The following is a 56,346-nucleotide window of genomic DNA, read 5'->3' on the forward strand; positions in this document are numbered from 1 at the left end:
TCCGATCCGGTGCGTGCGGTCGATGGCCTGCTCCTCCGCCGCGGGATTCCACCAGGGGTCGAGCAGGAAGACGTAGTCGGCCTCCGTCAGGGTCAGACCGAATCCGCCGGCCTTGAGGCTGATGAGGAACACCGGCTGCTGACCAGCCTTGAATCCGTCGATCACCCGCTCGCGGTGCCTGGTCGATCCGTCGAGGTGTGCGTAGGGGATGCCGGCCTCCTCGAGTCTCGCGGCGGCGAGATCGAGGAAGGAGGTGAACTGGCTGAACACCAGCGCGCGATGCCCCTCGGCCTGCAGTTCGCGCACCCGTTCGAGCAGGGTGTCGAGCTTGCTCGATCCGATCTCGGCATGGGCCTCGTCGATCAGCGCGGGCGCGAGACTCAGCATCCGCAGCAGCGTGAGCGAGCGGAACACGATGAAGCGATGGCGATCGAGGTCGTCGAGCAGACCGAGCACCTTCTGGCGTTCCCTCTGCAGCACGACGTCGTAGAGGGCGCGGTGATCGGGACTCAATTCGACCTCGAGCAGCTGTTCCTGCTTGGCGGGGAGGTCGGGCGCCACCAGCTCCTTCGTGCGGCGCAGCATGAGCGGTCGCACACGTCGGCGCAGCTGGGCCAGGCGGCGGGCGCGATACTCGCCGCCCTCGGCGTTCTCAGGCACCTTACCCTTCTCGATCGGTTGGATGTAGCGGTCCTTGAACTTCCGCGCAGACGGGAACAGGCCGGGCGCGGCGAGCTTGAGCAGCGACCAGAGCTCCGAGAGGCTGTTCTCCATCGGCGTGCCGGTGACGGCGTAGGTCACCTCGGCCGAGAACGACGAGATCGCGCGGTGCAGCCTGGTCTTCGGATTCTTGACGAACTGGGCCTCGTCGAGGATGAGCGCGGCCCATCCGATCGAGCGGAACTCCTCCTCGTCGAGCCGCGCGACCGTGTACGAGCTCACCACGAGGTCGGCGGACGCCGCCGCGGCCCGAAGCACCCCCGCACGCTTGCCGCTGGTGCTGTCGACCACCACGACGCGCAACCCCGGGGTGAAGCGGGCGGCCTCCGAGCGCCAGGTCCCCAGCACCGAGGTCGGGGCGAGCACCAGGAACGGCCGTGTCTCACCCTGCTCCCGCGTGTGCTGGATGAAGGTCAGCAGCTGGAGGGTCTTGCCCAGCCCCATGTCGTCGGCGAGGATCCCGCCGAGCCGATGGCGCCAGAGGAAGGCGAGCCAGTCGAAGCCGGACTTCTGATACGGCCGCAGCTCGGCGATCAGACCGGCGGGCACGGCCGTCTCGGGCACGCCCGTGGCCTGGCGGAGCCCATCGGCCGTGGCGCGCCAGCTCACCGCCGGCTCGGCCTCGTCAGCGAGATCCTCGAACTCCTCCCAGAGATCGATCTGATAGCGACTGATCCGCGGACCCGTCTCCCACTCGTCGAGCTCGCCCGCCTCTTCAATCAGGTCGCGGAGGCGATCGAGCGCAGGATGGCTGAGCGAGAAGTACCCGCCGTCGGAGAGCAGCAGCTTCTTGCGCCCGCGGCTCAGCGCCGTGAACAGCGGGCCGAAGGGGATGCGTCTGCCGTCGATCGTCACGAGGATGCCGAGGTCGAACCAGTCGGAATCGGTCGTCTCGACGGTCGTGACCTTGACCTGCGGGTCTCCCGTCAGCTCGCGATACTCCTTGCGCGTGCCCTTCGAGGTGACCGAGACGCCGATCGCCTCGAGAGCGGGCACGCACTCCGCGACGAAGGCGGCCGCATCGATGTCGTGCAGCGATCCGGCGGGACGGAAGTTCGTGGTGCGGAACTCCTGCCAGACGCTCTCGATGCCCGCGCGGAGCGCGGACTCGGCCTCGGCATCGCGCACGCCCGCACCGTTCCAGGCGAAGGGCACGCGGCCGAAGCGGCCGTACGACCACTCGAACGAGTAGTCGACCACGTCGCCGCGTTCGTAGGTGAGCGTCAGCGCGGGCTCCGGCGCCGGCACCTCGGGAAGGGAGAGGTCGCCCGCCGCCCGCACCGCGCTGCGGCGCGCGAGAAGCGGATAGGCGTCGCTGAGGAACGCCTGCTCGTCGGCCGCCGGCACGACGATGGGCGCCGGTGTCGCGAGCAGCGCCCTGGTCTGCTCGCTGAGTGCGGTCTCGGCGAGCACGATCTCGATCCGAGCGCCGACCAACCGAGCCGTGTACAGCCCCGTGCGTCCGATCGGGTGCGACTCCCCCGCCGGGATCTCGACGTCGTCGACCTGCACCTCGGCGGCCACGGTCAGAGCGCCGTCGTCGCCACGGGTGATCCGCGCCGAGACGTCGGCGGATGTCGCCATCCGCACGGAGGTGCTCTTCTGACTCGCCACCAGCGGGATGCCGACCTCGGCACCCGAGCGCAGCTGGCCCCACAGCAGCGGGGACTCGACCTGGTCGAGCACCAGCCACTCCCCGGCATTCCCGGAGAGGAGCGAATCGCGGGAGATGCTGAGCAGGTCGCTGAACCAGCGGTTCTGCTCGCGCCCGAACTGCGCGGCGTCGCGACGAACGGCATCCCACCCTGCGCCGCCCTGGATCCACGACCCGGTCTGGGCGCTGCGCATGAGCGGTCGGATCGCCAGGAGCAGCTCACCCTCCTGGCGTGCGAGGTCCCGCGGCACGGCCGCGCGCACGGGCCTCGGGCCCCAGTGGTTCTCTGCCCGGGACTCGCGGTGGCGCAGCTCGACTCCCAGCGCCAGCTGCTGCGGCAGCCGTTCGACCGACGCGCCGAGCAGACTGCGCCACGAGGCGGGAGCCGCTGCACGCGGGGGTGTCACCGGTGTCGGGCTCGGCACCTGCAGCGCGGCGGACTGCTGGGAGTACTCGTGCACGTTCGACGCGAGCACGGTCGCGACGACGTGCTTGCACCCGGTGCGCACCGGGCACGTGCACCGTGTCGTGCGCATGCGTCGGGTGCCGTTCGACGAGCCGAACGCGATCCCGGTCACGTACTGCGCGTCACCGCTGCCCTGCACGTGCCCCTCGAGCTCGAGAAGTTCCTCGTGCCACACGACATCGAGCACGTTGCCGGCGCGGAAGTACGCGAGACCGCGCTGGTAACCGCCGACGTCCGTGATGTGCATGAGATCACGCAGATCGACGTGTGGCGCGGACATGGTCCCATCCTTCCCGCGACCCCCGACATCGGGGATGCCGCGGTGGCCGTCGGTGCTCAGGCGGCGCGGAAGACGCGTGCGAGCACGCCGTGCACGAATGCGCCGGAATCGTCGGTCGAGAACTCCTTGGCCAGTTCCACGGCCTCGTCGATCGCCACCGCTGTGGGCACCTGGTCGTTGAAGAGGATCTCCCAGACGCCGATGCGCAGCAGGGCGCGATCGACCGCGGGCATCCGCTCCAGCTTCCAGTCGCGGCTGTGCGTCGTGATCTGCTCGTCGATCTCGTCACCGTGATCGATGATGCCGTCGACGATCTCACGGGCGTAGAGCCAGGACGCCTCGCGAGCGGGTTCGCTCGCCGCGCGTCGGGCCTCGGCGGCCAGAGTGACCGAGAGCTCGTCGCCGCGGACATCGGCGGAGAAGAGGATGTCGAGCGCGCGCTTGCGCGCCTTCGTGCGTGCGCTCACGCCTTACTTCTCGCGACCGAGGTAGTCGCTGGTGCGCGTGTCGACCTTGACCTTGGTGCCGGCCTCGACGAACAGCGGGACCTGGATCTCGTATCCGGTCTCGAGCGTGGCGGGCTTGGTGCCGGCCGACGAGCGGTCGCCCTGCAGGCCCGGCTCCGTGTAGGTGATCTCGAGCACGACGGATGCCGGCAGGTCGATGTACAGCGGGTTGCCGTTGTTCAGTGCGATCGTGACCTGCTGGTTCTCGAGCAGGAAGTTCTTCGCGTCGCCGACCGTGGCGGCCGGAACGGTGATCTGGTCGAAGTCGCTCTGGTCCATGAAGACGTAGCCGTCGCCGTCGGTGTACAGGTACGTGAAGTCACGACGGTCGACGTTCTCGATCTCGATCTTCGCGCCGGCGTTGTAGGTGCGGTCGACGACCTTGCCCGAGACGACGTTCTTCAGCTTGGTGCGGACGAACGCACCGCCCTTGCCCGGCTTGACGTGCTGGAACTCGATGACGCTCCAGAGCTGCCCATCGATGCTGAGGACGACGCCGTTCTTGATGTCTGCGGTAGATGCCATGCGCTGGGCTTTCCGTTTCTCGAGTCTGGGGGGGGCCGCTCACATCCGGATGGACGGGTGGGCCGACAGTCGATTCTACGGGATGAGCGCAGCGAGCTGCCGCACCGCGCTCGCGTACCCTCCGACGCCCTCGCCGATCACCCGCACCGCGGCCACGTCGTGCAGGTACGAATGGTGTCGAAACTCCTCGCGGGCGTAGACGTCGGAGATGTGCACCTCGGCGAACGGCAGAGCGACGCCCGTGAGCGCATCGCGCAGCGACACCGAGGTGTGCGTGAGACCTCCGGGATTGATGACGATCGCCGCGCAGTCCGCGCGCGCCGCGTGGATGGCGTCGATCAGCACGCCCTCGTGGTTGCTCTGCACCGCGCGCAGCTCGAAGCCCTCGGCGGCGGCGGCATCGGCCGTCAGCTGCTCGACGTCGTCCAGCGTCGCGGTGCCGTAGACCTCGGGCTCACGACTGCCCAGCAGATTGAGATTCGGCCCGTTGACGAGCAGCATCCGCCTGGTCATTCGCCGATCTCCTGATACGCGGCGAACAGCAGCGATTCGTCGGGCGCCTGCAGCACCGTGGGCTTGGCGATGTCGTCGAGCAGGATGAACCGCAGCATCCCGCCACGGCTCTTCTTGTCGCGCTGCATGGTCGCCAGCAGCTGCGGCCAGGCGCCGGCGCGGTAGCCGGTGGGCAGCCCGAGGGAGTCCAGGATCGTGCGGTGCCGTTCGGCTGCGGAGTCCGAGAGGCGCCCGGCGAGACGCGACAGCTCCGCCGCGTAGAGCATGCCGATCGAGACCGCCGCACCATGGCGCCAGCGGTAGCGCTCGGCGTGCTCGATGGCGTGGCCGAGCGTGTGTCCGTAGTTGAGGATCTCTCGCTGACCGGCCTCGCGGAAGTCGTCGGAGACGACCTTCGCCTTCATGTCGATCGCGAGCTCCACGGCACGACGGAACTCCGGTGTGGTCGTGTCGACGGCGCGCGCCGGGTCCGCCTCGACGATGTCGAGGATCTCCGGCGCCCAGATGAACCCCGCCTTGACCACCTCGGCGAACCCCGCGGTCGCCTCGTTCGGGCTGAGGCTCGCCAGCTCGTCGAGGTCGCCGACCACCGCACGCGGCGACCAGAAGGCGCCGACGAGGTTCTTGCCCTCGGCGGTGTTGATGCCGGTCTTGCCCCCCACCGATGCGTCGACGAGTCCCAGCACCGTGGTGGGCACCTGCACGAGCTGCACGCCGCGCAGCCAGGTCGCCGCGACGAAGCCGGCGAGATCCGTGACCGCGCCGCCGCCGTACCCCACGACGGCGTCCGAGCGGGTGAAGTCCGCCTGCCCCATGACCTGCCAGCAGAAGGCGGCGACCTCGATGCGCTTGCCCTGCTCGGCATCGGGCACCTCGGCGAGCAGCACCTCGCGCGGGCCGTTCTCGGTGTCGGCGAGCAGACGGTCGCGCAGCTCCGCGGCCCTGGCGGCCAGGGTCGGCGGGTGCACGACGAGGACCTTGCGCACCCCCGGGTCCAGCGCTGCGGAGACCCGGTCGAGGATCCCCCGTCCGATCGCGATGTCGTACGGGCTCTCCCCCGTCACGCTGATGGTCGTCGTCGTCATCTCAGTTCTCTCCTCCATGCCGCGATGTCCGCGGCGATGCGATGCATGGGGCGGCGCGACGTGTCGAACGTCACGGACGCCACCTCGTCGTACCAGCTCCGTCGTTCTTCGAAGATCTGCGTCCAGCGACCGACGGGGTCGTCGCCCTCCAGCAGCGGTCGGCCTCCGCTGCGGATCCGGTCTGCCACCGCCTCCGGCGTCACCGTGAGGAACACGACGGGCCGCTCACGGAGCAGCGCTCGCGTGCCGGCATCGGTCACCGCGCCGCCGCCGAGCGAGATCACGCCGCCGGCGGGCGCGTCGAGAGCCGCCTCGACCTCGGCCCGCTCCAGAGCGCGGAAGTGGTCCTCGCCGTGATCGGCGAAGATCGCCGGGATGGGTCCGTGCGCCGACGCGACGCGCTTGTCGGTGTCGACGAAGGGCACCGACAGGGTGCGCGCGACGCGTCGACCGACACTGGTCTTGCCGGCGGCCATCGGGCCGACCAGCACCAGCGTCAGCGGGTCAGCCGCGCTCGTCATGGGCGATGAGCGCCGCCTCGGATGCGGGCGTGGTGCGCAGTTCCGCCGGGATCCCCTCGAGGTACCCCTCGAGGTTGCGGCGGGTCTCGCGGATGCTGTCGCCGCCGAACTTCTCGAGCACGGCGTTGGCGAGCTCCACCGCGACCATCGCCTCGGCGACGACGCCGGCCGCGGGCACCGCACACACGTCGGAGCGCTGGTGGTGTGCGGTGGCGTCCTCGCCCGACGCGACGTCGATCGTGCGCAGCGCGTGCGGCACCGTGGCGATCGGCTTCATGCCCGCGCGCACCCGCAGCACGGTGCCGGTGGACATGCCGCCCTCGGTGCCGCCGGCGCGATCGGAGCCGCGGGAGATGCCGTCGGCGGTCGCGAACAGCTCGTCGTGCGCGGCGGACCCGCGACGACGCGTGGTCTCGAAGCCGTCGCCGACCTCGACGCCCTTGATCGCCTGGATGCTCATCAGGGCCTGGGCGAGACGCGCATCGAGACGACGGTCCCAGTGCACGTGCGATCCGAGTCCCGGGGGCAGGCCGTAGGCGAGCACCTCGACAATGCCGCCGAGCGTGTCGCCGTCCTTCTTCGCATCATCGACCTCGGCGACCATCAGCGCGGAGGTCGCGGCGTCGAAGCAGCGCAGCGGATCCGCGTCCAGCGCTTCGACGTCGTCGGGGGTGGGCAGCGCAGATCCCTCGGGCACCCGGACCGGGCCGATCGAGAGGGTGTGGCTGACGAGCCTGATGCCGAGCTCACCGAGGAACGAGCGTGCGATCGCACCGAGCGCGACGCGAGCGGCGGTCTCGCGCGCACTCGCCCGCTCGAGGATCGGGCGCGCCTCGTCGAAGTCGTACTTCTGCATGCCGACGAGGTCGGCATGCCCGGGGCGGGGGCGCGTCAGCGGTGCGCCGCGACCACGGGACCTGTCGGTGAGCTCGACGGGCTCGGGGTTCATGACCTCGATCCACTTCGGCCACTCGGTGTTGCCGATGCGCAGGGCGATGGGGCTGCCGAGGCTCTTCCCGTGCCGCACGCCGCCGGAGAGCGTCAGCTCGTCCTGTTCGAACTTCATCCGCGAGCCGCGACCGTAGCCGAGCTTGCGACGCGCCAGGTCGGCCTGGATCGCCTCGGAGGAGACGGGGACGCCCGAGGGCAGTCCCTCCATGACGGCAATGAGTTCTGGACCGTGCGATTCGCCGGCCGTGAGCACGCGGAGCATTGCTCCAGTCTCCCACGCGTTTCGCCTCGGTTCGCGCCGCGTGTCGTCCTAGGTTCGCAGAGCAGCCCGCATGGCGTCGATGACCGCCGTCTCCGACGGCAGTGCGACGTGCTGATCACCGTGGTGGAAGAGACGGATCTGGCGCACGGCCTGGTGCAGCAGCATCCCCTCGCCGGAGATCGTCGGACCCCCGGTCCATGCGGACGCGAGCGCGGACGGCCACGGCGCGTACGCGACGTCGAAGAGCGCACCTCCGGTGTCGCCCAGCCTCGCGGTCGTGTCGGCGTCGAGCGCGGCGCCGCCGGGCAGGGTCGCCAGCGTGAGATCGACCGGAGTAGCGGCGTCGTCGAAGCCGGCGCCGGTCACTGTGACCTCCAGGCGCTCACCGAGCGCGACCAGGTCGACCGCACGCGAGGGCCGACGGGCCCGCACCTCGATGGTCCGCGCACCGGCCTCGACGAGCGCCACCAGCGCCGAGGCGGCCGTCGCGCCCGCCCCGAGGATGCGCACGCGATCGAGGCCGTGCAGTCGCTGCTCTCCGAGCGCATCGACGATCCCACCGACGTCGGTGTTGAATCCGCGGCGAGATCCGTCCAGCAGGAGGGTGTTGACGGCACCGGTCAGCTGGGCCGCCCGATCCAGCACCTGCGCCGCGCGATGGGCCTGCTCCTTGAGCGGCATCGTCAGCGACAGCCCGAGCCAGGACCCGTCGAGGGAATCCAGGGCACCCGGGAATCCGTGCTCGTCGACGCGACGCCTCGTGTACTCCCAGTCGAGACCGAGCACCGCATAGGCCGCCGCGTGCAGCTGGGGCGACCGCGAATGCGCGATCGGGTCTCCCCAGACCGCGAGGTGCCGCCGGGTCATCCGGCCGAGCACCCGCCGTCGGGGTTCTCCTGGCACCACTGCTCCCACTTCGCCACGCCCTGCAGGTGCTCCTCGTACGTCTCTGAGAACTGCGTCTCACCGGTGGCGAGGTTGATCGTGACGAAGTACAGCCACGGGCCGTCCTCCGGGTTCATGGCCGCCTTGATCGCGGCGTCGCTGGGACTCGCGATCGGAGTGACCGGCAGCCCCGTGTGCACGTAGGTGTTCCAGTCGTTGGGGTCCTCGAGGGCCTCCGCCGAACTCGAGACCACTCCCTCGTGCAGAGAGCCGTAGCCGTACTGCGCCGTGGAGTCCATCTGGAGCTTCATGTCGATGTCGAGACGGTTCTGGATCACCCTCGACACCTTCGCGAAGTCCGCCGTCCGGCCCTCGCGCTGGATGATCGACGCGATGGTCAGGATGCGCTCCGCATCCTCGGCGGGGACGCCCGCCGCGTTCAGCGATTCGTTCGTGCGATCGACCATGCGCTGGACGACCTGGGTCGCCGTGGCATCGGGGTCGAACGTGTACACCGCGGGGAACAGCCAGCCCTCGAGGCTCGGCGCGTTGACGCCGTAGGTCGCCGGGTCGGCATCGACAGCGGCCTGCAGCTCCTCGATCGGCATGCCGAGCGACTCGGCCATGGCGGGCAGCGAGGACTCGATCGTCGCCCCCTCGCCGATGCTCGCCGAATGCTCGAGCTTGTTGTCGGGATTCTGGATGGCCTCCAGCGCGGCCGCGGCCGTCATCTTCTCCTGCAGCCGGTAGATGCCCGGGTAGAAGGTGACGGCGACGTTCTCCTTGACGAGGTAGTCGTAGAAGACCTCGTCAGTGCGCGTGACGCCGGCCTCGTGGAGCGCGGTGGACACGGGAGCCCCGGTATCGCCCTCCTTGATGGTGACGAGCACCTCGCCGGTGGCCTGACCGGCCTCCCAGTCCGCGGGCTCGCCCCAGCCGAGGGCGTCGCTGATCTTGTCACCGAACGTGTTCATCGCCCAGACACCGCCGCCGACGATGCCGCCGAGAACTGCCAGAACGATGATCAGTGCGACAAGACATCCCTTGCGACGCTTCTTCTTCGGTGGGCGGCTGCCGCCCTCATCCTCCGGAGGCGCGTGGAACAGGTCTTCGAGGCGCGCGCCGGGCACGGCAGCCGCGGTGGCACCGGGCGTTCCCTCACTGCGAGACGGACCGGACGAGGGTGCGCCCTCGCCGTCGGCCTGCGCAGCACCGGCGGACGTGTCGCGCACGGAATCGCGCGCCGCCGGGGCACCGGCCGATGTGTCTTCCGTCCCCACGGAACCGCCCGCGACCGGGAACGCTCGCGTGGCGGTGTCTTCGCCGGAGGGCACGCTCGCCGACTCACGCGCCGAGTCGTCGGCCGGGAGGGTCGCGCCGTTCGTGGCCGCTTCGCGCGCTGCTCTGCGGGAGCCAGGGGGCGGCGGCGTGTTGTCGACCGTCGGGATCTGCGGTGTCGGGTCGGGAAGGTTCTCGAACAGGTCGCCCAGCCGGGCGTCCGGATCGTGCTGGGGGGAAGCACTCTCGCGTTCGGGCATGTTCAGGGGGACTCCTCATCGAGCGGAATCGTGACTCCGGGCGGGTTACCGGTGCTCTTCTCCGTGTCGATCGCCTGCTGCAGCAGGACCACAGCGGCGACCTGATCCACAATGCTACGAGAGTTCTTCTGTGTTCTGCCCGAAGATCTCAGCGCGGCGTGTGCGGTGACGGTGCTCAGACGTTCGTCGACCAGCCGCGCCGGCACTCCCGTCCGCGCCTGCAGGGCGGCGGCGAACTCGCGCGAATCCGTCGTCGATGCCGTGTCGTCGCCCCGGAGATTCACCGGAAGACCCACCACGAACTCGAGCGGGTCGTACTCCTGAGCGATGACGGCGATCCGCTCGATGGCCGCGTCGTCGCGACGCACGGTCTCGACGGGGACGGCGAGCATGCCGTCCGGATCGCACCGTGCGACCCCGACACGGGCGCGTCCCACATCGATTCCGAGCCGCGCGCCGCGGCGGAAGCCGCTCACGCTGTCTGCAGCTCCTGTGCGATGGCGTCCAGCGCCGCAGGCAGAACTGCGGCATCCGTTCCACCGCCCTGGGCGACGTCGTCACGACCGCCTCCTCCGCCACCGAGCACCGAGGCCGCACGCTTCGCGAGCGCACCGGCCTTCGCACCGGCCGCGCGCGCGGCGTCGTTGGTGGCGACGACCACCACAGGCCGGCCGTTCACCACGGCACCGAGGGCGACGACCGACGGCTCGGAGCCGAGCCGCTCGCGCACGCCGAGCACCAGTTCGCGCACATCGTCGGCCGAGTCGACCTCGCCGAGCGACTGCGCGGCCAGACGGAACGAACCCGCACGAGAGGCGGCATCGGCGATGGCAGGAACCCGGCCGGCACGCTCCTTCGACTCGAACTGCGCGATGCGCTTCTCCGCGGCCTTCAGGCTCGCCGAGAGATCGGCGATGCGGTCGGCGAGCTGGTCGCGCGGGGTCTTGAGCGAGCTGGTGAGCTGCGACACGAGCGCGCGCTCGGCTGCGAGCTCGCGGAACGCGTCCTGACCGACCAGTGCCTCGATACGGCGGTTGGAGGCGCCCACCGAGGATTCGCCGACGACGCTGACGAGACCGATCTCGGCGCTGGTGCCGACGTGCGTTCCCGCGCAGAGCTCTCGCGACCACGGACCGCCGATGTCGACCATGCGCACGACGTCGCCGTACTTCTCGCCGAACAGCGCCATGGCGCCGGCCTCCTTCGCCTCATCGAGCGTGAGGATCCGGGTCGTGACCTCGAGGGCGTCGTTGACGGCCCTGTTCGTGATCTCCTCGATCTCGGTGCGGGTCGCGGTCGACAGCGCCTGCGACCACGAGAAGTCGAAGCGCATGTATCCGGCGCGGTTGAGCGAACCCGACTGCGTGGCGGTCGGGCCGAGCGTGTCGCGCAGCGCCGCGTGCACCAGGTGCGTCGCGGAATGCGCCTGGCGCGCGGCGCGACGGTTCGCCGCGTCGACGATCGTCGTGGCGGCGTCGTCGATCGAGACGACGCCGCGGGTCACCTCGACCGTGTGGCTGATCAGCCCCGGCACCGGTCGCTGCACGTCGAGCACCTCGAGCTCGTACCCGGGACCGACGATGACGCCCTTGTCGGCGACCTGTCCACCGGATTCGGCGTAGAGAGTGGTCTCCGCGAGAACGACCTCGGCGATCTGACCCTCCGAGGCGGTGCGAGCGGTCTGGCCGTCGATGAGGATCCCGAGGATCCGCGAATCGACCTCGAGCTCGGAGTACCCGTCGAAGCCGGTCTCCCCCAGCGCGCGCAGCTCGCGGTAGACCGAGACGTCGGCGAGCTGACGCTTGCGATTGCGGGCGTCGGCCTTGGCGCGTGACCGCTGCTCCTGCATCAGGGTGTCGAATGCCGCTCGATCGACGTCGAGGCCGGCCTCCTCGGCCACCTCGAGGGTCAGATCGATCGGGAAGCCGTACGTGTCGTGCAGGAGGAACGCCTCGGGGCCGCTGAGGGTCGCCCCACCGCCCTTCTTCGTCTCGTCGAGCGCCAGGTCGAGGATGGTCGAACCGGCAGCGAGCGTGCGACGGAACGTCTCCTCCTCGGCGAAGGCGGAGGACGACAGGGTCGCCCACTCCTTCTCGAGCACAGGGTAGGTGGCCTTCATCGCATCACGGGACGCGGCGAAGAGCTCGGGGAAGACCGGCTCGTCGACGCCGAGCAGGCGCATCGACCGCACGGTGCGGCGCATGAGACGGCGCAGGATGTACCCGCGTCCCTCGTTCGAGGGGCGCACGCCGTCGGACAGCAGCATGAGCGACGAGCGCACGTGGTCTGCGACCACGCGGAAACGCACGTCGTCCTCGTGCACGGCGCCATAGCGGCGCCCCGAGAGCTCCACGGCGCGATCGAGGACCGGACGCACCTGATCGGTCTCGTACATGTTCTCGACGCCCTGCTTGAGGAACGCGACGCGCTCGAGCCCCATGCCGGTGTCGATGTTCTTCATCGGCAGTTCGCCGACGATGTCGAACTCGGTCTTGCCGCGGATGTTCTCGATGAAGTCCTGCATGAACACGAGGTTCCAGATCTCCAGGAACCTCGAGTCGTCGACCGCCGGACCGCCGTCCTTGCCGTATGCGGGACCGCGGTCGAAGAAGATCTCCGAGTCGGGACCGCCGGGGCCGGGCTGCCCGGTGTTCCAGTAGTTGTCGGCGCGTCCGAGGCGCTGGATGCGCTCGGGCTTCAGCCCGATGACGTCGCGCCAGATGGACTCCGCCTCGTCGTCGGTCTCGTAGACCGTGACCCAGAGGTCCTTCTCATCGAACGCGAAGCCCCCGTCGCTCTCCGAGCTCGTCAGCAGCTCCCACGCGTAGCGGATCGCACCCTCTTTGAAGTAGTCGCCGAACGACCAGTTGCCCAGCATCTGGAAGAACGTCCCGTGCCGAGCCGTCCGTCCCACCTCTTCGATGTCGTTCGTGCGGATGCACTTCTGCAGATCGGCGATGCGCGGGTGCGGAGCGGGGACCACCCCGGTGAGGTACGGGATCATCGGGACCATGCCGGCAACCGTGAAGAGCAGAGACGGGTCGTCGCTGACCAGCGAGGCCGAAGGGACGATGAGGTGGTCGTTCTTCTCGAAGAAATCGAGATAGCGCTGCGCGATCTCCGCAGTGTTCATAGCTGTGCCGGGTGTCCTTGCGTGCGGGGGTGGAGGAGCGGGTCCGGTGGAGCCGCGTCCGAGGGGCTGCGGAGGTCAGTCCGTCGCAGGATCCGTGAGGCGCGCCCGCTCTTCGCGGTAGGCCTCGCCGATGATCCCGGTGAACTCGTTGAATCGAGCGTCGACCTCGGCGAGGATGTCGCGACCTCGCGGGTCTTTGTTCGTGAAGTGCGCCGCGACGAAGCCGCCGATCACACCGATCAGGAACCACAGCACTTTCTTCATGTCGCCATCCTTGCCCTCGACCCGCGGAGGCGGGTGCAACCATCGTATGCGGAAACGACAGAAGGCGTCGGGTGAGACCCGACGCCTTCTGCGGAACTGAGAGAACTCAGCGAGCTGCGTAGTACTCGACGACGAGCTGCACTTCACAGGTCACGGGGACCTCGGCGCGCTTCGGACGACGGACCAGGCGAGCCTGGAGCTTGTCGAGCTCGACCTCGAGGTAGCCCGGAACGGGAGGCAGGACCTCGGCGTGACCGCCGGCGGCTGCGACCTGGAAGGGCTCGGTGCCCTCGCTCTTGGCCTTGACGTGGATGAGCTGACCCGGCTTCACGCGGAACGACGGGCGGTCGACGAGCTGGCCGTCGACCAGGATGTGACGGTGCACGACGAGCTGGCGAGCCTGCGCGGTGGTGCGGGCGAAGCCCGAACGCACGACGAGAGCGTCGAGACGCATCTCGAGCAGCTCGACCAGGTTCTCACCGGTCAGGCCGTCCTGACGACGAGCCTCGTTGAACGTGTTGCGCATCTGCTTCTCGCGGATGCCGTACTGCTCGCGAAGACGCTGCTTCTCACGCAGACGGACGGCGTAGTCGCTGTCGGCCTTGCGCTTGGTGCGACCGTGCTCGCCGGGAGCGTAGGGACGCTTCTCGAGGTAGCGGGCGGCCTTCGGGGTGAGCGGGATGCCGAGTGCGCGGCTGAGGCGCACCTTGCGGCGGTCCTGGGACTTCGTGGTCACGAAGCTATCCTTCCGATGACGCGGTCGCGTCTTTCGCGACTCGCGGACGTATCACCCGCGTTCTGCCTCGGAGCGCACGCCGGGGCGCCATCAAGGTGGGGTGTGAACGAGGAGATGCCCGAAAACTGTGTTTCGAGCCGATCCAGTCTAACAGATCGTCGTCATCGTCCGTCGAGGATGCGGCGGATGCGCTCGAGACGTGCCGAGATGTCGCGCTCGGCCCCCAGGTTCTTCGGTTCGTAATACCTCTTTCCCTGCAGCTCGTCCGGCAGGTACTGCTGCGGGAGGATGCCGAATTCGCTGTCGTGCGGATACACGTAGCCGCGCCCGTGACCGAGGCGCCGCGCGCCCGGGTAGTGCGCGTCGCGGAGATGCAGCGGCACCCGTCCGAAGCCGCCGGAGCGGATGTCGGCGATCGCCGCGTCGATGCCGACGTAGGCGGCGTTCGACTTCGCGGTGGTCGCCAGATACACCGTCGCCTCGGCGAGCGGGATCCGCCCCTCCGGCATGCCGATGAAGGCGACCGCATCCGCCGCCGCGACCGCGATCGTGAGCGCCTGCGGATCGGCCAGCCCCACGTCTTCCGACGCCGAGATCACCAGACGCCGAGCGATGAACCGCGGGTCCTCCCCCGCCTCGATCATCCGCGCGAGGTAGTGCAGGGCCGCGTCGGGGTCGGAGCCGCGGATCGACTTGATGAAGGCGCTGATGACGTCGTAGTGCTCGTCGCCCTGGCGGTCGTATCGCAGCAGCGCCTTGTCGACGGCCTGGGCGACGTCGTCGGCCGTGGCTGCGGGGACCACACCGTCTTCACCGTTCGAGAGGGCGACGGCGGCCGCGGCCTCGAGACCGGTGAGTGCGCGGCGTGCATCGCCGGATGCGAGGCGGATGAGCGCGGCACGCGCGTCGTCGGCCAGGGTCACCGCACCGTTCAGGCCACGCGCATCGGTCACCGCGCGGTCGACGAGGAGTCCGATGTCGTCGTCGGTGAGGGGCTGCAGCGTCAGCAGCAGCGATCGCGAGAGCAGCGGCGAGATCACCGAGAACGACGGGTTCTCGGTGGTGGCCGCGATCAGCAGCACCCAGCCGTTCTCGACGCCGGGCAGGAGCGCGTCCTGCTGGGCCTTGGTGAATCTGTGGATCTCGTCGAGGAACAGGATGGTGGTCTGCCCGTACAGGTCACGCTGCGTGATCGCCTCCTGCATCACCTCGCGGACGTCCTTGACCCCCGCGGTGATCGCCGACAGCTCGACGAAGCGACGCCCAGAGGAGCGGGCGATCGCCTGCGCCAGCGTGGTCTTGCCCGTGCCGGGAGGACCCCACAGGATGATGGAGACCGCACCGGGAGAGGTCGCCGCGGGATCGGCGAGAGCGACGATGGGTGAGCCCGCCCGCAGCAGGTGCTTCTGCCCCGCGACCTCGTCGAGCGAGACGGGACGCATGCGCACGGCGAGGGGCGTCTGCCCGGAGAGCAGTGCGGCGGAGGTCATCTTCCCAGGCTAACGCGGGGCGGGGACACCGCGGACATGATCGGGGCGACGATGCCGCGCCGGTAGGCTCTCAGGCGACGGTGCACATCACGTCCATGTGCACGGCACGTCCATCAAGGGAGTACGCAATGGCCGGACGCGGCAAGAGCACGCGGCAGTCGCGGACCGAATCGGAGCGCGCACGCCTCCACGCGGCCCGCAGGGCCTGGCACGACGGCCGCATCCGTCGTCGCACCAGGGACAACGCGGTCGCCGTGGTCGTCGGTGTGCTGGTCGTCGCAGGAGCGATCGCCAGCCAGGTCGTCCACGCGCAGGTGAATCCGCCGGCGCCCTCGCCCTCCCCCACGGTCTCCCCCGCCGAGACGCCGCTGCCCGGCGATCCCCTCGTCCCCGAGGACGCTCCGTCGGACGTTCCGTCGGACGCTCCCGTCGAGTAACCACGCGCGCCCGCTGGCTGTGGGCGCCGCGGCCGTCACGGCGTGGCGACGCGCACCACGACTCAGTCCTCGATGACCGCGAGCCGGTATCCGCGTTTGACAACGGTGTGGATGAGTTCGCCGCCGCCCAGAGCCACGCGGAGTCTCGCGACGGCGGCTTCGACCGCGTGTGCGCTGCGCTCGGCGCCCAGCACGGCGCTGAGCTGCGCGCGGGACAGCACCCGACCTCCCGCGGCGGCCAGGGCGTCGAGCAGCGCGGCGGACGAGCGTGACAGCGGGATGAACCGACCGTCGACGAGCACGCCTCCGCTGCGCACCTGCACCCGACCGGCGTCCGTGAGCAGCGACGGCGCCCGCCCGTCGTCGAAGTGCGCGAGCACGGCATTCGCGAGCGATCCGTCCGGACCGCCCAGATCGATCGAGGGCTCGAGATCGGCGTCGTTCAGCAGTGCCGTGGTCGCCTGACCCGCGGAGGCCAGCAGCAGCCGCCCCGTCTCGGACCGTCGCCGCACGCGGCCGAGGGTCTCCGACACCTCCGCGATCGCGAGCCAGGCCGCAGCGGCGGAGGCGGAGGTGAACACCACGGCATCCGCGTCGCCGTTCGCCGCCTGCAGCACCGTTCTGCGCATCGCCTCCGATCGCGGCGATGCCTCCCAGCGACGCGCGACCACGCCCCTCACCTCGGCGCCGGCCTCGCGCAGCATCGACTCGAGTCCGTCGTCACGGCCGCCGTGATGCTGGACGACGATGCGAGTGCCGCGCACACCTGCGACCCGCAGATGCACGCCGACTTCGGCGGTCGTTCCCGTCTCGGCGACCCAGTCCGCGACGAGTCCCGTCCGGAGGATCGCCGCCTGTGCTCTCGGCCCCGCCGCCACGAGCCGCGCCCGGCGCAGCGCGTCCTGGAGCGGAGCCGAGCGTCCCTGTTCTCGAGCGACGTCGACCCAGTCGCGGAATCCCGAGCCCGTCGTCACCACCACGGCGTCGGGAGGCTCGGCGATCACCAGCTCGATCACGCTGCGGAGCTCGGCGCGGTCTTGCCGGTCATCGAGCCGCGGAACGGGAGTCCGGTGGACCACGGCACCCCGGCGCTCCAGAGCATCCGCGACCTCGACGGAGCGCCGGTCCGCGACGACGATGATGGTGCAGCCGGCCAGCGCGGACTCCAGCGGCCGCGCCGCGCTCATCCGACCCCCTCCGCGATGCGGGTCCATGCGGGCCGCAGCATGCCGGACTCGGCGAGTTCTCCGATCACGATCACCGCGGTGTTCTCCTCCCCTGCCGCAGGGCCGCCGTGACCGGTCGTCCGGGTACTCGGGAACGACACGTCGAACGGACGGTCGAAACCGGAGAAGACGGCGTGGCCCCCCAGGATGCGCGTCGCCGCGACCTCGGCCATCGCGTACCCTGGCGCGACCCTCGCGACGCAGCGGCCCTCGAAGTGGGCGACCTCGCCGATCGCGAGGATGTGCGGATCGGAGGTGGTGCAGCGGTCGTCGATCACCACGCCTCCGCGCTCGGCGACCTGCAGGTTCGCATTGCGGGCGAGCTCGTCGCGTGGTCGCGGGTGCGCGGAGAGCACGACGAGGTCGACGGCCTCGGTCTCCCCGTCGTCGAATCGCAGAGCGGCGACCGCACCGGACTCCTCGGGGACGAGACGTGAGACGCGCGTCTCCGAGTGCTCCACCCGCGTCGAGGCGACACCCTGCAGCGCCGCGGCGATCTCCGCGCCCTGCGGCCCCGACCCGATCACCGCCGCACGCAGGCGGCGCCCCAGCGACCGCCGTCGGTGTGCGGCGAACCGCGCGAGAGCCTCGACGTCGTCCAGGGTCCGGTCGGAGAAGCATCCCGGCAGATCCGCGCCCTCGATCGCGAGCCTCGGCGCGTACGACCCGGTGGCGAGCACCAGGGTGTCGTAGGGCACGACGACGCGAGACCGGGTCATCACGGTGCGCGCGGCCCGATCGATCCGCAGAGCGCGGTCGTCGGCCAGGAACCGCACACGGAAGTCGTCGAACACGGAGCGATCCAGCTCGAGATCGCCCGCGGCGCCTCCGGCCGCGATCCCCGCGAGGGCGATGCGGTCGTACGGCCGACGCCCCTCGTCGCCGATCACCGTCACGTGCAGCGGCGTCTGCGCACGGCTGAGCAGACTCTCGACGAAGCGGTGCGCCACCATGCCCGCGCCGACCACCACGACCTCGGCAGGAGTGACGATGGTGTCGTACATACTGCTCCGTTCGATGGATCCCTGCTGGCGACGATAGGAGGCCGGTGTTTCTCGAATGTGACGGGCGATGTTTCCTGCGTCGAACGATCTCCTCACAGATCGGTAACGATCTCACTCTGCGCGGTTCTCACACCGCTGACGCCGCGAAGTGAGCTGTTCGCTCCACAGACGTAACGTCGCACGTCGTCGCTCGAAACGCCGCTCGTCCATGCTCGATCCAGCTGAGCATCCCGCTCACGTCCCGTGGAGGTCATGTGTCGTACATCAAGCCCGCCGAGCTCGCCACCCGAATGGTCGACGCCGGTGCATACAAACTGCAGCTGTCCACCCGCGATACGCTCATCCGCGCGTTCATGGGAGCGGCTCTGCTCACGATCGCCGCCGCGTTCGCGGTGACGGTGTCGACGCAGACCGGTCAGCCGCTCCTCGGCGCCGTCCTGTTCCCGGTGGGCTTCGTGATGCTCTACCTGCTCGGGTACGACCTGCTCACCGGGGTGTTCACCCTCGGTCCGCTCGCGGTACTCGACCGCCGTCCCGGCGCGACGTTCGGATCGTTGATGCGCAACTGGGGACTCGTCTTCCTCGGCAACTTCGGCGGTGCCTTCCTGGTGGCGATCCTCATGGCCGTCTACTTCACATACGGCTTCTCGACCGCGCCCAGCGCAGTCGGCGAGGCGATCAGTGAGATCGGACACGGTCGGACGGTCGGCTATGCCGATCACGGTGCGGCCGGCATGCTGACGTTGTTCATCCGTGGTGTCCTGTGCAACTGGATGGTGTCGACGGGCGTCGTGTTGGCGATGGTGTCGGACAGCACGATCGGGAAGATCGTCGCGATGTGGCTCCCGATCATGCTGTTCTTCTACATGGGGTTCGAGCATTCGATCGTGAACATGTTCCTGTTCCCGTCCGGACTTCTGATGGGCGCCGACTTCACCGTCTGGGACTACCTGGTCTGGAACGAGCTGCCGACGGTCGTCGGAAACCTCGTCGGCGGTCTCCTCTTCGTCGGGCTGCCCATCTACTTCACCCACGGGCGCCCGAAGGCTCGCGTCGCCCGCGACGCGCGTGCGATGCGACGACGAGCGCGTCTCGTCACCACCGCTGCGTCGACATCCGGCGCCTCGGTGGCCGATCGGGAGACGACCGCTGCCGAGCTCGAGCCGACACGGGTCTGAGTCGCAGCACGGGGGCGGATGCGTCGGCATCCGCCCCCGTTCCGTGCGTGGGCGAGAGCCGCCCCGGGAGGCATGGTCAGGCGGTGTGGAATCGGTCGACGACCACGTCGGCGATCCGCACGTCGACGCCGAGTGGCGCAGACACCAGGTCGGCTCCGGACTTCCGGACCAGCCCGGCGAAATACCCGGGAGCGAGCACGTGGCTTGCGGCGATCACTCGAGCGGCGCCGTCGCGACGAGCGGATGCCACTGCCTCCCCGATCCGGGGTTCGATGGCCGAGGCGTACCCGATGGTGATCGGAGCCGGAATGAGGCGGGCCAGGTGCTCGGCCGCCGCGGCGACATCGGCGACCGCGGCGGGATTGCTCGACCCCGCTGCGGCGAGTACGACATGGTCGCCCGGGAGCCAGGCGCCCGCGATCGCCGTGCGCAGTCGGGCTGCCAGCACCTCGGCGATCAGCGGATGCGTGCCCAGGGGCTCGCCCTGCCGCACATTCTCGTGCGGGCGCACCGCATCTGCGATGTCGACGGCGGTATGGAAGCCGACGGAGAGCAGCAGAGGCACCACGACGACGTCGTCGAGGCCCCGCTCGTGCTCGATCACGTCGACCACCGTCGGCTCCTGCACGTCGACGAATGCCTGCACGACTCGTGTGCCCGGCATCCGCTGCCGTACGAGATCGACGAGATCCTCGACCGTACGTCGGCCTTCTGGAGAGTCTGTGCCGTGCGAGCAGGCGATGAGGGTGCTCATTCGGGATCCTCCACCGTGAGTCGATAGCCGCGCTTCACGATCGTCTGGATCACGCTCGCTCCCCCGAGCGCCTCGCGGAGCCGTGCGACCGCCATCTCGACGGCGTGAGCGCTCTCGCCACCGCGCGGCAACGCGAGTCCGAGCTGCTCCCTCGAGAGCACCCGGCCAGAGGCGTCGAACAATTCGCTCAGGACACTGGCGCCCGCGCGGGACAGCGGCACGAAGCGACCGTCGAGCAGCACACCGCCGCTGCGCACCTCCATGACACCGGCCGTTGTGCGCACCTGGCGCGCGGCCCCCGATGCGAAGTGATCGACGACGCAGCGGACCAGCGAACCGAGTCTGCCGCGAGCCGCGATGGTGGTGTGCAGATCGGCGTCGTGGAGCGGCGACGCGGTGATCGGGCCGACGGCGGCGAGCAGCAGCCTCCCGCCCGCCGCCCGCCGACGGATCGCATCCAGAGTGCCCGCGCGACCCGCTGCTCTGACCCACTCCGCGGCGCCGGGCGCCGAGGTGAAGAGCACCGCATCCACCTCGCCCGCGCCCGCCTGCACGACGGAGCGGTGCACGATCTTCGGGTCGGGCGGCGGACCCCACCGGTAGACCGTGATGCTGACGACATCGGCCCCGAGCTCCGCCAGCAGTGCATCGAGGCCGTCGGCGCCCGCACCATGGTGCTGTATCGCGATGCGTCGGCCGACCACTCCTTCGGCCGTGAGGTACTCCCCCACTTCCGCAGAGGTCTCGGACTCGGCCACCCAGTCCGCCGTGAACCCGGCCTGCTGAATCGCGCCGTGCGCCTTGGGCCCGCGTGCGACGAACTGAGCGTCGACCAGCGCGGCCGCCAGATCCTCGGCCAGACCGTTCTCGTGCGCGGCGTCGATCCAGCCTCGGAAGCCGACGCCCGTCGTCACGATCACGATGTCCGGTGGGTCCGCGATGAGGTCGCGGGTGCGCGCGAGGAGGTCATCGTCGTCCTCGTTCGGGATGATGCTCAGCGCAGGAGCGCGGTAGACCTGCCCGCCTCGGCGTTCGAGCGCGGAGACCAGATCACCCGCGCGTCTGTCCGCGGCGACGACGATGGTGCATCCGGCGAGGGCCGGTGGAAGCGGGGCACGGGTCGTCACGCCGGAGCAGCTCCGATCACGGCCGGAGCCGGGAGCAGCAGGTGTTCGCTCGCGACGTCGCCGATCACGATGACGGCCGGGTTGCGGAGTCCGACGGTGCGCGCATCCTCGACCGCGTGCTCGAGGGTCGTGCGCGTCGTGCGCTGTTGCGGCGTGTGACCGCTCTCGACGAACGCGACGGGACGATCCTTCGGCACCCCATGCGCGAGTGCGGATTCGACCAGTCGTCCGAGAGCGGCGACACCCATCAGGACGACCGTCGTCACCATCGTGTCAGCCATGGCTTCCAAGGTACCCGGCCCGAAGCCGCCCTGTCCGTTCACCACGTGGAAGGCGGCTGCCGTGCCTCGGTGCGTGACCGGGATGCCGGCCGCCTGCGGCACGGCGATGGCGCTCGAGATCCCCGGAGTCACATCCACCGGGATCCCGGCGGCGAGGCACGAGAGCATCTCCTCGCCGCCGCGGCCGAAGACGAAGGGGTCGCCGCCCTTCAACCGGACGACCCTGCGCCCGGCTGCGGCGCGCGCGACGATGATGCGGTTGATCTCGTCCTGCGGGACGGGGTGTCGACCGGGCTGCTTGCCGACGTCGATCACCTCGACATCCGGGTCGAGCCCCTGTGTGATCTCGGCCGCCGGTCCGAGACGGTCGATGACGAGCACATCGGCCTCGGCGATCAGGCGCCGCGCGCGCACCGTCATCAGATCGGCGGGACCCGGGCCGCCGCCGACCAGGTCGACCCGTCCGCTGCGGGCCGTCCGTCGGCGCCTCAGCGGCAGCCGGCCGTCGCCGGTCAGGTCGACTATGGCATCGCGCACCGCGACGGAACGCCGGGGGTCGGCGCCGATCGTACTGGTGACGCCGACCGTGACATCCCCGATCTCCGCCTGTGCCGTGAGCCTGGCCGAGCCGTGCTCGCCATCCGAGGCGTTGATGCAGAGCACTCGCTGCGATTCGCACTGCTCGGCGACCAGGCGATCGACGCGCGGATCCCCCGTCGCCGTGTGCACGAGCCAGGCGCCGTCCAGGTCCGCCGTACGGAACTCCCGTGGCTCCCAGGCGACCTCGTGACGCTCGACGAGCCGCGCGGTGTCGTCGTGCAGCATGGGCGCGACCATCCGCGCGCTCGCGCCCTCGGCGAGAAAGCGACGCAGCCGCTTCGCAGCCACCGGGCCCCCGCCGACCAGCAGCACATCGCGTCCGGCGAGGTTGACACCCAGCATCACGGTCATCGGATCTCCTCGATGTCGAACTCCACGTGGCCGTCGACGACGGTCACCTGCCACACCTGCAGAGAAGCGGGCTCCCTGCCCTGCGTGTCGAGGCAGGCACCGGTGCGCAGGTCGAAGACCTGCTTGTGCAGGGGCGAGGCCAGGGTCGGCGCCTCGCCCCTGCTCCCGACGATGCCGCGCGACATCACGTTCGCACCGCTGTACGGGTCGAGGTTAGACACGGCGTGCACCGACCCGTCTGCCAGCAGGAACAGTGCGATCTGGCGCGTTCCGAAGAGCGCGGCACGACCGCGCTCGACCTCGAGGTCATCCAGGGCGCACACCCGTACCCGGCGGCCGGTCGGCGGACTCGTGAGCGTCATCGCCGCACCTCCAGAGTCGTGCCTGCGATGAGCACCGCCGGGTCGCTGCGCTCCTCCATGGTCGCCGGACGCACCTGACCCCGCTCCGGCACATACGCGAGCGACGGGTCCGGGGTATCGGTCGCGTTCACGAAGGACTCGAACCGCCGCAGTTTCGCGGGGTCGCGGAGGGTCGCCGCCCACTCGTCCTCGTAGCGGTCCACATGCACGGCCATGGCGGCGTCGAGGTCCTCGCAGATGCCGAGACTGTCGTCGAAGATCACGGCGCGCAGCCCCTCGAGTCCACCGTCGAGCTCCACGCACCATCCGGCCGTCCGCTGCAGTCGGTCCGCCGTGCGGATGTAGTACATGAAGAAGCGGTCGATCGCACGGATGAGCCCCTCATCGTCGAGATCCGATGCCAGCAGCTCGGCGTGCCGGGGAGAGAATCCGCCGTTCCCACCGACGTACATGTTCCAGCCGGTCTCGGTCGCGATCACGCCGACGTCCTTCGACCGAGCCTCGGCGCACTCACGCGCACACCCCGAGACCCCGACCTTGAGCTTGTGCGGTGCACGCAGCCCGCGGTAGCGGAGCTCCAGTCTCACCGCCATGCCGACCGCGTCGAGCACGCCGTACCGGCACCAGGTCGACCCGACGCAGGACTTCACGGTGCGGAGTGCCTTGCCGTAGGCCTGGCCGGATTCGAAGCCGGCGTCGACCAGGCGCTGCCAGATCTGCGGCAGCTGCTCGAGTCGCGCACCGAACATGTCGATCCGCTGGCCGCCCGTGATCTTGGTATAGAGGCCGTACGACTCCGCGATGCTGCCGATCGCGATGAGTCCTGCCGGCGTGACCTCGCCACCGGGCATGCGCGGCACCACCGAGTACGTGCCGTCCTTCTGCATGTTGGCCATCACGTGGTCGTTGGTGTCCTGGAGCGAGGCGTTCTCGCCGTCGAGCACGTGCGCGCCCACCAGCACGGCGAGGATGCTGGCGAGAGCCGGCTTGCAGATGTCGCACCCTCGGCCGGTGCCGAAGCGCCCGATGATGGCGCTGAAGGTCGACATCTCCGACACCCGCACGGCGTCGAAGAGCTGTCTGCGCGACATCGCGAAGTGCTCGCACAGCGCATCGGACGTCGCCCGTCCGAGCTTGGTCAACTCCTGTCCGACGATCTTCTTCACCGCGAAGAGACACGAACCGCAGGTGGCTCCGGCCTTCGTGCACGCCTTGACGGCAGCGGCGTCCGTGCAGCCCTCGGCGTGGACGGCCTCGCGGATGCGTCCGGCCGTCACATTCGAGCATGAGCAGACGACGGCCGATTCCGGCAGCTCGTTGTCGGGGAGGTCCGCACCACCCTCGGGGAGCAGATACGCGGCCGGATCGGCGCCGAGGGGTGCACCCACCAGCGGTCGGAGCGAGCCGTAGGCGGAGGCGTCACCGACGAGGATGCCGCCGAGCAGCGTCTTCGCGTCGTCGGAGAGCACGAGCTTCTTGTACACCCCGTTCACGGGGTCGGTGTAGACCACGTCGAGGGCGTTCGGGGTGACGGCCATCGCGTCGCCGAAACTCGCGACGTCGACGCCGGAGAGCTTGAGCTTGGCCGAGTCGTCGTAGCCGGGGAAGGTCGCGTCGCCGCCGAGCAGGCGAGTCGCCGCGACCTCCGCCATCGCATAGCCGGGGGCGACGAGTCCGACGGAGCGGCCGTCGAAGTTGGCGACCTCGCCGATCGCGAGGATGTGCTCGTCGACGGTTCGACAGCGCGAGTCGATCAGCACACCGCCGGTGGGATGCACGTCGAGCTGCGCGAGACGAGCGAGCGAGTCCTGCGGGCGCACGCCGACCGTGAAGATCACGATGTCCGCCTCGTGCATGCTGCCGTCCTGGAACTGCAGTGCGGCCACCGCGCCTGATGCATCGGGGTCGAGACGCGTGGTGCGCGTGCCGGTCCGCACCTCGATGCCCTTCGCCTCGATGAGGCGGCGAAGAATCGTCCCGCCCGCCAGGTCGAGCTGCGCCGACATGAGCCGATCGGATGACTGCACCACCGTGCATCCGACCTGCAGACCCTGCAGGGCCCCGGCGGCTTCCAGCCCGAGCAGACCGCCGCCGATCACGGAGCCACGGAGCTGACGGCCGAGCTGCGCCTGCCGACGCTCGACGAACCGGCGAATGGCTTCGACATCGTCGAGCGTCCGATACACGAAGCAACCGGGGAGTTCGGCGCCGTCGACCGCCGGCCGCAGCGCGTACGAGCCCGTCGCCAGGACGAGTGTGCCGTAGGAATGCTGTGCGCCCGACCGCGTGCGCACGCATCGCGCCGCCCGATCGATCCCCGTGACCCGGTCGTCGCGGATGAATCGGACGCGTGGATCGGCGAGAACCCCGGTATCCAGCTCCAGGTCCGTGGCGTGCGTGCCCGAGAAGTACGAGGTCAGCCCGACGCGGTCGTAGGGGGCGCGAGCCTCCTCGCCGATGAGAGTCACGGTCCGGACATCGTCCTCCGAGCGAAGCAGACTCTCGACGAACCGGTGCGCCACCATCCCCGCACCGACCACCACGACATCCGCCGATGTGCTGTCTCGAACGATCACGAGCCCTCCTCTGTCCGTGAAGCCGACGCTAGGCATCCGGTGTTTCGCGGAACGTCCGGGCGCCGTTACGCCGAGCGAACGTTCTGCTCACATCTGGATAACGCCGAAGTGAGCCGCTCCGCGCATCCCGGCAGCGCAGCCGTGCGCGTACTAGGCTGAACCCCGTCCCTTCCCCCCTCCCGCGGGATGACCGCGCAAGGAGAGCACTCTTGTCTGCCACCGAACCAACGAAGCCGACTCCGCCAGTACCGGGCCCGCCCGTACCCGGTCCGCCGCGTCTTCCGGCACCGCCACGGGCTGCCACGCCGGCCGCCGCTCCCGCAGCACCCGCCGCAGCTCCCTCGAGCGACGGCACCGAATGGGGCCGCGTCAGTGAAGACGGCACCGTCGAGGTGCGTGAAGACGGAGAATGGCGCGTCGTCGGCCAGTACCCCGACGGCACCCCCGACGAGGCCCTCGCCTACTTCGTGCGCAAGTACGACGACATCGCCTTCAAGGTGCGCACGCTCGAGCAGCGCCATCAGGCGGGCGGCGCATCGGCCGGAGACCTGGTCAAGCAGGCCGGTCACGTGCTCGCCGAAGCGACGGATGCCGCAGCCGTCGGCGACCTCGCCGGCCTGCGTGAGCGCCTGAACGCCCTCACCGCGTCGCTGTCCGAGGCCACCGCCGAGGAGGCGGCGCAGGCCAAGGCGCTCGTCGACCAGGCCATCGCCGAACGCACCGCTCTGGTCGAACGCGCCGAGGCGATCGCCGCTCGCGATCTCTCGAAGGTGCAGTGGAAGCAGGTCACCGCCGAGCTCGGCGAGCTGTTCGACGCCTGGCAGGCGCAGCAGCAGAACGGCCCTCGTCTGTCGAAGGGCGTCTCGCAGCAGCTCTGGAAGCGGTTCCGCGACGCTCGCAGCACGGTCGACAAGGCACGCCGCGCGTTCTACTCCGAGCTCGACGACACCCACAAGACCGCTCGCGACGCCAAGACCCGCCTGGTCGAGCGCGCCGAGGCGCTGGCGCCGCGCGGCGTCGACGGCATCACGTCCTACCGCAACCTCCTCGACGAATGGAAGGCTGCCGGCCGCGCCGGACGCAAGGCCGACGATGCGCTCTGGGCGCGGTTCAAGGCTGCCGGCGATGCGCTGTACTCGGCCCGCGCCGAGCAGAGCGCCGCCGAGGAGGCCGAGTCCGGCCCGAAGATCGAGGCGCGTCAGGCTCTCCTCGAAGAGGCCAAGGCCGTCGCCGACGAGTCCAACATCAAGAGCGCCCGTGCGATGCTCACTCGCATCCAGCGCCAGTGGGATGAGATCGGACGCATCTTCCCCCGTGAGAAGGAGCGTGCGCTCGACGACCGCCTTCGTGTCATCGAGCAGGCGCTCAAGGCCCGCGAAGAGGTCGACTGGAAGAAGAACAACCCCGAGACGAAGGCACGCGCGAACGACATGAGCTCGCAGCTGCTCGAGGCGATCGAGAAGCTCGAGACAGAGCTCGCCGACGCCGAGAAGTCCGGAGACAAGAAGGCGGCCAAGGCCGCAGCGGATGCTCTCGAGGCTCGTCGCGCCTGGCTCAACGCCCTCGGCGGCTGACCTCTCCACAGATCATCCGCGCGAGCGGATACGCGGGATGCACCGCGCCAGACTGGCGTGATGCATCCCGCGTTCCTGTATCTGCCCGGTGACCGTCTCACGATCCCCGAACTCAGCGCGGCGCGGCTCGACGGCCATGTGGTCGAGCTCGGCGAGGGCTACATCCCGGCAGACCTGGTCGAGGACGCCAGCACGCGGGCGGCATCGATCGCGGATCTCGTGCCGGCCGACACCGCGGCCTCGGGCCCGACGGCCGCGTGGATCCACGGCGCCGGCGACGCGCCGCCCGCGCGTCATCATGTGCGGCGGGCGGTTCTGCGGCGCATCAGGGCCATGTCGACCGCGCGGGTCGCCCTGCACGACACCTCGCTCCGGTCCACGGATGTGCTCGTGATCGGCGGGGTGACGGTGATGACCCCCGTGCGTACGATGGTCGACCTCGCGCTGGGCGTGCACCGCGACGAATCGCTGCGTCGATGGGTGCTGCTGCTCGCTCAGACGGATCCGCACCTCGTGGCCGAGGCGATCTCCGCCCTCGACACCATGGGGCGCGTGCCGGGCAAGAGAGCCGGTCGGGGGACCCTCGACCGGCTCCCCCTCATGACGATGTGACGCGGTAGACGTCGTACACGGCATCGATGCGGCGCACGGCGTTCAGGATCCGATCCAGATGCACGGCGTCGCCCATCTCGAACACGAAGCGACTGATCGCGAGGCGCTCGTCCGTGGTGCTGACGGTCGCCGAGAGGATGTTGACGTGATGCTCGCTGAGCACGCGTGTCACGTCCGACAGCAGACCGGAGCGATCGAGGGCCTCGACCTGGATCTGCACGCGGAAGACGCTCTTGGTGGTCGGCGCCCACGACACCTCGACGAAGCGGTCCTCTTCGCCCGAGAGCGCCTTGACGTTCGGGCAGTCGGTGCGGTGGACCGACACTCCGCTGCCTCGCGTGACGAAGCCGACGATCTCATCGCCCGGCACCGGAGTGCAGCACTTGGCGACCTTCACGAGGATGTCGGAGGCTCCGCGCACGAGAACGCCCGAGTCGCCGGCGCGCGGCTCCCGTGACGGCATGCTGCCCGGCAGGTCGATGGGCCCGGTGACCGGATCGGTCGCGGCGACGAGCGCGGTGACCTTCTCGAGCACGGACTGCGTCGAGACGTGCCCCTCGCCGACGGCCGCGTACAGCGCGGAGACGTCTTCGTACCGCAGCTGATGGGCGACCTCGGCGAACGAGTCCTGACTCATCAGTCGCTGCAGAGGCATGTTCTGGCGACGCATCGCCCGCGCGATCGCCTCCTTGCCCTGCTCGATGGCCTCTTCTCGACGCTCCTTGGTGAACCATCCGCGGATCTTGTTGCGCGCCCGGGTGCTCTTGACGAAGCCGAGCCAGTCCTGACTCGGACCGGCGTCGGGGTTCTTCGAGGTGAACACCTCGACCACATCGCCGCTCTTGAGTTCCGACTCCAGCGGGACCAGACGCCCGTTGACCTTCGAGCCCATCGTGCGGTGACCGATCTCGGTGTGCACGGCGTAGGCGAAGTCCACCGGTGTCGCGCCGGCCGGGAGTCCGATCACACGCCCCTTGGGCGTGAAGACGTAGACCTCCTTCGCGCCGATCTCGAACCGCAGCGAGTCGAGGAACTCGCCGGGGTCGGCGGTCTCGGCCTGCCAGTCCGAGATGTGCGCGAGCCAGGCCATGTCGTTGTCGGCGGCCCTGACCTCGGTCTTGCCGCCGTTCATCCGCTCCTTGTACATCCAGTGCGCGGCGACACCGTACTCCGCCTGCTGGTGCATCTCGTGCGTGCGGATCTGGATCTCGACGGTCCGCCCCGACGGGCCGATCACGGTCGTGTGCAGCGACTGGTACAGGTTGAACTTCGGCGTCGCGATGTAGTCCTTGAACCGGCCGGGCAGTGGGGTCCATCGGGCGTGGATGGCGCCGAGCACGGCGTAGCAGTCCCGCACCGATGCGACCAGCACGCGGATGCCGATGAGATCGTAGATGTCATCGAACTCGCGCCCGCGCACCACCATCTTCTGGTACACCGAATAGAGCTGCTTCGGACGCCCCACGACCTTGCCGCGGATACGGAGATCCCGCAGATCCACATCGATCTCCTCGACCACCTGGGCGAGGTACTTCTCGCGCTGCGGGGTGCGCTGCGCGATCAGGTTGTGGATCTCGTTGTAGATCTTCGGATGCAGGACTGCGAACGAGAGGTCCTCGAGTTCCGACTTGATCGCCTGGATGCCGAGTCGGTTGGCGAGGGGCGCGTAGATCTCGAGCGTCTCCTTGGCCTTCTTCGCCGCCTTCTCGGGCGGGACGAAGCCCCAGGTGCGGGCGTTGTGCAGGCGGTCGGCGAGCTTGATGAGGAGGACGCGGATGTCCTTGGACATCGCCACGATCATCTTGCGGACGGTCTCTGCCTGCGCGCTCTCGCCGTACTTGACCTTGTCGAGCTTGGTGACGCCGTCGACGAGCATGGCGACCTCGTCGCCGAACTCGGCGGTGAGGTCGGTGAGGGCGTAGCCCGTGTCCTCCACCGTGTCGTGCAGCAGCGCGGCCGCGATCGCCCGAGGTCCGAGGCCCATCTCGGCGAGGATCTGCGCGACCGCGAGAGGGTGCGTGATGTACGGCTCGCCGCTCTGACGCTGCTGCCCGGTGTGCTTCTCCTTGGCGACGGCGTACGCGCGTTCGATGACGGCGAGGTCGCCCTTGGGGTGGTTCGCCCGGACGGTGCGGGTCAGGTTGTCGAGATCGTTGACCCGTGGGGCGCGCGAGAAGATGCGGGGAACCAGTCGCCTCAGGCTCGATCCCTGCGACGACGTCTGCGGTTCCGCCATCCGCTCACCTCCGAATCACAACAGCTTACGCGTGCCCTGCGGGGTGCGGCCCCGCCGGGCGGGAACGGTCAGACCTCTACGGCGGCCTTCTCGCGGGATTCGCGGACCCGCGAGTCGCGCGCCGTGATCTGCGGCTCGTTCTCACGGAAGAGCGAGTACAGCGGCGCCGCGACGAACAGGGTCGAGTACGTCGCCACCAGGATGCCGACGAAGATCGACAGCGAGATGTCGGTGAGCGACTCGGCCCCGAGCCAGAAGGCGCCGATGAAGAGCACCGCTCCCACCGGCAGCGCCGCGACGACCGAGGTGTTGATGGAGCGCACCAGCGTCTGGTTGACCGCCAGGTTGACGGACTCGCCGAACAGCCGCGAGGAGTTCTCCCCGTCTTCCGTCGTGTTCTCGCGGATCTTGTCGAACACCACCGTGGTGTCGTACAGCGAGTAGGCGAGGATCGTCAGGAATCCGATCACCGCGGCCGGGGAGATCTCGAATCCTGCGAGGGCGTAGACGCCCACCGTGATGACGAGCACGTCGAGCAGGCCGAGGATGGCCGCGGCCGACATCTTCCAGGTGCGGAAGTAGATCGCGAGGATCAGGAAGGTGAGCGCGAGGAAGATCGCCAGACCCCACAACGACTGCTTGGTGACGTTCTCACCCCAGGCCGGGCCGATGAACGACGACGTGACCTCGGCCGGGTCGACCTTGTACGCCTCGGCGAGGGCATTGGCGACCTGCTGGGTCTCTGCGGAGCTCATCTGGTCGGTCTGCACTCGCACGTCGGTGCTGCTGACGATGGCGACCTTGGCAGCGGCGCCGGGGACCACCGAGCGGACCGCCTCCGCCGCGGTGTCCTGATCGGTGCTGTCCGGAGCCTGCACCGTGAACTGGGATCCGCCGGTGAACTCGATCGAGAACTGGATCGGGCGGATCAGCGGCACAAGAGCCGACCCCACCACGAGCGCGATCGCGATGATGAACCACAGACGACGCTTCGCGACGAACGGGAAGGAGGTCTTCCCGGTGTACAGGTTGTTGCCGAACTCGTTCATGGAAGCCATCACGCGTCCCCCTCACTTCCACTGTTCGTGGGTCTGTCGCCCGCGAGGGCCTGCGCGCGCTTGCGCTCGGCGATGGTCTGTCGGCGCTCTGCCTCGCCCCGGGCGCGAGAGTTCTTGGCGCCACGTCCCGCGGACGTGTCGACCGAGCGGAACTGGGCTCGTCCGCGATACACGGCGCCCAGCGCCTCGGGGTCGAGTCCGGACAGCTTGTGCCCGCCGCCGAAGAACCGGGTGCGCGCGAGCAGCTGCATCACCGGGTGCGTGAAGATGACGAAGATCAGGACGTCGATCACGGTCGTGAGCCCCAGCGTGAACGCGAAGCCCTTCACCGTGGAGTCGGCGAGGATATACAGCACCACGGCGGCGAGGACGTTGATCGACTTGGAGATGTAGATCGTGCGCTTGGCGCGTCCCCAGCCGTCCTCCACCGCCGAGGTGATCGACTTGCCGTCGCGCAGCTCGTCTCGGATGCGTTCGAAGTAGACGATGAACGAGTCGGCGGTGAATCCGATCGAAACGATCAGACCAGCGACCCCGGCCAGCGAGAGCCGGAAGCCGAGTCGCCACGCCAGGATGCTGATCACGATGTAGGTCAGCACCGCCATCACGGCGATCGAGGCGATGATCACGGAGCCGAGGGCGCGATAGACGATGAGCGAGTAGATCGCCACGAGTGCGAGTCCGATCAGACCCGCGATGAGGCCGACCTGCAGCTGCTGCGTGCCGAGCGTCGCAGACACCGTGTCATCGCTCTGCACGGCGAAGCTCAACGGCAGCGCACCGAACTTGAGCTGATCGGCGAGCGTCGTGGCCGTCTCCTGCGTGAAGCTGCCCGAGATGCTCGGACGACCGTCGAGGATCTGTCCGTTCATCGTCGGGGCCGAGATGACCGACCCGTCGAGCACGAATGCGAACCGGTCACGCGGCGTCTGGCCGTCGATGCGGTTCTGGTTCAGGCGCGTGCTGACCTTGCCGAATGCGTCGGCGCCGTCGGCGTTCATCGTCAGCTGCACGGTCCAGGCACCGGACTGCGGATCGCGGCCGGCGACCGCGTTGTCGATCGCGGTGCCGGTGAGTTCGGTCGGACCGAGGATGTACTTCTCCGCACCCGTGGGGTCGCAGGCGATGAGCGGCTGATCCTGCGGGCCCTTCGAGGCGTCGTTCCCCGGTGCGGCGCAGTCGTAGGCCAGGAACTCCGCCTGGAGCTTCGGGGTGATCCATGACACGTCGCTGCCGTCGGTCGGCGCCGGTGTGGGCGTGGCCGCGAGGTTCGGGTCGGGCGTCGGGTACGGCGTCTCCGTGCCGTCCTCGCCCACGAACGACGTGGCGGCTGCGCCCGTGTAGAGCACCGCGCGGAACTCCAGCTGCGCGCTGGACTGGATCCGGTCGCGTGTCTGCTGGTCGGCGACACCGGGGATCTGCACCACGATGTTGCGACCGCCCTCGGTCGTGATGTCGGCTTCCGCGACTCCCGACGCGTCGACGCGCTGGCGGATGATCGCCGCGGCCTGGTCGAGCTGCTCGCCCGACGGCGCGGCGCCGTCTTCGGTCTCGGCGCTCAGGACGATCTGGGTGCCGCCCTGCAGGTCGAGGGCGAGCTCAGGTGCCCACGAACTCGCCGGATCGCCGTTGGCGTCCTTCATGACATAGACGCCCAGCGCGTTGACGCCGAACAGGACTCCCGTCACCAGAAGAAGGCCCAGAAGGACCCGCCAGGCGTGACGGACCGGGGAAGAAGTGGCCACGTGTGATCAGCTTTCTTGGATGCCGGTCGAGGATGCCGGGCTGTCGATGTGGTGCGGCGGAACGGGGATTACTTGTCGTCGGCGTCGCGCTCGAGGCGACGACGGGTCTCCTCGGGGGTCTCGACCGCGGCTGCGCCATCGACGACAGGTGCGTCGAGGACGACGGCGGGAGCATCCATGTCGTCGACGACGACGACGTCGTCCTTCGGCTCGACGATGCGCAGGATCGCCTGGCTGTGCACCTCGATGACGGTGCCCGGTGCGATCTCGACGAGAGCGGGCGAGTCGAGGTCCTCGTGGTCGTACGCGACGATCGTGCCGTAGATGCCGCCCTGGAGTAGCACCTTCACGCCGGGGACGGTCTTGGTGGCCTTCTCCTCCTGCTCCGCCTTCATCTGCTTCTGGCGCTTGCGGCCGTTGACGAACATGAACACGACGAGGACGGCGAGAAGGCCGAACAGCAGGATTTCCATGGGCATGGCGGGGATGGGCCTTTCTCAGGTGCGCGCACCAGAGAGCGGGCGCGCAGATTATCGGGGAAGTCTCCAGCGATTATAGGTCATCCAGGCGAAGCGCCCCGTCCGGATGCGCCACGCCGAGATGCGCGTAGGCCTCCGGCATCGCCACACGGCCACGCGGCGTCCGGCCGAGGAACCCGATGCGCACCAGGTACGGCTCGACGACGCTCTCGACCGTCTCGCCCTCCTCGCCCACCGCCACGGCCAGGGTGCTGAGTCCGACGGGACCACCGCGGAAACGTCGCACGAGGGCCTCGAGAACCGCCCTGTCGAGCCGGTCGAGCCCGATCGGGTCGACGTCGTAGAGCTCGAGCGCCGCGCGGACGCCTTCGAGCGTCGCCGCTCCGCCGCCGTGCACGAGCGCGTAGTCGCGCACGCGTCGCAGCAGCCGGTTCGCGATGCGCGGTGTGCCGCGCGAGCGCCGCGCGATCTCCGAGAGGGAATCGTGCGGGAGGTCGACGCCGAGCATCAGAGCGGACCGGGCGATGACCTGCTCCAGTTCCGGCTCGTCGTAGAACTCGAGGTGGCCGGTGAAGCCGAAGCGATCGCGCAGCGGATTCGGCAGCAGCCCCGAACGGGTGGTCGCCCCGACGAGGGTGAAGGGAGAGAGATCCAGCGGAATGCTCGTCGCTCCGGCGCCCTTGCCCACCATGATGTCGATGCGGAAGTCCTCCATCGCGAGGTACAGCATCTCCTCGGCGGAGCGAGCCATGCGATGGATCTCATCGATGAAGAGCACCTCGCCCGGGACCAGGCTCGACAGCAGCGCCGCGAGGTCGCCCGCGTGCTGGATCGCCGGGCCGCTGGAGAGCCGCAGCGGCCGCTCGCTCTCATGCGCGACGATCATCGCGAGCGTCGTCTTGCCGAGCCCGGGAGGTCCCGCCAGAAGGATGTGATCGGGGGGCCTGTTCTGGATGCGGGCGGCGTCGAGCAGCAGCTGCAGCTGACCGCGCACCTTCTGCTGCCCGACGAACTCGCCGAGGCTGGTGGGGCGCAATGCGCCCTCGATCGCGAGCTCGGTGTCGTCGGAGGGCTCCGAGGCGTCGCGGGCGTCAGACACGGGCCGGCCCCAGCAGCGCCAGCGTGCGTCGCAGCAGCGGCGCCACGGAGTCGCGTTCGGCGTCGGTCGCCTCGGCGGCGGTCTGCGCTGCCGCCTCGGCGGCGACCCTCTCCGACCAGCCGAGTCCGACCAGCGCCGCGGTGACCTGGTCGACGACGTCGACAGGTCCGCTCGTGGTCTGCGTGGATGCCGCACCCACCGGGTGCACCTTTCCGGCGAGCTGCAGCACGATGAGCTTGGCCGTCTTGGGTCCGATCCCCGAGACGCGTCGGAAGGGCGCGTCATCCTCACCCGTCACGGCATCGGCGATCTGGTCGACGGTGAGGTGCGAGAGCACCCCGAGCGCGGACTTCGGCCCCACCCCGGTCACGCTGATCAGCAGACCGAAGATCTCCAGCTCGCTGCGATCGGCGAATCCGTAGAGCGAGAGCGCGTCCTCGCGCACGATGAGGCTGGTGTGCAGCAGCAGCTTCTCGCCCACCGTCGCTGTGTGGGCGACATCCGCGGGTACCGCGACGGAGAAGCCCACGCCGCCGACGTCGATGATGACCTGATCGGCGGTCGAGTGGAGGACGGCGCCGTGCAGCGAGGAGATCATCGCTCCAGCCTACGCACCGGGTCGTAGATATGTTCGAGCGACACGCTCCGCGTCCGCCCACGCCCGTTGGGCCGGGGTGAGCGCCCCCTGGCCCGGAGCCCCCGCGGCCCCGCGGCGCCAGGCGTGGCAGAGGGCGATGGCCAGGGCGTCCGCGGCATCCGCCGGCTGCGGTGGCGCGTCGAGGCGGAGGATCCGGGCGATCATCGCCTGCACCTGCCGCTTGTCGGCCGAGCCGTACCCGGTCACGGCGGCCTTGACCTCGCTCGGCGTGTGCGTCGCTGCAGGCAGGCCGGCCTCCGCCGCGAGCAGCAGCGCGACGCCGCTCGCCTGCGCGGTGCCCATCACGGTGTGGGTGTTCTGCTGCGCGAACACTCGCTCGACGGCGACGGCGTCAGGGCTGTGCGCGGCGAGCACGTCGCGGATGCCCGCGGCCACGATCGCGAGTCGCTCGCCGATCGGCAGATCCGGGTCCGAGCGGATGACCCCGACATGCACGAGTGTGCCGCGTCGCGCCCGATCGACATCCACGACGCCGACGCCGCACCGGGTCAGACCGGGGTCGATGCCGAGCACGCGGAGCGAGGAGGAGGTCACTCCCCCAGGCTATTCGTCGCCCCGCGTCCCGACGTCTCGGCGCGCCTAGGCGTCGTCGTTCTCGAGCTCGGACTGCACCTCGGCGGTGAGGTCGAAGTTGGTGAAGACGTTCTGCACGTCCTCGCTGTCCTCCAGCGCGTCGATGAGACGGAAGATCTTGCGCGCGGTGTCGGCATCGATCTCGACTTTGAGGTTCGGCACGAACTCGATGTCGGCCGACTCGTAGTCGATGCCCGCATCCTGCAGGGCGCTGCGGACCGCGACCAGGTCGGTGGCCTCGGTGACGATCTCGAAGCCCTCGGCGTGCGGCTCGATCTCCTCGGCGCCGGCCTCGAGGGCCGCCATCATCACGTCATCCTCGGTGGTCCCCTCGGAGCCGACCACGATGACGCCCTTGCGGCTGAAGTTGTACGCGACGCTGCCGGGGTCGGCGAGCGTGCCGCCGTTGCGGCTGAGTGCGGTGCGCACCTCGGCCGCTGCCCTGTTCTTGTTGTCGGTCAGACATTCGATCATCAGGGCGACGCCGTTGGGTCCGTAGCCCTCGTACATGATCGAGGTGTACTCGACGGCCTCGCCGCCGATGCCCGCTCCGCGCTTCACCGCGCGGTCGATGTTGTCCTTCGGGACGGACGTCTTCTTCGCCTTCTGCACGGCGTCGAACAGCGTCGGGTTCCCCTGCAGGTCCGCCCCGCCGAGCTTGGCGGCGACCTCGATGTTCTTGATGAGCTTGGCCCAGGACTTGGCGCGCCTGGAGTCGATGATGGCCTTCTTGTGCTTCGTGGTGGCCCACTTGGAATGCCCGGACATATGTCTCCGCTCGTCGTATCCGCCCAGAAGCTCGCACCCAGGGCATCGTCTATTCTAACGAACTGCGCGAGTGGCGCAGGATGGAGACATGCGCAGATCCCGACACATCACCCCAGCCGTCCGCTCCTCCGACGTCAGGGACGGCGAGCAGACACCGGCCGATGCCCTGCGGTACCTGATCCACCTGCCTGCGGACTACGACGCCGACCCGGGCCGACGCTGGCCGCTCGTGCTCTTCCTGCACGGATCCGGCGAACGCGGCTCGGAGCTCGATCTCGCCGCGATGCACGGCCCTCCGAAGCTGGCGGATGCCGGGCACGAGTTCCCTTTCGTGCTCGTCACGCCTCAGTGCCCCGAGCCGAGCCAGTGGATCGCGGAACTCTCGACGCTGTCCGGGCTGCTGGACGAGGTCGTGGCGGCACACCGGATCGATCCGGCGCGCATATCGGTGACAGGCCTCAGCATGGGTGGGTATGGGACCTGGAGCCTCGCGGTGCGGTATCCCGATCGATTCGCCGCGATCGCGCCGATCTGCGGGGGCATGTGGCTGCAGAGCGCCGCGCCGATCCGAGACGTGCCCGTCTGGACGTTCCACGGCGATGCCGACGATGTCGTGCCGATCTCCGCCACGGAGCAGATCGTGACGGAGCTCCGGTCGGTCGGCGCCGACGTGCGGTTCACGCGATATCCGGGCGTCGGCCACGATTCGTGGACCGAGACGTATGAGAACCCGGAGTTCTACGACTGGCTGGTGTCCCACCGCCGCACCCGCTGACGTCCGGGCGGGCGACTCAGCCCTCGGAGCCCCTCGTGCCGGAGCGTGCACGCGCGGCGGCCATCGCGGCGGTCGCGGGCAGCACGAGCGGAAGGTCTGCTTCCTCGTCCGGCATCCACTCGTCCCACCCGTCGTCCAAAGGCCAGGCGGTGCCGACGGAGAATCCCGATCCGGCGTGGTCCGCGAGCACACGCACCGCTTCGGCCTGCTCAGGCGAGAACCGGCCCTGTTCGATCGCGGCGTCGAGTTCGTCCGCGTCCTTGAGCCAGATGTCCTCCTCGCCGCGGTGCTCGGCGTCGATCCAGAGATCCAGCACGAGGTCGCGGGTGAACACGGCCGCCTCCTGGCCGGCGATGCGCCGGTGCGGAAGCTCGATGTTGACGTAGGCGCCGTCGGGTGTCCCGTCCTCGCGCCGGAAGAACCACACCGACCACGGCTTTCCGGTCGGTGCGACTCGCAGGATGCCCGGTCCTCTCCAGCTGCTCTCGACGGCGCGCCAGGGCACGAGGAAGCGCTCCGCGAGTGGAACCTCGCGCGGGTGCCGTCCGCCGGAGGGAACGGCGTCGAGGCGAGCCGAACCCGACGGCGTCCACGCCACGAGTCCGCGGTCGTCATCGCGCACGACCCGTGCCGTCTCGATCACCCGCCCGTATCGCCAGAGGATCTGCTGCCCGACGGCGAACCGCGGGGCCGAGGGACTGCTCGACGCGATCGACCGTTCGTACGCGGGATCCGCATGGGCGGCGGCCTGGTCCGGCGTGTCGAGCTCGGCGATGGCCTCGGCGAGCGGGCGACTCGCTGACGCGATCCGAGTCCAGTCCGCACCGCGTCTGCCCACGAGTTCCACTGTGCCCCCGCTCGCGCTGACTCCGGTCGCCCCCAGTTCCGTTCGCATCCCGCCACCGTACCCGTCGCATCCGCCGCCGACGCACACCCGCGCGGCGCCCCGGAGAACTCTGCCGGTGATGCGCTCGCGCGCGACGAGGCTCTGCCCTCGGACCGCGCGGCCCGGGCAGTCCATATCCGTCTGGCGCACGCTCTCTCGCGGGTGTAGTCCTGACCCATGGACCAGAGTGGCTTCGACGACAGAACACGTGCTCTCGACACCGCCCACCGCCGTGCGACCGAGTTCCTGGAGGACCTCGACGACCGACCGGTGTGGCCGCGTGCGAGCCTCGACGAGATGCTGGATGCCTTCGGCGGACCGCTTCCGGAAGACGGCACCGATCCGGCGCAGGTCATCGAGGAGATCGCGACCCGCGCCGACCCCGGTCTCGTCGCGATCCCGGGGGGACGGTTCTTCGGTTTCGTGATCGGCGGCACCCATCCCGCTGCCCTCGCCGCCGATTGGCTCGTCTCGACGTGGGACCAGAATTCCGGCTCCTCCGCGTTGGCACCTGCCACGGTCGCCATGGAGCGGATCGCAGGTCGGTGGATGCTGGACCTCTTCGGCCTGCCGGACTCGGCGAGCGTCGGATTCGTCACCGGTGGGCAGCTCGCCAACTTCACGTGTCTCGCATCCGCCCGTCAGTCGGTGCTGGCCAGGGCGGGGTGGGACGTGGCCGAACGTGGACTCCGCGAGGCACCGCCGCTGCGCGTCGTCGTCGGCGCGGATCGCCACAGCTCCATCGACCGCGCGGCGCGCTTTCTCGGGATCGGGCGGGCGGAGCTGATCGTGATCGACTCCGACGATCAGGGACGGATGCGGCCGGATGCGCTCGAGCAGCAGCTCCTCAGCGGCACGGGACCCCTGATCGTCTGCCTCCAGGCCGGTGAAGTGCACACCGGCGCCTTCGACGACTTCGAGGCGCTGATCCCGATCGCTCGGGCGCACGACGCCTGGGTGCACGTCGACGGAGCCTTCGGACTCTGGGCCGCCGCCTCGCCGGCGCTCCGATCGCTCACCGCCGGCATGGAGCACGCGGACTCGTGGGCGACCGACGCGCACAAGACCCTCAACGTGCCGTACGACTGCGGCATGGCGATCGTGCGCGACCCCACCGACTCGATCGCCGCGTTCCGCACCGGCGGCGACTACCTGATGTACACCGGTCTCGACCCGTGGGATGTGACGCCCGAGCTGTCCAGGCGTGCACGCGGCGTGCCGGCCTGGGCCGCGCTGAAGAGCCTCGGCCGTTCCGGCGTCGCGCAGCTGATGGATCGGCTGCACGCGAACGCCGCGGCGATGGCTCGAGGTCTGCGCTCCATCCCCGGGGTGCACGTCGTCAACGACGTCGACTACACCCAGGTCATGTTCCGTCTCGACGACGACGCCGCCACCCGCGCCCTCGGCCGCGCGATCCTCGACGAGGGAACCGCTGCGGTCACCGGCGCCGAATGGCGGGGTCGAGCGACGCAGCGCTGCTCGATGTCGTCGTGGGCGACGACCGACGCCGACATCGATCGCACCGTGTCCGCGATCCGAGCGCTGGTGCAGGGCGCTTAGGCGTGCGTCGCCGCCCGGGACCGGCGGAACGTCTCGGCGAGGCCGAGGAACCGCTGGTGCACGCGCGTCTCGCCGTCGACCTCGGGGTGGAAGCTCGTGCCGAGCAGGCTGCCCTGCTGCACGGCGACCACGGTGCCGTCCGGCAGCGCCGCCAAGACCTCGACGCCGTCGCCGACACGCTCGACCACCGGTGCGCGGATGAAGGTCGCGTGCACCGCCGGCTCACCGAGCGCAGGCACGACGAGGTCGGTCTCGAACGACTCCGCCTGACGTCCGAACGCGTTCCGACGGACATCGATGTCCATGCCCCCGAACGACTCCTGGCCGTCGATGCCGTCGAGCACGGTGTCCGCGAGCAGGATCAGCCCCGCGCAGGTGCCGAGCATCGGCATCCCGGACCCGATAGCCGCGCGGATCGGCTGCTGCATGCCGAACAGCCGCGAGAGCTTGTCGATCACACTCGACTCGCCGCCGGGTATCACCAGACCGGCGACGATTCCGAGCTCCTCCGGTCGGCGCACGAGCACGACCTCGGCGCCGAGCCCCTCGAGCAGAGCGGCATGCTCGCGCACGTCGCCCTGCAGCGCGAGGACGCCGACCCGGGGGTTACCAGCCACGCTCGGACAGGCGGTGCGGCGCAGGCAGATCGCTCACGTTGATGCCGACCATGGCCTCGCCGAGTCCGCGCGACACCTCTGCGATCACCTTCGCGTCGTCGAAGAACGTGGTCGCCCTGACGATCGCCTTCGCACGCTCGGCCGGGTTGCCCGACTTGAAGATGCCGGACCCCACGAACACGCCGTCGGCGCCGAGCTGCATCATCATCGCGGCATCCGCCGGCGTGGCGACGCCGCCGGCCACGAACAGCACGACCGGGAGCGCACCCGTCTCCGCGATCTCGACGACCAGCTCATAGGGTGCCTGCAGCTCCTTCGCTGCGACGAACAGCTCGTCCTTCGTCATGGAACGCAGCACGTTGATCTCGGAACGGATCTTGCGGATGTGCTTGGTCGCCTCCGAGACGTCTCCCGTGCCGGCCTCTCCCTTGGAGCGGATCATGGCCGCGCCCTCGTTGATGCGGCGGAGCGCCTCGCCGAGGTTGGTCGCACCGCACACGAACGGCACGGTGAAGCCGAACTTGTCGATGTGGTTCACGTAGTCGGCCGGCGAGAGGACCTCGGACTCGTCGATGTAGTCGACACCGAGCTCCTGCAGCACCTGCGCCTCGACGAAGTGGCCGATGCGGGCCTTCGCCATCACCGGGATCGAGACCGCGTCGATGATGCTGTCGATCATGTCGGGGTCGCTCATGCGCGAGACGCCGCCCTGCGCGCGGATGTCGGCGGGCACCCGCTCGAGTGCCATCACGGCCACCGCCCCGGCGTCCTCCGCGATCTTCGCCTGGTCAGCGGTGACGACGTCCATGATCACGCCGCCCTTGAGCATCTCGGCGAGACCGCGCTTGACGCGCGACGATCCGGTGGTGGTCTGTTCGGTCATGGGGACTCCTGTCGGGGACGCACGACGTGCAGGGTGTGCAGATTCTCGGATGTGTCGAACGATGTCTCGTTTGATCTAGGCCAAACAGTAGCACTGTCGGTAACGACCTAGAATCGGAGACGAGGAGCAATGAGCGACCAGATCATCGGAACGACCGCAGCGGACATCGCCGACAGCGTGCGCGACCTGCGCGACCGCGGCGTGCTCGTCGCGGGCAGCCCGCTGCCGCCCGTGCGGGAGCTCGCCACCTCGCTCGGCGTGAACCGCAATACGGCGGTCGCCGCATACCGCCAGCTGGCGCAGGCCGGGATCGTGCTCTCCCGCGGGCGCGCAGGTACGGTCATCACCGGTCATGAGTCGGTCGCGCAGGAGGGGTACGCCTCCGACACCGTGCTGCGGGACGTGGGCACCGGCAATCCGGATCCGCGTCTGATCCCCGATCCGTCCCAGGCTCTCGCCACCGTCGCCGGGCGCCCCGTGCTCTACGGCGAACCCGTGATCGACCGGGGTCTCGACGAGTGGGCGCGCGAGTGGATCGCCCAGGATCTCGACCCGCTCGACTTCCGCATCACCGTCACGAGCGGCGCCGTCGACGCCGTCGAGCGCCTGCTCGCACAGGCGCTCATGCGCGACGACGCGGTGGCCCTCGAGGACCCGTGCTTCCTCGCCAGCATCCACACCGTCCGCCTCGGCGGCTATCGGGCCGTCCCCGTGCCGGTCGACGAGGAGGGCATGACGGTCGAGGGACTGCGTGCCGCGCTCGACGCCGGCATCCGGGCGGTCATCTGCACGCCGCGCGCGCAGAACCCCACCGGCGCGAGCCTCACTCCCGCCCGCGCAGCCGCCCTGCGCGCCGTGCTCGCCGACCACCCGTACGTGCTGATCATCGAGGACGACCACTTCTCCCTGCTCGCGCAGCGCCCCTACGAGACCCTGATCGGCCCCCGCCACCGTCGCTTCGCACTCGTGCGCTCCGTGTCGAAGTTCCTCGGTCCCGACATGTGCCTCGCCATCGCGGCGACCGATGCGACCACGCACGAGCGCCTCGCGATGCGACTCAGCCCGGGAACCACGTGGGTGAGCCATCTGCTCCAGCGACTGACGCTCACGCAGCTGACGGACGAGTCCGTCGTCGCGAGGATCGGTGCGGCCCGTGAGCACTACGCCTCGCAGAACGCCGCGTTCGCCGCGCGGCTCGACGAGCACGGCCTCGCCTGCGCGCCCACCGAAGGCCTGAGCCTGTGGCTCGAGCTGCCGAAGCCGGCGCGTCTGGTCGCCGAGCGGCTCATGCGTCGTGGCTGGCTGGCCCGCACGGGCGACGACTTCGCCCTCGACGAGCGCGCCGACCCCTCGCACCACCTGCGCCTGACGGTGCATGACCTGTCCGACGACGATGCGGCCACCCTGGTCGCCGACCTCGTCGCGGCCACCCGATGACCCCCCGCGGCGGGACTCCTCCCGCCCTGAACGAAAGGATCGGGGAATGAAGGTCCTCTCCATCCAGTCAGCCGTCGCATACGGCCACGTCGGCAACTCCGCCGCGGTCTTCCCGCTGCAGCGCATCGGCGTCGAGGTGCTGCCGGTCTACACGGTCACCTTCTCCAACCACACCGGCTACGGCGCCTGGCGCGGGCCGCTGATCGCCCCCGACGACGTGCGGGAGGTCATCACCGGGATCGAGGAACGCGGCGTCTTCGGAGAGATCGACGCGGTGCTCAGTGGCTACCAGGGCGGCGAGGGCATCGGCGACGTCATCATCGACGCGGTCGCCAGGGTCAAGGCGGCCAACCCCGACGCCGTGTACGCCTGCGATCCGGTGATGGGGAACGCGAAGTCCGGATGCTTCGTCGCGCCGGCGATCCCGATCCTGCTGCGCGAGAAGGTCGTGCCGGTCGCCGACATCATCACCCCGAACCAGTTCGAGCTGGGCTTTCTCACCGGCACCGAGCCCGACACGCTCGAGTCGACGCTCGCCTCGGTCGACCTGGCCATGGCCATGGGACCGCGCACGGTCCTCGTCACGAGCGTCGAGCGACCGGACCGCGAGGAGGACACGATCGAGATGCTCGTGGCGGACTCGGCCGGAGCCTGGATCGTGCAGACGCCCCGGCTGCCGATGAAAGCGAACGGTTCGGGAGATGTGACCGCCGCGCTCTTCACCGCGCACTATGTCGAGACCGGCGACGCGAAGACGGCGCTCGAGCGCACGGCTTCGAGTGTCTTCGACCTGCTCGCCGCGACCCTCGAGTCCGGTGCGCGCGAGCTGCGGCTCGTCGAGGCGCAGGAGTTCTACGCGAACCCGCGGATGCAGTTCAGCGCACGACAGGTGCGCTGAACGGCGTCATGGCGTGGGCCACGCGTTCGCGACGGACACCTGCTCGTTGAGCGAGCGGAGCGAGACGAAACGCAAGCACCCGCTCGTTGAGCGAGCGGAGCGAGACGAAACGCGTCCGACACTCAGCGACCGGAGGCCGGCCACGCGTTCGCGACGGCCTCACGCACCTCGCCCGACGACCTACGGGCGAGCACCCGCTCGTTGAGCGAGCGRAGCGAGACGAAACGCGGCGGTCGATCCTCAGCGACCGGAGGCCGGCCACGCGTTCGCGACGGCCTCACGCACCTCGCCGAGCAGCTGCGGCAGCGCCTTCGTCTTCGCGATGATCGGGAAGAAGTTGGCGTCCGACGTCCACCGCGGCACGATGTGCTGGTGCAGGTGACCGTCGACGCCCGCACCCGCGACAGCACCCTGGTTCATACCGAGGTTGAAGCCGTCGCAGCGTGACACCTCGCGCAGCACGCGCATGCCCGTCTGGGTCAGCGCCCCGATCTCGGCGACCTCCTCGGGCGTCGCCTGGTCGTAGGTGCCGATGTGCCGGTAGGGGCACACGAGCAGGTGACCGGAGTTGTACGGGAACAGGTTGAGCAGCACGTACGCCGTCTCGCCCCTGGCGACGATCAGCCGCTCGGCATCCGGATGCTTCGGCGCCTCGCAGAACGGGCATTCCTCGCGCAGCGGCTCGGGGCCCGCCTGGATGTAGGCCATCCGGTGAGGCGTCCACAGTCGCTGGAACTCGTCGGGGACGCCGGCGAACTCTCCGGCGTCCTCCCACGGCCCCGAGGCTGTGGTCACGCCAGGTCCCCTGCTGTCTGCACGAGCGTGTGCGCGTCGATCGCGGCACGGATGCGGGCGACGGCGTCGGCGATCGGCACGCCGTTCTCCTGTGTGCCGTCGCGGTAGCGGAACGAGACGGTGCCCGCATCGCGGTCCTTCTCCCCCGCGATCAGCAGCAGCGGCACCTTGCCGGTGGTGTGCGTGCGGATCTTCTTCTGCATCCGGTCGTCCGACGCGTCGAGCTCGGCACGGACGCCCTGAGTGCGCAGCGTGTCGACGATCTCTCCGAGGTAGTCGGCGAACTCGTCGGCGACGGGAATGCCCACGACCTGCACCGGAGACAGCCAGACCGGGAAGTCGCCGGCGTAGTGCTCGAGGAGGATCGCGAAGAAGCGCTCGATCGAGCCGAACAGCGCGCGGTGGATCATGATGGGACGCTTCTTCTGGCCGTCCTTGTCCATGTACTCGAGTTCGAAGCGCTCCGGCAGGTTCGGGTCGACCTGGACGGTCGAGAGCTGCCAGGTGCGGCCGATCGCATCGCGCGTCTTGAGGTCGATCTTCGGGCCGTAGAACGCGGCCTCGCCGGGCACCTCGGTGAGCTTCAGGCCTGAGGCCACGGCGACACGACGCAGAGCATCGGTCGACGAATCCCAGAACTCGTCGGAGCCGATCCACTTCGACTTCTCGTCATCCTTCATCGACAGCTCGAGCTCGAAGTCGGTGAGACCGAAATCGCGCAGCATCGAGAGGATGAACTCCAGGACCTTCGCGACCTCGCCCTCGAGCTGATCCGGCGTGACGAAGAGATGCGAGTCGTCCTGAGTGAAGCCGCGGACGCGCGTGAGCCCGTGCAGCGCGCCGGACAGCTCGTTGCGGTAGACGGTGCCGTTCTCGGCGAACCGCAGCGGCAGGTCGCGGTAGCTGCGCGCACGCTCCTTGTAGATCAGGATGTGCATCGGGCAGTTCATCGGCTTCAGGTAGTAGTCCTGACCCTGCTTGGTGATGTTGCCCTCGTCGTCGCGCTCCTCGTCCATCACGATCGGCGGGTACATGCCCTCCTTGTACGTGACGAGGTGGTTCGACGTGAGGAAGAGGTCTTCCTTCGAGATGTGCGGCGTGTAGACGTAGGTGTACCCGCCCTCGATGTGGCGCTTTCGCGCATGCTGCTCCATCTCGCCGCGCACGACACCGCCACGGGGGTGCCAGACCGAGAGCCCCGAGCCGATCTCTTCGGGGAACGAGAACAGGTCGAGTTCCTTGCCGAGGCGACGGTGGTCGCGCTTGGCGGCCTCCTCGAGACGGTGCTGGTACTCGCGCAGCTCGTCCTTCGACGGCCATGCCGTGCCGTAGATGCGCTGCAGCTGCGGGTTCTTCTCACTGCCTCGCCAGTAGGCGGCGGCGATGCGGGTCAGGTCCCAGCCGTTGCCGATCATGCGCGTGTTGGGCAGGTGCGGCCCGCGGCACAGGTCCTTCCAGACCACCTCGCCGTCGCGGGTGGTGTTGTCGTAGATCGTCAGCTCGCCCTCGCCGACCTCGACGGATGCGCCCTCGACCTTTCCCACGGTCCCTGAGCCTGCCGAAGGGCCCTTGAGACCGATGAGCTCGAGCTTGAACGGCTCGTCCGCGAGCTCCACCCGCGCCTCGTCGTCGGTGACGACGCGACGCACGAAGCGCTGTCCCTCGCGGACGATGCGCTGCATCTCCTTCGTGATGGCCTTGATGTCCTCAGGCGTGAACGGGGTCTCGACGCCGAAGTCGTAGTAGAAGCCGTCGGTGATGGGCGGGCCGATGCCCAGATTCGCCTGAGGGTTGATCCGCTGCACCGCCTGGGCGAGCACGTGCGCGGCCGAGTGACGGAGGATGTTGAGTCCGTCGGGGCTGTCGATCGTGACCGGTTCGACCTCGTCGGCATCCGTCACTGTCGCGGCGAGGTCCTTGAGGGTTCCGTTGACGCGCATCGCGACGACTGAACGGTCAGAGAACAGGGCGAAGCCGTCTTTCGGCTGAGCATTTTCAGGCACTGCACACTCCATCTGGGTCTGGATCTAGGCTACTCGCATGCCCGGGGGCCGCTGACCGCTACGACGCCGTCTCGGTCGCGGTGTTCGCGGCTGTCGGCGCGAGGATGATGATGGCCGCACCCACCAGGGCGATCGCCGAGCCGACCCAGTCCCAGACGGTGGGCTTGAAGCCGTCGACGATGATGCCCCAGGCGAGCGATCCCGCGATGAACACACCGCCGTACGAGGCGAGCACGCGCCCGAAGTTCGCATCGGGCTGCAGGGCCGCGATGAAGCCGTACGCGCCGAGCGCCATGACCCCGAGCACCGCGAACACCCACCCCCTGTTCTCTTTGATCGCCTGCCAGATCAGCCAGGCTCCGCCGATCTCGGCGACGGCGGCGAGCACGAAGAGGATGCTGATGCGCAGGACGGTCATGGATCCCAGTGTGGCGCAGACCCGCGAGCCGAGGATCACTCCCCGGCGGTCACGAGCCCTGACTCGTAGGCGAGGATCACGAGCTGTGCCCTGTCGCTCGCGGCGACCTTCGTCATGATCCGGTTCACATGGGTCTTCGCGGTGTGCGGCGAGATCGTCAGGCGGGCGGCGATGTCCTGATTCGTGAGCCCCTCGGCGACGAGCTCGAGAACCTCGCGCTCCCGTGGCGTCAGCGGCGCCAGCGCGGCCTCCCACCGCTCCGAACGCAGCGCGCCGCCGCGACCTACCGCACGCGCGATCAGTGCTCGCGTCGCGGATGACGAGAGCAGTGCCTCGCCCTGGTGCACGGTGCGCACGGCGCGGACGATCTCGTCGGGTTCGGCCCCCTTGCCGATGAATCCGCTCGCGCCCGCACGCAGCGCCGCGACGACGTTCTCGTCGTCCTCGAACGTCGTCAGCACGAGCACTCGGGGCCGGTGCGACGCGTCCGTGTCCGCACGGATCAGAGCCGTGGCGGCGATCCCGTCGAGCTCCGGCATCCTGATGTCCATCAGCACGACATCGGGCGCGGTCTCGATGGCCGCGCGCACCGCTGCACGTCCATCCGACGCCTCCCCGACGACGAGAAGACCGCCGTCGACGAGGATGTCACGCACTGCCAGCCGCACGAGAGGCTGGTCGTCGACGACGAGCACCGAGATCGTCACGAGGTCGGGGCCGTCTCGGTCGGGATCCACGCCTCGAGCGAGAAGACCCCGCCGTCGCTGCCGACGTGCATGGCGCCTCCGACCGCCGTGAGGCGCTCCTGCAGACCGCGAAGCCCGTGTCCTGCCCGGAGAGGACTCGAGGCGTCGTCCGCAGCCGGGTTCACGATCGTCAGATGCACCGCTGCGCCCTCGGCACGCAGGGCGACGGTCGCCGTGCCGCCGCGACCGTGCTTGTGCGCGTTGGTGAGAGCCTCGTGGAGCACCAGGTACGCGACATGATCGCCGGCCGGCGACAGATCGAATCCGCGGTGAGGATCCCGCAGGTCGATGCGAAGTCCCGCCGCGCGGAATCCGGAGAGCAGCGTCTCCAGGTCTCCCAGCCCGCTCTGCGGACGGAGCTCGCCCTCATCGTCGTCCGGCTCGGCGCGCAGCAGGGTCATGAGTCCCCCGATGTCGGCGAGGACCGTCCGTGAGGCGTCGCGCACCGTCGCCAGAGCCTCCTGTGCACGCTCGGGCCGTGTCTCGAGAGACGTGGAGGCGACGCCTGCGTTCAGGCTGATCACCGCGATCTGATGTGCGACCACGTCGTGCAGGTCGCGGGCGATCCGCACCCTGTCTTCGGCGACCCGTCTGCGCGCCTCGTCGTCGCGGCTCCGCTCGGCCCGCTCTGCGCGTTCGATCATCGCCGCGACGAACTCCCGCCGCGACCGGGCCGTGTCCCCCAGGGCGCCACCCAGGACGATGATCAGGATGAACTGCAGCGCCGTCGCATCGAGGAGATCACCGCCGAGCGCCCAGGCGTCGGCGAGGAACGCGACCGCGACCGATATGCCGAGGGAGAGCAGCCCGATGCGTCGCCCGAGGCGATCGACCACCGCGAAGCAGGCGATCGCGACGGCGAGGAGCGCGCTGGGAGAGATCGACCCTGACGCGGCGACGGCGACGACGCACGCCAGGCTGACGACCAGAGCGGTGATCGGCCACCTGCCCCGGAAAGGCATGATCAGGGCCGGTGCGAGGGCAGGGATCCGCAGCATCCCCTCGGCCCGGAAGGTCTCGTCGGGGAACGGCAGCACGGCGAAGAACACGATCAGCGCGACGGCGAGGAGATCGGTCATCCGAAACCCGTCACGGCGGGCACGGGTGGTCGGCATACATCCAGTATTTCGTGTGTGCGCCCGCCCCGGATCCGCCCGACGGATGACTTCCGCGTACTGCGAACGCGGTACCGAGGTGTGCACGGCGGGCTGACGCGCCGGTGGAACTCCTGCTCCAGGCTGGAGGACAGTCGCGCACCGCCCCTTCGACCCCGTGCGCGCCGGGAAGGCCATCGTGCGCACGTCTCTCAGAAGAGCCCTCATCGTCGCCGGGGCCGTCGGCACCCTGCTGGCGGTCGGACTGACGACCACCACCGTGGTGAACGCCGTGTCGACCGAGACGGAGAAGGACCGGATAGAGACATACGGTCGGACCGTGAGCGTCGACGGACGGTCGATGAACGTGGTCGTCAGCGGCGAGGGCGATCAGGACCTCGTCCTGCTCCCCGGCTTCGGCACCGCCTCGCCGGCCCTCGACTTCGAGCCTCTGGTCGCAGAACTCGCGCAGGACCACCGCGTCATCGTCGTGGAGCCGTTCGGCTACGGCCTGAGCGACGGCACCGAACGCGCGAGGACGACCGACAACATCGTGAACGAGATCCACGAGGCGCTGCAGGTGCTCGAGGTCGACCGCTACGTGGTGATGGGGCACTCGATCGCGGGCCTGTATGCGATCGAATATGCGAACCGGTACGCCGACGAGGTGACGGCATTCGTCGGGATCGACAGCAGCGTGCCGGGCCAGCCGAACATGGACACGGTCTTCCCCACCGGTCTGCTGGCCGCGGCCAAGAACCTCGGCCTGATCCGTCTGGTCGCGCACGCGTCCGGCGACGGTCTCGACGGGCTCGACTACGACGACGACGCGCGCGAACAGATGTCGCTGCTCAGCAACCGGAACTCGCTCACCCCCACCTACCTCGACGAGATGAACCGCATCAGGACCAACTTCGCGGATGCCGCGGGCACCGGCTTTCCCGTCGCGCTCCCCGTCCTGCTGTTCGTGGTCGCCGACAATGCCGGCAATCCGGACTGGATCGACCTCCACGAGAGCCAGGCAGCGGAGGTCGACGACGGAACAGTGATCCCCCTCGACGGCGAGCACTATCTTCATCACACGCACGCCCCCGAGATCGCCGACGATTTCCGTCTGTGGGAGGCCGATCGTCGGCTCCTCGTCGACTGACCCGCTGCGACGCGCCCCGGCGAACAGCGAGCCCTCGGACGCGCCGGGGTAGCGTGAGCGGATGATCAGAGCACTGGCGCGTTGGATCCTCGCACTCGCCCTGGGGGCGATCGGCATCGTCCATTTCGTGAGCACCCGAGGTTTCCGGGTCGTCGTCCCGGACTGGGCCACGAAGGCCACCCGCCTCGACAAGGACGCTATCGTGATCGCCTCCGGCGCCGCCGAGGTGGCCCTCGCGGTCGGGCTCCTCGCGCTGCCGAAGGAGAGACGACGCATCGGCGTCGCGACGGCCGCGTTCTTCGTCGCCGTCCTGCCCGGGAACGTGCACCAGTGGCGCACCCACCGTTCGACCCCCGGTCTCGATACCGAGGCGCGACGCTTCGGCCGACTGTTCTTCCAGCCGCTGCTGGTGCTCTGGGCACTGTGGGCGACTGCTCCCGATCCTGTTCCTGCTGTTCGCCCGTGGCGTCGTAGTCGCTGAGGCGCGCGGCACGCAACCCCTGCCCGCCGATTCCGTCGCGCGGGCGAGAATGGAGCCATGTCCTCCCCCTCGATCGTGTGGCTCCGTGACGACCTCCGCCTCGCCGACAACCCGGCGCTGCGCGCAGCCATCGACCGTGACGAGCCGATCGTCGTGCTCTACGTCCTCGACGAGGAGTCGCCCGGGATCCGGCCGTTCGGCGGCGCTGCGCGCTGGTGGCTGCACCATTCGCTCGCCTCGCTGAGCGGTCGCCTGCAAGACCTCGGGGCGACGTTGACGCTGCGGCGTGGGCCCGCCGAGCGCGTCGTCCGCGAGGCCGTGGCGGACACCGAGGCGAGCGCGGTGTTCTGGAACCGCCGGTACGGCGGAGCCGAGCGCGACATCGACGCTGCCCTGAAGGCCTCGCTCCGTGATGACGGGCTCGAGGTCGCCTCCTTCGCCGGTTCCCTGCTGCACGAACCCTGGACGGTGAAGACCGGGGGTGGGACCCACTTCTCGGTGTTCACTCCCTTCTGGCGAGCCTGCCTCGCCCTCCCCACACCCCGCGCACCGCTCGCCGCGCCGCGAAGCCTCGACGGGGTGTCGCCACCGCCGACCTCCGACGACCTCGACGACTGGGATCTCCTGCCGACCCGACCGGACTGGGCGGGCGGTCTGCGCGACACGTGGGAGCCCGGCGAGCCCGCCGCACGGGCCCGGCTGACGTCGTTCCTCAGCGACGACATCGGCACGTACGATCGCGCGAGGGACGAGCCGTCCGCCGGTGCCACCTCACTGCTCTCACCACGACTGCGCTGGGGCGAGCTGAGCCCGTTCACCGTCTGGCACGACGCCGTCGACGCTCACGGCGCCGCAGGATTCCTCTCGGAGCTGGGCTGGCGGGAGTTCGCGTGGCACACCGTGTTCCACTCCCCCGATCTGGCCACCGTGAACCTCCGCCGCCAGTTCGACGCGTTCCCCTGGCCGCCCCTCGACCCTGCTCAGCTCGCCGCGTGGCAGCGCGGCGACACCGGCATCCCGCTGGTCGATGCGGGCATGCGCGAACTGTGGCACAGCGGCTTCATGCACAACCGCGTGCGCATGGTCACCGCGTCATTCCTCGTCAAGAACCTCCTGATCGACTGGCGGCGCGGTGAGGAGTGGTTCTGGGACACCCTCGTCGATGCCGACGGCGCGAGCAACCCGTTCAACTGGCAATGGGTCGCAGGGTCCGGGGCCGATGCGGCGCCGTACTTCCGGGTGTTCAACCCCGAGCTCCAGGCCAAGAAGTTCGATCCGCAGGGGCTGTACATCTCGGAGTGGGCAGCGGATGCACCGACCGAGCCGATCGTCGATCTCGCGGCGACGCGCAAGGCGGCGCTCGCCGCCTACGACGTTGTCAAGCGCTCCTCGCCTGCGCCGAGCTGAGACGGGTCCACCCACAGGTCTCCCGGCGCTCGCGCGGGGCGAGCAGCACGATACGGTCGGTCCATGGACTTCCCCGCGCATTTCGCCCTGTCATCTGTCCTCGGTATCGCGATCTGGCTGATCTTTCTGCTCGTCGGATTGCTGCTCGCGTACCTGGTGATCCGCTTCGGTGTCTTCCACGGCCTGAGGGCGCACACACGGTGGATCGACGAGGGCAAAGACCGACGTCGAGACACGCACGAGCCCTACAACTCCTGAGCCGGGATCCGGAGCGTCGTCACCGCGCGGCGCGACTCAGCGCTCGCACATGATGCCGTCTCGATCGGCATCTCGCGCGATCGACTGGCGGTTGTACATCGAGGTCGATTCGTAGGGGTTGCCGACGAGAGGCTTCGCGACCCCGGACTTCTTGTCCGTGGTGACTCCGTTCTTGCGGATGCCGTCAGGGTAGTCCGCGTTGAGCGCGGCGCAGTTCCCGTAGACCTTTCCCGTCACAGGCACGGTCGCAACGCTCGCCTTCGTCACCGAGGCGTATCCCGACCGGGTACCCATCACTCTGACCGATAGCGTGGCGTACGCATCGGTCGGACGCACGGGATACGCAGCAGCTGTCCCACCCGGGACCGCGCTGCCGTTGCGGTACCACTGATAGGTGAATGTGGTGCCAGGGGTCCAGCTGCCGGGCGTGACCTTCAGCGTGTTGCCCACGGCTGCGGTGCCGCTGATGGTCGGTGTGGCGGCGACGAGAACTCTGGGGGTCTTCACCGATTCCTTGGACACGGTCGTGTGACCGGTGAGCGTGCCTGTCACTTTCACCGAGATCTGAGCGCCGGACTGGGATGCCGTCAGCGTGAAGGACTTCGCGGTGGCACCCGAGATCGCAGCGGAACCGGCGTACCACTGGTACGTGAATCCGGTTCCGGCGGTCCAGGCACCGGGTGCGGCCGTCAGCGTGCCGCCCACGACCGCGGTGCCGCTGATCGTCGGAGTGGCGGCGAGCAGGACCTTGAGGGTTTTGGTCGAGACCCTGGCCACGGTGGTGTGACCGGCGAGCGTGCCTGTCACCTTCACCGAGATCTGCGCACCGGACTGCGCGGGCGTCGGCATGTAGGTCTTCGCGGTGGCGCCGGAGATCGCAGCGGAACCGGCGTACCACTGGTACGTGAATCCGGTTCCGGCGGTCCAGGCACCGGGTGCGGCCGTCAGCGTGCCGCCCACGACCGCGGCGCCGCTGATCGTCGGAGTGGCGACGAGGGCCAGCTTCGTCGTCCTGCCCGAGGCCATGGCGGCGGTCGGGTACCCGGTGACAGCACCGGTGACCTTCACCGAGATCTGCTTCCCCGAGAGAGTGGAGAGCGGCACGAATGTGGAGGCCCGCGCCCCGCTGATCAGCGTGCCGTCGGCGTACCACTGGTAGGTGAAGGTCGTACCTGTGGTCCAGGTGCCCGGCGACGCCGTGAGCGTGTAGCCCACCGCAGCGGTGCCACTGATCGTCGGTATTCCGGCACGCGCCAGCTTCACGGTCTTCGCCGAGGTCGCACTGACAGTCGGGTAGCCGCCGAGCGTTCCGGTGACCTTCACCGAGATCTGCGTGTCGGCCTGAGCGGGCGTGGGGATGAACGTCGACGCCGTGGCATTGCCGATCGCGACGTTGCCGGCGAACCACTGGTAGCTGAAGGCGGTGCCCGCGGTCCATGTCCCCGGATTCGCCGTCAGCGTCGATCCCGTTGCAGCGGTGCCCGAGATGGACGGGGAGCCGGAGAGCAGCACCTTCTCGGTCGGCCGCGATGTCCCGCCGTTCGACACATGTCCGGCAATCGCCCCGGTCACCGAGACCGAGATCGCCGTGCTCGCCTGCACAGTCGTGAGCTTGTACGTCGCAGCGGTCGCACCGGCGATGATGACGTCGTCGGCGTACCACTGATAGGTCGAGGTCGTGCCGGACGTCCACCATTGGGTGGTCGCGGTGAGGGTGCTTCCGACCACCGGGGTTCCCGTGATCCGCGGGCGCTCTCCCTGGACGCGAGGAGTGAGCGTGAAGTCGATGCCGCTCACGGCTTCATCTGCGCCCACGTGCACGGGTGTGGCGCCGGCGAGGTCGAGGGAGTTCTGATAGAACTCCTCCACCCAGGGTGCGCCGGGCAGCTCATCGGGCCCACCGCAGTCGCATCCGTAACGGAACTGCACGGTGTACTCGCCGGCCGGGAGGTCGGTGATGGTGTAGCTGCCATCGGTGATCACCGACCATCGAGAGCCGACGCCCTGCGCCCACGGATCTCCTCCGGCACCGACGGGGATCGCGAAGATCCATCCGAAGTTCCCGCTGTCGATGCGCGCACCGGAGTCCGACGTGACCGTGCCCGAGATGGTCGCACCCGATGCCAGCGCCTCAGCCTCGATGCCCCGACTCTCGCCGGATGCGGCCATCGCCGGCGGAGCCCACAGGCCGCCGACCACAGCGATCGCGGCGATGACGGCTGTTGCGCTCGCGCGCGAAAAGAGAGTGTGCATGCGTCCCCAGATTTCAGCGAGCGAAGTGTCGCCGCTGCCTCTGAGCTGCCGCCGATACCTCGTCCGAGTTCCCTTGTGACAGATATAGCAGACATGACGGGCACCGTCACTCATGCTCACGATCCGGGCATAGACGCACGGTCGCCGGAACGAGGCGGTACGGTGCCACCACGGTCCGTAGATACGAAAAAACCCCCGGAAAACCGGGGGTTTCGTTGTGCGCGATACTGGGATCGAACCAGTGACCTCTTCCGTGTCAGGGAAGCGCGCTACCGCTGCGCCAATCGCGCCCATGTGGGCTATTCAGTTTGTGAGAGGTGGCGACGGGATTCGAACCCGTGTAAACGGCTTTGCAGGCCGGTGCCTAGCCGCTCGGCCACGCCACCGTGTGGATTGACCCCACGTGCGGAAGGCCCTCCGAAGAAGGCCCCTGCACTTGAGCGGATGACGAGACTCGAACTCGCGACCCCAACCTTGGCAAGGTTGTGCGCTACCAACTGCGCTACATCCGCGTTGTTCCCGGTTGTTGTCCCGGGCACTTATGAAACATTAGCCGATGATCGACCACTGTCAAAACCGGGAGCGAATCTCGCGCGTGTCCGCTGCGGTGGTGCGCGACGGCTCCGAGCGTCCGGTAGTATCGGTTGACGTACCCCTCGGGTATGGGCGATTGGCGCAGTTGGTAGCGCGCTTCCTTCACACGGAAGAGGTCATCGGTTCGAGTCCGGTATCGCCCACAGACAGGCCCCGCACATCCCACGATGTGCGGGGCTTTTTCCGTCGGTCGGGGGTCTCCCTCCGGGCTTGTTAGCCTGGCCGGGTGACCACACTGCTCGACGACTTCCTCTCCGGCGATCGCAGCCGGGTGATCCACGCCCTCTGGCAGACGATCGGTTCCCGGGACCCCGGAGAACTCGATCCCCTGGTCGCTGCCCTGCCCAGGATCAGACGAAAGGCGGGCGCGCTCGATCTGGGCGGCATGATCTACTCCAACAACGGGCATCTGGAGCATGCACTCACGAAGATCGAGCAGTATCGCGACGGGAAGTGCTGGTGCGCCGCGTACCCGGGCATCCTCACGAACGATCCGCGCAAGGAGGAGGCCGCCGGCCACATCGTGATCCGGTCGACGAGCGAACCGGGCTGGTCGATGACCTACCTCTGCGAGTGCACGGTCTGCGGGCAGGAGTTCGACGTCGAGCAGGGCGACCACCACTTCACCTGGTGGAACTGGGTGCCCCGCGGGCGCAAGCGGCGCCGCGGCGAGGTCTGACGTCGGCGGCCGCGGGTAGAGTCCCGACGGTGTCGCCCCTCCAGCTCCCGAGCCCGTGCTCCCTGTGCGGCCACGCCGACGCGGTGCGAGTGTCCGGCGCTCTGATGTGCGCCTGGTGCGGGTGGCGCTACGGCGACTCCCCCGACCCCGATCTCCCGCGTCCGGTGATCGAGGTCGTCTACTACATCCGCTACGCGCGTCGGGTGAAGATCGGCACGAGTCGCCGCCCGCGCCAGCGCCTGGGCAGCATCCGACACGAAGAGCTCCTCGCGTTCGAACCCGGAGGACGCGAGATCGAACAGGCGCGACATCGCGAGTTCGCGGACATCCGAGAGGGCGGCGAGTGGTTCACGCTCACGCCGCATCTCGAGAACCACATCGCCGGACTCCGCACGGTGGCCGACCCCTGGCAGCTCTATGCGCAGTGGGTGAGCCGCGCATCGCAGAACTGAAGCCCCGCACGGGACCGTGGTTCCGTACGGGGCTTCAGTGTGCAGAGCGTCAGGCGCGGGCTGCCTTGACCTTCGCGGGCTGCGGCTGCGAGAACAGGACCACGAGGATCACGGCGACGCCGACGACGACGTGAGGCACCCAGACGTTCGGCGCCTCGGTCGAGAAGCCGAAGATCCACGGCGACAGGGCGAGGAAGAGGCTGGCGACGACGTCGAAGACGAGGTGGACCGGCATCGGGATGAAGCCGAAGGGGCCCCACTCGTACTTGGTGAACAGACTGTAGACGATGAGGCCGACGCCGAGCACGATCGGGATGATCACGGCGGGTCCGCCGATGCCCGCGAAGCCGAACAGCCACGGCGCTGCGATCAGAGCCACACCGACGATGTAGTCGAGGATGCCGTGGACCTTGGTGGGGATGAAACGCATGATTCCTCCTTGATTTCGCCGCTGTGTGCGACTCACAGGTTGTTCGCAGTGCCCGCCGCAACGGATTGCCTCCACTGCGCTCCTAGGCTGGGGCGATGCGCACAGAGGCACTCCCCTCCCGCCGGGTCTCGGCGCTTCGCGGCGTCGTGGGGGCCGCGGTGATCGGCATCCTCGTCTTCACCTACGTCATCGGGATCCCTCGACAGGGACCGAGCCTCTTCGACTTCTTCGGCTACTTCACGAATCTGACGAGCCTGCTCGCGTGCCTCATCCTGCTGAGCACGAGCCTGCTCGGACTCCGTC

At 69.2% G+C, this 56,346-nt stretch carries 54 protein-coding genes and 4 tRNA genes (2 of these 58 running past the window's edge); 16 read left to right on the forward strand and 42 right to left on the reverse strand.

Annotation, left to right across the window (positions count from 1 at the left end; genetic code table 11):
• The 14 genes from ASD43_RS11645 to ASD43_RS11710 all read right to left on the reverse strand — a co-directional run.
• Window positions 1-3,120, reverse strand: partial view of a DEAD/DEAH box helicase gene (locus tag ASD43_RS11645; protein WP_235564117.1) — the 5' portion only. 174 nt of this gene lie to the left of the window's left edge; only the first 3,120 of its 3,294 coding nucleotides appear in the window; it begins with the start codon at window positions 3,118-3,120; its stop codon lies beyond the left edge, outside the window.
• A 56-nt stretch (window positions 3,121-3,176) separates the two neighbouring features.
• Window positions 3,177-3,587 (reverse strand): transcription antitermination factor NusB, encoded by a 411-nt coding sequence (gene nusB / locus ASD43_RS11650; RefSeq protein ID WP_045255089.1) that lies wholly within the window; start codon window positions 3,585-3,587, stop codon window positions 3,177-3,179.
• 3 nt (window positions 3,588-3,590) lie between these two features.
• The gene (gene efp / locus ASD43_RS11655) at window positions 3,591-4,151 is read right to left on the reverse strand and encodes an elongation factor P (RefSeq protein WP_045255088.1); all 561 of its coding nucleotides are present in this window, start codon (window positions 4,149-4,151) and stop codon (window positions 3,591-3,593) included.
• 75 nt (window positions 4,152-4,226) lie between these two features.
• On the reverse strand, window positions 4,227-4,664 hold the full coding sequence (gene aroQ, locus ASD43_RS11660) for a type II 3-dehydroquinate dehydratase (RefSeq protein WP_056417611.1): 438 nt from the start codon (window positions 4,662-4,664) through the stop codon (window positions 4,227-4,229).
• Complete coding sequence (gene aroB / locus ASD43_RS11665) at window positions 4,661-5,749, reverse strand: 3-dehydroquinate synthase (protein ID WP_056417620.1); 1,089 nt, start codon at window positions 5,747-5,749, stop codon at window positions 4,661-4,663. The genes aroQ and aroB overlap by 4 nt, the downstream gene beginning before the upstream one ends.
• Window positions 5,746-6,270, reverse strand: coding sequence for a shikimate kinase (locus ASD43_RS11670; RefSeq protein WP_056417623.1), 525 nt, complete (start codon window positions 6,268-6,270; stop codon window positions 5,746-5,748). Before ASD43_RS11670 ends, aroB begins: the two co-directional genes overlap by 4 nt.
• Complete coding sequence (aroC, locus tag ASD43_RS11675) at window positions 6,254-7,483, reverse strand: chorismate synthase (protein ID WP_056417626.1); 1,230 nt, start codon at window positions 7,481-7,483, stop codon at window positions 6,254-6,256. The genes ASD43_RS11670 and aroC overlap by 17 nt, the downstream gene beginning before the upstream one ends.
• A 48-nt stretch (window positions 7,484-7,531) precedes the next feature.
• On the reverse strand, window positions 7,532-8,386 hold the full coding sequence (locus ASD43_RS11680; protein WP_327044115.1) for a shikimate dehydrogenase family protein: 855 nt from the start codon (window positions 8,384-8,386) through the stop codon (window positions 7,532-7,534).
• Window positions 8,347-9,906, reverse strand: coding sequence for an endolytic transglycosylase MltG (gene mltG, locus ASD43_RS11685; RefSeq protein WP_056417629.1), 1,560 nt, complete (start codon window positions 9,904-9,906; stop codon window positions 8,347-8,349). Before mltG ends, ASD43_RS11680 begins: the two co-directional genes overlap by 40 nt.
• A gap of 2 nt (window positions 9,907-9,908) precedes the next feature.
• Window positions 9,909-10,382 carry a Holliday junction resolvase RuvX gene (ruvX, locus tag ASD43_RS11690; RefSeq protein ID WP_056417632.1) on the reverse strand — a complete coding sequence of 158 codons (474 nt, stop codon included), beginning with the start codon at window positions 10,380-10,382 and terminating at the stop codon, window positions 9,909-9,911.
• Complete coding sequence (gene alaS / locus ASD43_RS11695; protein WP_056417635.1) at window positions 10,379-13,039, reverse strand: alanine--tRNA ligase; 2,661 nt, start codon at window positions 13,037-13,039, stop codon at window positions 10,379-10,381. Before alaS ends, ruvX begins: the two co-directional genes overlap by 4 nt.
• A gap of 75 nt (window positions 13,040-13,114) precedes the next feature.
• On the reverse strand, window positions 13,115-13,303 hold the full coding sequence (locus tag ASD43_RS11700; RefSeq protein ID WP_056417638.1) for a hypothetical protein: 189 nt from the start codon (window positions 13,301-13,303) through the stop codon (window positions 13,115-13,117).
• A 106-nt stretch (window positions 13,304-13,409) separates the two neighbouring features.
• Window positions 13,410-14,039, reverse strand: coding sequence for a 30S ribosomal protein S4 (rpsD, locus tag ASD43_RS11705; protein ID WP_052677824.1), 630 nt, complete (start codon window positions 14,037-14,039; stop codon window positions 13,410-13,412).
• A gap of 161 nt (window positions 14,040-14,200) precedes the next feature.
• On the reverse strand, window positions 14,201-15,529 hold the full coding sequence (locus ASD43_RS11710; protein WP_082069018.1) for a replication-associated recombination protein A: 1,329 nt from the start codon (window positions 15,527-15,529) through the stop codon (window positions 14,201-14,203).
• Window positions 15,530-15,657: 128 nt separating this feature from the next.
• Here ASD43_RS11710 and ASD43_RS11715 point away from each other — a divergent pair, with 128 nt between their 5' ends.
• Window positions 15,658-15,966, forward strand: a complete 309-nt coding sequence (locus tag ASD43_RS11715; protein WP_056417642.1) for a hypothetical protein — start codon at window positions 15,658-15,660, stop codon at window positions 15,964-15,966.
• 62 nt (window positions 15,967-16,028) lie between these two features.
• On the opposite strand, the gene ASD43_RS11720 is transcribed toward ASD43_RS11715, so the two are convergent.
• Together ASD43_RS11720 and ASD43_RS11725 are read right to left on the reverse strand one after the other, a co-directional pair.
• Window positions 16,029-17,153, reverse strand: a complete 1,125-nt coding sequence (locus tag ASD43_RS11720) for a uroporphyrinogen-III synthase (RefSeq protein WP_056417646.1) — start codon at window positions 17,151-17,153, stop codon at window positions 16,029-16,031.
• Window positions 17,150-18,196, reverse strand: coding sequence for an NAD(P)/FAD-dependent oxidoreductase (locus ASD43_RS11725; protein WP_056417649.1), 1,047 nt, complete (start codon window positions 18,194-18,196; stop codon window positions 17,150-17,152). Before ASD43_RS11725 ends, ASD43_RS11720 begins: the two co-directional genes overlap by 4 nt.
• Window positions 18,197-18,450: 254 nt before the next feature.
• Here ASD43_RS11725 and ASD43_RS11730 point away from each other — a divergent pair, with 254 nt between their 5' ends.
• Window positions 18,451-19,374 (forward strand): formate/nitrite transporter family protein, encoded by a 924-nt coding sequence (locus ASD43_RS11730; protein ID WP_056417653.1) that lies wholly within the window; start codon window positions 18,451-18,453, stop codon window positions 19,372-19,374.
• 76 nt (window positions 19,375-19,450) lie between these two features.
• Here the strand turns inward: ASD43_RS11730 and ASD43_RS11735 are convergent, their stop codons facing one another.
• The 5 genes from ASD43_RS11735 to nirB are packed head-to-tail and all read right to left on the reverse strand — an operon-like array spanning window position 19,451 to window position 25,374.
• Window positions 19,451-20,128: a sirohydrochlorin chelatase gene (locus ASD43_RS11735; RefSeq protein ID WP_056417657.1), complete on the reverse strand. Its 678-nt coding sequence runs from the start codon at window positions 20,126-20,128 to the stop codon at window positions 19,451-19,453.
• A complete protein-coding gene (locus ASD43_RS11740) occupies window positions 20,125-21,255 on the reverse strand; it encodes a uroporphyrinogen-III synthase (RefSeq protein ID WP_056417661.1) in 1,131 nt (376 codons plus the stop codon). Before ASD43_RS11740 ends, ASD43_RS11735 begins: the two co-directional genes overlap by 4 nt.
• Window positions 21,252-22,487: a uroporphyrinogen-III C-methyltransferase gene (gene cobA / locus ASD43_RS11745; RefSeq protein WP_056417664.1), complete on the reverse strand. Its 1,236-nt coding sequence runs from the start codon at window positions 22,485-22,487 to the stop codon at window positions 21,252-21,254. The genes ASD43_RS11740 and cobA overlap by 4 nt, the downstream gene beginning before the upstream one ends.
• Entirely contained in the window at window positions 22,484-22,849 is a 366-nt protein-coding gene (nirD, locus tag ASD43_RS11750; RefSeq protein ID WP_056417668.1) for a nitrite reductase small subunit NirD, read from the reverse strand. The genes cobA and nirD overlap by 4 nt, the downstream gene beginning before the upstream one ends.
• The gene (gene nirB / locus ASD43_RS11755) at window positions 22,846-25,374 is read right to left on the reverse strand and encodes a nitrite reductase large subunit NirB (protein ID WP_056419569.1); all 2,529 of its coding nucleotides are present in this window, start codon (window positions 25,372-25,374) and stop codon (window positions 22,846-22,848) included. Before nirB ends, nirD begins: the two co-directional genes overlap by 4 nt.
• A gap of 260 nt (window positions 25,375-25,634) precedes the next feature.
• Between nirB and ASD43_RS11760 the strand changes: the two genes are divergently transcribed.
• Together ASD43_RS11760 and ASD43_RS11765 are read left to right on the forward strand one after the other, a co-directional pair.
• Window positions 25,635-26,999, forward strand: coding sequence for a DUF349 domain-containing protein (locus ASD43_RS11760; protein WP_082539370.1), 1,365 nt, complete (start codon window positions 25,635-25,637; stop codon window positions 26,997-26,999).
• A 60-nt stretch (window positions 27,000-27,059) separates the two neighbouring features.
• The gene (locus ASD43_RS11765) at window positions 27,060-27,611 is read left to right on the forward strand and encodes a type IV toxin-antitoxin system AbiEi family antitoxin (protein WP_056417674.1); all 552 of its coding nucleotides are present in this window, start codon (window positions 27,060-27,062) and stop codon (window positions 27,609-27,611) included.
• On the opposite strand, the gene ASD43_RS11770 is transcribed toward ASD43_RS11765, so the two are convergent.
• From ASD43_RS11770 to ASD43_RS11805, 8 genes are all read right to left on the reverse strand, one after another.
• Window positions 27,598-29,847: a RelA/SpoT family protein gene (locus ASD43_RS11770; protein ID WP_056417677.1), complete on the reverse strand. Its 2,250-nt coding sequence runs from the start codon at window positions 29,845-29,847 to the stop codon at window positions 27,598-27,600. The two genes, ASD43_RS11765 and ASD43_RS11770, sit on opposite strands and share 14 nt — an antisense overlap.
• A gap of 68 nt (window positions 29,848-29,915) precedes the next feature.
• Window positions 29,916-30,905, reverse strand: a complete 990-nt coding sequence (gene secF, locus ASD43_RS11775; protein ID WP_056417679.1) for a protein translocase subunit SecF — start codon at window positions 30,903-30,905, stop codon at window positions 29,916-29,918.
• Window positions 30,905-32,650, reverse strand: coding sequence for a protein translocase subunit SecD (gene secD, locus ASD43_RS11780; RefSeq protein WP_056417683.1), 1,746 nt, complete (start codon window positions 32,648-32,650; stop codon window positions 30,905-30,907). Before secD ends, secF begins: the two co-directional genes overlap by 1 nt.
• Before the next feature lie 68 nt (window positions 32,651-32,718).
• Window positions 32,719-33,129 (reverse strand): preprotein translocase subunit YajC, encoded by a 411-nt coding sequence (locus ASD43_RS11785; protein ID WP_308208480.1) that lies wholly within the window; start codon window positions 33,127-33,129, stop codon window positions 32,719-32,721.
• Between the two features lie 73 nt (window positions 33,130-33,202).
• Window positions 33,203-34,228: a Holliday junction branch migration DNA helicase RuvB gene (gene ruvB, locus ASD43_RS11790; RefSeq protein WP_056417689.1), complete on the reverse strand. Its 1,026-nt coding sequence runs from the start codon at window positions 34,226-34,228 to the stop codon at window positions 33,203-33,205.
• A complete protein-coding gene (ruvA, locus tag ASD43_RS11795) occupies window positions 34,221-34,826 on the reverse strand; it encodes a Holliday junction branch migration protein RuvA (RefSeq protein WP_056417690.1) in 606 nt (201 codons plus the stop codon). Before ruvA ends, ruvB begins: the two co-directional genes overlap by 8 nt.
• A gap of 9 nt (window positions 34,827-34,835) precedes the next feature.
• Window positions 34,836-35,420, reverse strand: a complete 585-nt coding sequence (gene ruvC / locus ASD43_RS11800; RefSeq protein WP_056417694.1) for a crossover junction endodeoxyribonuclease RuvC — start codon at window positions 35,418-35,420, stop codon at window positions 34,836-34,838.
• A gap of 45 nt (window positions 35,421-35,465) precedes the next feature.
• Window positions 35,466-36,227, reverse strand: a complete 762-nt coding sequence (locus tag ASD43_RS11805; RefSeq protein ID WP_045255064.1) for a YebC/PmpR family DNA-binding transcriptional regulator — start codon at window positions 36,225-36,227, stop codon at window positions 35,466-35,468.
• An 88-nt stretch (window positions 36,228-36,315) separates the two neighbouring features.
• Here ASD43_RS11805 and ASD43_RS11810 point away from each other — a divergent pair, with 88 nt between their 5' ends.
• Window positions 36,316-37,002 carry a prolyl oligopeptidase family serine peptidase gene (locus ASD43_RS11810; protein ID WP_056417697.1) on the forward strand — a complete coding sequence of 229 codons (687 nt, stop codon included), beginning with the start codon at window positions 36,316-36,318 and terminating at the stop codon, window positions 37,000-37,002.
• Between the two features lie 16 nt (window positions 37,003-37,018).
• Here the strand turns inward: ASD43_RS11810 and ASD43_RS11815 are convergent, their stop codons facing one another.
• Complete coding sequence (locus ASD43_RS11815) at window positions 37,019-37,897, reverse strand: DUF402 domain-containing protein (RefSeq protein ID WP_162247497.1); 879 nt, start codon at window positions 37,895-37,897, stop codon at window positions 37,019-37,021.
• A gap of 168 nt (window positions 37,898-38,065) precedes the next feature.
• Here ASD43_RS11815 and ASD43_RS11820 point away from each other — a divergent pair, with 168 nt between their 5' ends.
• Window positions 38,066-39,448, forward strand: a complete 1,383-nt coding sequence (locus tag ASD43_RS11820) for a pyridoxal phosphate-dependent decarboxylase family protein (RefSeq protein ID WP_056417704.1) — start codon at window positions 38,066-38,068, stop codon at window positions 39,446-39,448.
• Here the strand turns inward: ASD43_RS11820 and pdxT are convergent.
• Together pdxT and pdxS are read right to left on the reverse strand one after the other, a co-directional pair.
• Complete coding sequence (gene pdxT, locus ASD43_RS11825) at window positions 39,445-40,065, reverse strand: pyridoxal 5'-phosphate synthase glutaminase subunit PdxT (RefSeq protein WP_056417707.1); 621 nt, start codon at window positions 40,063-40,065, stop codon at window positions 39,445-39,447. The two genes, ASD43_RS11820 and pdxT, sit on opposite strands and share 4 nt — an antisense overlap.
• Window positions 40,055-40,948, reverse strand: a complete 894-nt coding sequence (gene pdxS, locus ASD43_RS11830; protein WP_056417710.1) for a pyridoxal 5'-phosphate synthase lyase subunit PdxS — start codon at window positions 40,946-40,948, stop codon at window positions 40,055-40,057. Before pdxS ends, pdxT begins: the two co-directional genes overlap by 11 nt.
• Window positions 40,949-41,077: 129 nt before the next feature.
• Between pdxS and ASD43_RS11835 the strand changes: the two genes are divergently transcribed.
• Window positions 41,078-42,385: an aminotransferase class I/II-fold pyridoxal phosphate-dependent enzyme gene (locus ASD43_RS11835; protein WP_056417713.1), complete on the forward strand. Its 1,308-nt coding sequence runs from the start codon at window positions 41,078-41,080 to the stop codon at window positions 42,383-42,385.
• A gap of 46 nt (window positions 42,386-42,431) precedes the next feature.
• A complete protein-coding gene (gene pdxY, locus ASD43_RS11840) occupies window positions 42,432-43,283 on the forward strand; it encodes a pyridoxal kinase PdxY (RefSeq protein ID WP_056417715.1) in 852 nt (283 codons plus the stop codon).
• A gap of 240 nt (window positions 43,284-43,523) precedes the next feature.
• On the opposite strand, the gene ASD43_RS11845 is transcribed toward pdxY, so the two are convergent.
• The 5 genes from ASD43_RS11845 to ASD43_RS11865 form a co-directional block, all read right to left on the reverse strand.
• Window positions 43,524-44,078 (reverse strand): HIT family protein, encoded by a 555-nt coding sequence (locus ASD43_RS11845; RefSeq protein WP_056417717.1) that lies wholly within the window; start codon window positions 44,076-44,078, stop codon window positions 43,524-43,526.
• Window positions 44,075-46,018, reverse strand: a complete 1,944-nt coding sequence (gene thrS / locus ASD43_RS11850; RefSeq protein ID WP_235564175.1) for a threonine--tRNA ligase — start codon at window positions 46,016-46,018, stop codon at window positions 44,075-44,077. Before thrS ends, ASD43_RS11845 begins: the two co-directional genes overlap by 4 nt.
• A 121-nt stretch (window positions 46,019-46,139) precedes the next feature.
• A complete protein-coding gene (locus ASD43_RS11855) occupies window positions 46,140-46,499 on the reverse strand; it encodes a YnfA family protein (protein ID WP_056419572.1) in 360 nt (119 codons plus the stop codon).
• A gap of 35 nt (window positions 46,500-46,534) precedes the next feature.
• Entirely contained in the window at window positions 46,535-47,236 is a 702-nt protein-coding gene (locus tag ASD43_RS11860; RefSeq protein ID WP_235564118.1) for a response regulator, read from the reverse strand.
• The gene (locus tag ASD43_RS11865; RefSeq protein WP_235564119.1) at window positions 47,203-48,324 is read right to left on the reverse strand and encodes a sensor histidine kinase; all 1,122 of its coding nucleotides are present in this window, start codon (window positions 48,322-48,324) and stop codon (window positions 47,203-47,205) included. The genes ASD43_RS11860 and ASD43_RS11865 overlap by 34 nt, the downstream gene beginning before the upstream one ends.
• 214 nt (window positions 48,325-48,538) lie before the next feature.
• Between ASD43_RS11865 and ASD43_RS11870 the strand changes: the two genes are divergently transcribed.
• The 4 genes from ASD43_RS11870 (at window position 48,539) to ASD43_RS11885 (ending at window position 51,635) form a co-directional block, all read left to right on the forward strand.
• Window positions 48,539-49,489, forward strand: a complete 951-nt coding sequence (locus tag ASD43_RS11870) for an alpha/beta hydrolase (RefSeq protein WP_082539467.1) — start codon at window positions 48,539-48,541, stop codon at window positions 49,487-49,489.
• A gap of 61 nt (window positions 49,490-49,550) precedes the next feature.
• Window positions 49,551-49,970 (forward strand): DoxX family protein, encoded by a 420-nt coding sequence (locus ASD43_RS11875; protein ID WP_052677821.1) that lies wholly within the window; start codon window positions 49,551-49,553, stop codon window positions 49,968-49,970.
• A gap of 57 nt (window positions 49,971-50,027) precedes the next feature.
• Entirely contained in the window at window positions 50,028-51,377 is a 1,350-nt protein-coding gene (locus ASD43_RS11880; RefSeq protein WP_056417729.1) for a cryptochrome/photolyase family protein, read from the forward strand.
• Between the two features lie 63 nt (window positions 51,378-51,440).
• Window positions 51,441-51,635 (forward strand): hypothetical protein, encoded by a 195-nt coding sequence (locus tag ASD43_RS11885; protein ID WP_056417733.1) that lies wholly within the window; start codon window positions 51,441-51,443, stop codon window positions 51,633-51,635.
• A gap of 36 nt (window positions 51,636-51,671) precedes the next feature.
• Here the strand turns inward: ASD43_RS11885 and ASD43_RS11890 are convergent, their stop codons facing one another.
• The 4 genes from ASD43_RS11890 to ASD43_RS11905 form a co-directional block, all read right to left on the reverse strand.
• A complete protein-coding gene (locus tag ASD43_RS11890) occupies window positions 51,672-53,888 on the reverse strand; it encodes an excalibur calcium-binding domain-containing protein (RefSeq protein WP_056417736.1) in 2,217 nt (738 codons plus the stop codon).
• 218 nt (window positions 53,889-54,106) lie between these two features.
• Window positions 54,107-54,178: transfer RNA gene (locus ASD43_RS11895), tRNA-Val, on the reverse strand.
• A 25-nt stretch (window positions 54,179-54,203) separates the two neighbouring features.
• Window positions 54,204-54,274: transfer RNA gene (locus ASD43_RS11900), tRNA-Cys, on the reverse strand.
• A gap of 53 nt (window positions 54,275-54,327) precedes the next feature.
• A tRNA-Gly gene (locus ASD43_RS11905) sits at window positions 54,328-54,400 on the reverse strand.
• Between the two features lie 152 nt (window positions 54,401-54,552).
• On the opposite strand from ASD43_RS11905, the gene ASD43_RS11910 reads away from it, so the two are divergent.
• The 3 genes from ASD43_RS11910 to ASD43_RS11920 all read left to right on the forward strand — a co-directional run bounded on the left by ASD43_RS11910 (window position 54,553) and on the right by ASD43_RS11920 (window position 55,613).
• A tRNA-Val gene (locus ASD43_RS11910) sits at window positions 54,553-54,625 on the forward strand.
• Window positions 54,626-54,708: 83 nt separating this feature from the next.
• Complete coding sequence (locus ASD43_RS11915) at window positions 54,709-55,161, forward strand: hypothetical protein (RefSeq protein WP_056417739.1); 453 nt, start codon at window positions 54,709-54,711, stop codon at window positions 55,159-55,161.
• A 29-nt stretch (window positions 55,162-55,190) separates the two neighbouring features.
• Entirely contained in the window at window positions 55,191-55,613 is a 423-nt protein-coding gene (locus ASD43_RS11920; protein ID WP_056417743.1) for a GIY-YIG nuclease family protein, read from the forward strand.
• A 49-nt stretch (window positions 55,614-55,662) separates the two neighbouring features.
• On the opposite strand, the gene ASD43_RS11925 is transcribed toward ASD43_RS11920, so the two are convergent.
• A complete protein-coding gene (locus tag ASD43_RS11925) occupies window positions 55,663-56,043 on the reverse strand; it encodes an SPW repeat domain-containing protein (protein ID WP_056417746.1) in 381 nt (126 codons plus the stop codon).
• A 95-nt stretch (window positions 56,044-56,138) separates the two neighbouring features.
• Here ASD43_RS11925 and ASD43_RS11930 point away from each other — a divergent pair, with 95 nt between their 5' ends.
• Window positions 56,139-56,346, forward strand: partial view of a Pr6Pr family membrane protein gene (locus ASD43_RS11930; RefSeq protein WP_056417748.1) — the 5' portion only. The gene runs 446 nt beyond the window's last position; only the first 208 of its 654 coding nucleotides appear in the window; it begins with the start codon at window positions 56,139-56,141; its stop codon lies beyond the right edge, outside the window.

Source organism: Microbacterium sp. Root553 (assembly GCF_001426995.1).
In the GTDB taxonomy this organism is placed as follows: domain Bacteria; phylum Actinomycetota; class Actinomycetes; order Actinomycetales; family Microbacteriaceae; genus Microbacterium.

Bases quoted from the DNA above. Each gene is read 5' to 3' on its own strand.
- efp (WP_045255088.1), bottom strand. From the start codon at position 4,151: ATGGCATCTACCGCAGACATCAAGAACGGCGTCGTCCTCAGCATCGAT.
- aroQ (WP_056417611.1), bottom strand. From the start codon at position 4,664: ATGACCAGGCGGATGCTGCTCGTCAACGGGCCGAATCTCAATCTGCTG.
- aroB (WP_056417620.1), bottom strand. From the start codon at position 5,749: ATGACGACGACGACCATCAGCGTGACGGGGGAGAGCCCGTACGACATC.
- ASD43_RS11670 (WP_056417623.1), bottom strand. From the start codon at position 6,270: ATGACGAGCGCGGCTGACCCGCTGACGCTGGTGCTGGTCGGCCCGATG.
- aroC (WP_056417626.1), bottom strand. From the start codon at position 7,483: ATGCTCCGCGTGCTCACGGCCGGCGAATCGCACGGTCCAGAACTCATT.
- mltG (WP_056417629.1), bottom strand. From the start codon at position 9,906: ATGCCCGAACGCGAGAGTGCTTCCCCCCAGCACGATCCGGACGCCCGG.
- alaS (WP_056417635.1), bottom strand. From the start codon at position 13,039: ATGAACACTGCGGAGATCGCGCAGCGCTATCTCGATTTCTTCGAGAAG.
- ASD43_RS11700 (WP_056417638.1), bottom strand. From the start codon at position 13,303: ATGAAGAAAGTGCTGTGGTTCCTGATCGGTGTGATCGGCGGCTTCGTC.
- ASD43_RS11710 (WP_082069018.1), bottom strand. From the start codon at position 15,529: ATGACCTCCGCCGCACTGCTCTCCGGGCAGACGCCCCTCGCCGTGCGC.
- ASD43_RS11715 (WP_056417642.1), top strand. From the start codon at position 15,658: ATGGCCGGACGCGGCAAGAGCACGCGGCAGTCGCGGACCGAATCGGAG.
- ASD43_RS11720 (WP_056417646.1), bottom strand. From the start codon at position 17,153: ATGAGCGCGGCGCGGCCGCTGGAGTCCGCGCTGGCCGGCTGCACCATC.
- ASD43_RS11725 (WP_056417649.1), bottom strand. From the start codon at position 18,196: ATGTACGACACCATCGTCACTCCTGCCGAGGTCGTGGTGGTCGGCGCG.
- ASD43_RS11735 (WP_056417657.1), bottom strand. From the start codon at position 20,128: ATGAGCACCCTCATCGCCTGCTCGCACGGCACAGACTCTCCAGAAGGC.
- cobA (WP_056417664.1), bottom strand. From the start codon at position 22,487: ATGACCGTGATGCTGGGTGTCAACCTCGCCGGACGCGATGTGCTGCTG.
- nirD (WP_056417668.1), bottom strand. From the start codon at position 22,849: ATGACGCTCACGAGTCCGCCGACCGGCCGCCGGGTACGGGTGTGCGCC.
- nirB (WP_056419569.1), bottom strand. From the start codon at position 25,374: ATGGTGGCGCACCGGTTCGTCGAGAGTCTGCTTCGCTCGGAGGACGAT.
- ASD43_RS11765 (WP_056417674.1), top strand. From the start codon at position 27,060: ATGCATCCCGCGTTCCTGTATCTGCCCGGTGACCGTCTCACGATCCCC.
- ASD43_RS11770 (WP_056417677.1), bottom strand. From the start codon at position 29,847: ATGGCGGAACCGCAGACGTCGTCGCAGGGATCGAGCCTGAGGCGACTG.
- secF (WP_056417679.1), bottom strand. From the start codon at position 30,905: ATGGCTTCCATGAACGAGTTCGGCAACAACCTGTACACCGGGAAGACC.
- ASD43_RS11785 (WP_308208480.1), bottom strand. From the start codon at position 33,129: ATGCCCATGGAAATCCTGCTGTTCGGCCTTCTCGCCGTCCTCGTCGTG.
- ruvA (WP_056417690.1), bottom strand. From the start codon at position 34,826: ATGATCTCCTCGCTGCACGGCGCCGTCCTCCACTCGACCGCCGATCAG.
- ASD43_RS11805 (WP_045255064.1), bottom strand. From the start codon at position 36,227: ATGTCCGGGCATTCCAAGTGGGCCACCACGAAGCACAAGAAGGCCATC.
- ASD43_RS11810 (WP_056417697.1), top strand. From the start codon at position 36,316: ATGCGCAGATCCCGACACATCACCCCAGCCGTCCGCTCCTCCGACGTC.
- ASD43_RS11815 (WP_162247497.1), bottom strand. From the start codon at position 37,897: ATGCGAACGGAACTGGGGGCGACCGGAGTCAGCGCGAGCGGGGGCACA.
- ASD43_RS11820 (WP_056417704.1), top strand. From the start codon at position 38,066: ATGGACCAGAGTGGCTTCGACGACAGAACACGTGCTCTCGACACCGCC.
- pdxS (WP_056417710.1), bottom strand. From the start codon at position 40,948: ATGACCGAACAGACCACCACCGGATCGTCGCGCGTCAAGCGCGGTCTC.
- ASD43_RS11835 (WP_056417713.1), top strand. From the start codon at position 41,078: ATGAGCGACCAGATCATCGGAACGACCGCAGCGGACATCGCCGACAGC.
- pdxY (WP_056417715.1), top strand. From the start codon at position 42,432: ATGAAGGTCCTCTCCATCCAGTCAGCCGTCGCATACGGCCACGTCGGC.
- thrS (WP_235564175.1), bottom strand. From the start codon at position 46,018: ATGCGCGTCAACGGAACCCTCAAGGACCTCGCCGCGACAGTGACGGAT.
- ASD43_RS11855 (WP_056419572.1), bottom strand. From the start codon at position 46,499: ATGACCGTCCTGCGCATCAGCATCCTCTTCGTGCTCGCCGCCGTCGCC.
- ASD43_RS11865 (WP_235564119.1), bottom strand. From the start codon at position 48,324: ATGACCGATCTCCTCGCCGTCGCGCTGATCGTGTTCTTCGCCGTGCTG.
- ASD43_RS11875 (WP_052677821.1), top strand. From the start codon at position 49,551: ATGATCAGAGCACTGGCGCGTTGGATCCTCGCACTCGCCCTGGGGGCG.
- ASD43_RS11880 (WP_056417729.1), top strand. From the start codon at position 50,028: ATGTCCTCCCCCTCGATCGTGTGGCTCCGTGACGACCTCCGCCTCGCC.
- ASD43_RS11885 (WP_056417733.1), top strand. From the start codon at position 51,441: ATGGACTTCCCCGCGCATTTCGCCCTGTCATCTGTCCTCGGTATCGCG.
- ASD43_RS11890 (WP_056417736.1), bottom strand. From the start codon at position 53,888: ATGCACACTCTCTTTTCGCGCGCGAGCGCAACAGCCGTCATCGCCGCG.
- ASD43_RS11925 (WP_056417746.1), bottom strand. From the start codon at position 56,043: ATGCGTTTCATCCCCACCAAGGTCCACGGCATCCTCGACTACATCGTC.